Consider the following 53,856-nt stretch of genomic DNA (forward strand, 5'->3'; position numbering starts at 1 on the left):
TCCCTCCCCCGCCCGGCCTCAAGGCCCCGCCGCTCTCCTTCGCCACGCGCGTCGGCGATCTCCTCTTCATCTCAGGCATTCCCGGTTTCGGCGATAACCGCGAACTGCCTGACATCTTCGAAGCGCAGTTCGCCAACGTCGTCGCCAACTTCAAACGCGTGCTGGATGAGGCGGGCGCGACGGTTCGCGATCTCGTCAAGGTCAACGTGCTGCTGACGCGCGCCTCCGATGTCGCCGCGATGAACAGGCTCTATGCCGAGGCGTTCGGGCCGGCGCCCTATCCGGCGCGCACAACTAGCGTGGTGGTGGCGCTGCCCGATCCGAAGATGCTGATCGAGATCGAGGGCGTCGCACACCTTCGCGCTGCATGAGCGGCGCGGCCGCGCCTCGCGAACGGCTGCCCGACCAGCTTGCCGCCGATCTGCGCCTGGTGTTCGTCGGCACGGCCGCGAGCCAGCGGTCGGCGGATCTCGGCCATTACTACGCGCATCCCGGCAATCGCTTCTGGCGCACGCTGCATCAGGTCGGCATCACGCCGCGCCGCTACGAGCCGCATGAATTTCCGGCGCTGCTCGAGCTCGGCATCGGCTTCACCGACATGTGCAAGACGGGAGCAGGCATGGACCATCAGGCGCTCGCCTTCCCTGTCGATGTGCCCGCATTCCGCGCGAAGATGCTGACCTGGCGGCCGAAGACGATCGCCTTTACCAGCAAGAAAGCGGCATCGCTGTTCTACGGACGGCCGACGGCGGCGATCGCGCTCGGCCGGCAAGCGCTGTTGCCGGAATTTCCTGACATCTTCGTGCTGGCGTCGCCATCGGGTGCGGCGTCGGGAAGCTGGTCGTTGCAGCCGTGGCAGGAATTAGCGGATTGGCTGCTGTCCGACGAACGAATGGAGCACCGGCATACCGCCGCGCAAAGGCGCCGGTGAAAAGCGCGGGATCGTTGCCGCCTCTCGTGACCGAGAGACTCCTGCCGCACCAATAACGCCACAAACGATCGCGAAAAACCGCAGGCGCCTTCGCTCCTTGCCGAGGCAGCCAACAAACCTTCTTCAACAGGAGATCCGTCATGCGTCGCGCCACCGCCCTCTGTCTCGCCACCTGCTTCGCTGTTGCGGCCATTGCTGCCGCGAGACCCGCGGAAGCCGCCGGCTATTACGTGATCCGCTGGGAAAACACCGGCATCTGCCAGATCTGGAATGAGGACCTGCAGCAGAAGCCGTGGCAATGGCCCTCGACCTACAAGGTCGTCAGCAAGCCGGTCCCCACCTTCTCCGCCGCGATGGCCGAGCAGGAGCAGATGCGGGCGCAGCGCCGCTGCTCGCTGTGAGTTGTGAGTTGTGAGTTGTGGAATTGCAGGTGGGTTAGCGAAGCGCAACCCACCGATGGCTGCGCCACGAACTCACCCTCATCCCGAGGAGCCGCGTAAGCGGCGTCTCGAGGGATAGACCACCGACGAGATCGGGGCCTCATGGTTCTCAAGGCGATGCGAAGCATTGTCCGGAGACACGCTACGCGCTCCTCACCATGAGGGTCTGATATCGCGTGCGCGGCAAGACGAATTAAGCGAGCGATTCCAACGTGATTTGCCCTGTCCAGCCTTCGCGCGAAAAACATTCCGCTTTCGCCGTCGGGCAAATCAGTGATTTAACTCCGCGCGTCTCACCCGAGAGAGGGGCGGATCGCGATCGTCACGAACGTTGCGGTGAGATGCGGTGGACGCTGACGTTGCGACTGACGAGCGCAACATCAGCGGACGGCGAAGTCGTGTGGTTCTGGCGCCCCGACGCTGGCGCTAAGCTCGCGAGCAGCAAGAGCTGCCGCGGGTGACGGTGGCAAGAAAGCCCGGTCACCGAGAAGAGCACGAAGTAAGCCGTAAACCATCGCGCAGGGAAAGCCGGAGTTGCTTCGGTTGACCTGTGGTCCTACCCCCGTGCTTTTTGTTGCACGGGGCCCACGGGTGCAACCGGCACCCGGCTTTCCCTGCGCCCTCTGTATGATGAGAGGGCGAAACGAACACAAACCTCGGACGCAAAGCGCCGCGAGAATGCGAACTCACATCCTCTCCGCACACTCCCCCGTCATGGATTGCTTCGCCATGCTCGCAATGACGAAAGGGCAGCGCACGCGAATGTATCCCCTCACCCTGAGGAGCCGCGGAGCGGCGTCTCGAAGGGCGAGGCCAGCAGCGGGGCCTCAAAGGGCGCCTTACGCCGCGCTACTTCATCGTGATCGCAAGGCCGCTCAAATCGACATTGGCCATCAATCCAACCTGACGGCCGGAGAGTTCGAGCACGGCACCCTTCTGGTTGGTGAGCACGATGGCGCGGGCGCCGCCGCCGATCGCAAGGCCGGCACCGGCTGCGCCATAGACGCCGGCGACGTCGCTCGGACGGGTGATGTTGCTGACGCGGCCGCGCAGCACCGTCTTCGAGCCGCCGAACACCAGGCCGTAGTCGAGACCGCCGGCCGACAGCGGATACCTGCGCCCATGGAAATTCAGCACGCCGCCACCACCGGAGCCGCCGATGATCCAGCCCGCCTTGTAGATCGTGAGCGAGATGGTGCCGCTGTCGGCATGGGCAACCGAGGAAAGACTGGCGCCGACGAAAGCGGTCAGCGCGAGCAGCGCGGCACGAAAGGCGGACAGCATTTTCATATGAGGGTCTCCGGGACTTTCTTGAGGCATCAATGGCGAGGAAGCATCGATTCGCACATTGCCGAGTGTAGCCCGGAAGCAGCGCGCAGGGTGGGCAAAGCGCAGCGTGCCCACCTTCCGCACTCGGCTCGCGATGGTGGGCACGCTTTCGCTTTGCCTACCCTACAAATTGCTCGTGTTTTGAATTAGCCTCTGGCGTTCAACAACAAGCAAGAGGAAACCCCAATGGCCCTTCTCGAAAATCACATCGCCGTCGTCACCGGCGCAGGCTCCGGCATCGGCCGCGCGATCGCAGCCGGCTATGCGCGCGAAGGCGCACGCGTTGCTTTGCTGGATGTCAATGCGAGCGCGGCCACGGAAGCCGCGAAGGAGATCTGCGACGCCGGCGGCAAGGCCGACGGCTTCGCGCTCGACGTCACCAGGCGCGAGGATTGCCTCGCCATCGCCAAGGAGATCGCCGGCACGATCGGACAGGTCTCGATCCTCGTCAACAATGCCGGCATTGCGCGGCGCAACGGCATGCTCGGCGCGGACGAAGCGGTGATCAAGGATTGGGAAGACGTCATCGCGATCAACCTCACCGGCGTGTTCAACGTCACCCATGCGTTCCTGCCGCAGATCCGCGCCGCGAAGGGACGCATCGTCAACATCGCATCGATCCAGTCCTTCGTGCATGTGCGCACGCCGAGCTCGCCCGCCTACACCGCCTCCAAGCATGGCGTGCTCGGCTTCACCAGGGCGCTCGCCGCCGAGCTCGGCAAGGAAGGTGTGCGCGTGAACGCGATCGGACCCGGCTTCATCGAGACGCCGCTGAACGCCCAGACGCGCGCGACCAATCCGGAGCTGGTGAAGACCTTCATGGCACATACGCCGCTCGGCCGCCCCGGCAAGGCGGAGGATATCGTGGGGCCGGCGATCTTCCTCGCCTCCGAGCTGTCGGCCTACGTCACGGGATCGATCGTGATGGTGGATGGCGGCTACCGGGCGGTGTGAACATGCCGCAGGCGGAAGCCATCCGCGGATGTGGATGGTAACGATCTCGTTAATCGTTTGTTAACCATCTGCGCCCACCGTCTCGCGCGGGCCAGGGGTTTGGAGTTCTCGATGTTTCCGATTCGCGATGTTGCGAACGGGCGTTGCTCGGGAGGTGTCATGTCCTATGTGTCCACGCAGCCCCTGCCGGAGATTCCGGCGTCCTCACTGGCCCCCAATGAGATCGTGCCGCTCCTGATCGGAGCCACCGTCGGCGAGGTCGAACGCGAGCTGGTGCTGCAAACCCTGATCCGTTGCAATGGCAACCGCACCCGCGCCGCGCGCGTGCTCGGCGTCTCCGTGCGTACCTTGCGCAACAAGATCAGGTGCTATTCGGCTGACGGAATCGAGGTGCCCGCGCCGAGCGATTAAGCGGGACTGCCTATGCTTGCGATCGCGTGCCGCGCATCCTCGCCCAGGCGCCGATCGTGATGACGAGCGAAATCGCCGCGACACTTCCCGCGATCAGTTCGATGGCGCGCAGCACGAAAGCGGTCTCGACGAGCAACAGCGGTTGCGGCTCCTCGGCAAAGCCGATCGGCACGATGTCGGGCACCAACAGCCGCTCGGCACCGAAGCCGACCGCGAAGACTGCGAGCGACAGCAAGAAGATCTTCCAGCCTGCGTTCATGGCTTCGCTCCCGTTCCACCACACACTGCAACGATGCCATGGAGCGCGATTGCATCATTGATGTTGATCAATCCGGCAATCGCGCCCCGCGCAATTGAAGCGGTCGCCAAACGCCGCTAAGAACGCGCGGGACGCAATTTTCTTTCGGAGTGCAGCAGTGGCCGATGATGCTTCGAATCGGCGCGGACCAGCGGGACCGCCGGGCCCACGCGGTCGGCCCGGCGAACAGGGACGGCCGGGACCACAGGGACATCCCGGCCGGCGCGGCCCCGACGGCGCGCGCGGCAAGCCGGGCCCGCAAGGCAAGCCGGGCGCGCAGGGCAAGCCTGGTGTGCAAGGCAAGCGCGGTGAACCGGGCCCGCAGGGTGCAGCCGGTCCGCAAGGTCCCGCCGGGCCGCAGGGACCTGCCGGTCCGCGCGGCGAGCCGGGGCCGCCGGGGCAACTGCCGTCGATCGAACAGGTGATGCCCTGGCTGCACATGATCTTCGACGCCTGGGAAGACTATCGCCGCCAGCGCGAGCAGGAGGCGGCCGAGCGCGCCGCACAGGAAGCCGCTGAGCGCGCCGCAGCAGAGGCGCTCACCTTTGATGACGAATCCGACCATTCGGACGATGAGGGTGATCACAAGAACAAGAAAAAGAAGAAGCACAAGCACAAGGACAAGGAGTAGCGGGCACGGTGACGGCTACTGTCCGTTGCGCGGCAGCAGATGGATCAGGCGGAACAGCCAGCGCATTACGAAATACCAGGCGATGCCCGCCAGCGTGCCGCACATGGTCAGGATGATGATGCCGACGCCGTCGAACGAGCCGGTCGACCAGATCATCCAGGCGGTCCACGCGACGGCGAAGGCGATCGAGGCGAGCTTGAGCGGGATCGTGGTCTGCATGGCGTTCTCCGATGGCTACTGCAACGCCATTCCTGCCCACCAGCACCTCGCCGCACCGTGAGCCAGGTCACGCCCGATGCGCGGACCTCATCCGAACCGCAGCCGCGAGCGCTCCCTCGCTCGTTCCGCCTCCGTCTCGCGATCGCGCGCCGGTGCTGTGGTGTGTAGCGATGTCAGAAGCCGCCGCGCCGCATCCGAGACCTCGGCGACCGCGCGATCAAAGGCGGCTTCATTGGCCTGAGACGGCTTGTTGAAGCCGGACAATTTGCGCACGAACTGCAATGCGGAAGCGTGGATCTCCTCCTCGGTCGCGGGCGGCTCGAAATTGAACAGCGTCTTGATGTTGCGGCACATGCTTTGCTCCTGTCACCGGCGGCCGGGATTGCATCGACCCAAGGACGATCGGCCCATGGAAATTCCGACATCATCGCCTATTCTGTCATGAAAGCGCCGGTGGCTTCACCCGTCCGGCCGCAACCGCGAAGCGAGTTCCCGATGAGCCATGTGACCTACAAGATCGTCGAACATGATGGCGGATGGGCCTACACGGTGGACGGCGTGTTCTCCGAACCATTCGCGACCCATGCCGCGGCACTGGCCGCTGCCCGCCGCGCCGCCGCCGAACAGCGCGTGCCCGGTCGTACCGAGGCAATCGAGTATGAAACCCCTGACGGCCAATGGCGCACCGAGACCGCAGCCGGCAGCGACCGGCCCGAGACGGACGTCGAGGACCGCGGCTGAGATCGCGGGATGACGGCGGAATTTCGCGATGATACGTTCGTCACAAAGACGACATCCGGAGACCGCCCGTGACCGATCTTGCCGCCGCCGACCTCATTTCGATCTATCCAAAGCCGACTGCGCGCGTGATCGCGAAGGCGCGGCCGGAGATCGACGTGCATGCAAGAAAGTTCATCGGCATGTCGCCATTTTGCGTGCTGGCGACTTCCGGCTCTGACGGCAGCGTCGATGCCTCCCCGCGCGGAGGCACTCCGGGCTTCGTCAGCGTCGCCTCGCCGAACCTGTTGTTGATGCCGGACCGCTCGGGCAACAACCGCATCGACAGCTTCCGGAACATCGTCGAAGGCTCCGGCTTCCTGCAGCTGATCTTCTTCGTCCCGGGAATCGACGAGACGCTGCGCGTCGGCGGCAAGGGACGTGTCTCGGCCGATCCGGACCTCCTGGCCTCAATGGTGGAATTCGGCAAGCCGCCGCGCGCGGTGCTGCGCATCGACGTGACCGAAGCCTATTTCCACTGCGGCAAGGCCTTGATGCGTTCGAAACTGTGGTCGGCGGACACGCGCGTCGAACGCAAGGTATTCCCGAGCATCAGCGAGGTGATCCACGACCAGACCACGCTCGGCGAGCCGGAAAGCCAGGCGGTGGTGGAAGAGCGCTACAAGACGCAGCTCTGATGGGCTGGCTGTATCACCCTCCCCTGAAAGAGAAGGGTGATAGTCGGAGCGCCTCAGTCCCCGTTCTCGAGGTGGCCGACGTGCTTCTGGGTGTAGAGCTCAAGGCCGATGCGCTGGATCAGGTCGAGCTGGGTCTCGAGGAAATCGATGTGGTGTTCCTCGTCCTTCATCAGGTCCTCGAACAAGTCGCGGGTCACGTAATCCTTCACGCCGTGACAGTAGGTGGCGGCTTCCTGGTAGAGTGCGCGGGCGCTGACCTCGGCGGCGAGGTCGCATTCGATGATCTCCCGGACATTCTGGCCGATCCGCAAGGGATCGAGCACCTGCATGTTGGGGAAGCCGTCGAGGAACAGGATGCGATCAGTGAACCGGTCGGCGTGGTGCATCTCCTCGATCGATTCCTTGCGCCAGACCTTGGCCATCTCCAGCAGGCCCCAGTTGTTCAGGATGCGGTAATGCAGCCAGTACTGGTTGATTGCCGTGAGTTCGCTGCGAAGCCCCTTGTTGAGATATTCGATGACCTTGGGGTCGCCCTGCATAGTTCACTCCAAATGCTCAAAAGGCCCAAGCGGGCCCGAATCCAAGTTTAGAACGCTTCTAAATCAGATTTGGAGCGAGAGCAACCCTCCTCTCGGAGAGCATCTGCGAAGAGATCTGGGGAAATCCCGGCGGCTCAGCAGGCCGCGAGGGCGAACTCGGTATCGGCGACTTCGTCGACTGCCTCATGGCTGTGCGGGCAGCCGGCACAGCAGGCCTTGGCGCATGGGCCAAGCGCCTCGTCGATGATGGTCTTGATGGTCCGGGCACAGCGACCGCATTCCGCACTGCAGCCCAGACAGCCATAGAGCTGCTTGGCGTTTCGCGGCAGCGAGCCGGCGGCGCTCACAGCACTACGGACATCGTGGTCGCTAAGGACGTTGCAGGAACAAACGATCATCGAGAAGGCGGGTCCGGTCGGTGATGCTGACCTAAGAGATATTGAAGGCGACCAAGCGAAGCAAAAGGAAAAACCGGAATTTGAAGCAATTCCAAACTGATGACGGAGGTAGATTGGAATGGCTCTAAGTGTGATCTGGATCATCGCGCCACACCCGGCCACCGTTTCTTCAACGATCCGCCCGCGGCGTTCGTTGATCGTCACAGGGAAATGTGGAACTCTGATCGAGACCAGTGCTCCACGAGATGACTCGAAGAAAGGTGAGGCCATGAGGAAGACATTGCTCGGATTAGCCGCCATCGCATTGGCGGGCGCGATCATGGCGGCACCTCCTCCAGCGCATGCGCAGCGTGGCGTTGCCGCGGGCGTCGCGGCCGGACTGATCGGCGGCGCCATCGTTGGCGGTGCGATCGCCTCGCAGAACCGATACTACGGTCCCGGTTACTACTACGGTCCGGGCCCCGGCTATTACGTCGCCGATGACCCCCTTGCGTACGGTCCGCCTTGCGTCTGGCAGCGCCAGCGCTTCTGGGACGGCTACGGTTGGCGGGTGCGTAGCGTGCGCGTCTGCGATTAACGCGCATTCACCTTCATTAAATCTCGCACAGGATACCGGAAAACCCCGGGTTTTCCGGAACATCAACAGCCGATGGCCAGAAAAAACCGTTTTTTTCAGGCCATTAGCGCGCGGACGTTTACTTTCGATTGACTGTTGTGCGCTCTTTTTGCGACAGGCATTCGAAGCCAGCGTGCGAGTCATCGTTAAACCCGGCGTCGCCTGAAGGCGCCATCCAGGAGAGCCCAAGACATGAAGAAGACATTAGCTGCCTTCGTCGCGGTCGCAACGATTGCCGGTTCGCTGGCCGTCGCGCCGGCCGCTAACGCCAGAGACGGCGCGGTGGCAGCCGGCGTTGCCGGCGGCCTGATCGGCGGTGCGCTGCTCGGCGGCGCCATCGCAGCGAGCCGTCCCGCCCCGGTCTATGTCGCACCGGCCCCGGTCTACGTTGAAGAGCCGCCGTGCCGCATGGTTCGCGAGCGCTTCTGGGACGGCTACGGCTGGCGTTTCCGTCGCGTCGAGGTTTGCGACTAAGCTGACCCGCGGCAGATAAAGCCGAATTCAAGAACCCGGCCGATATCGAGGCCGGGTTTTTGTTTGTCGACCGCAAAGTCCTATCTCGCCGCCGTCATCGAGCGCAGCACCGCTTCGCTCGGCCAGCAATCGACCTTCAGGCCCGCCGATTTCTGGTAGGCGCCGAGCGCGGCGCGGGTCTGCATTCCGGCCTTGCCGTCGAGCTTGTCCTTGTAGAGACCGATCCGCGTCAGATGCCGCTGCATCGCCTCGAAATCGGCGGTGCGCAGTTGCGTCGTCGCCGACCAGGGCGTCGCGAACGGCAACGGGCTGGTCATGCGGTCGGCGAGATGGCCGACGAACAGCACGTAGAGATCGGAGAAATTGTATTCCTTGATGACGAAGTAGTTCTTCGTGGTCAGGAAAGCGGGGCCATAGATGCCTTCGGGCTGCAGCAGCGAGGCGGGCTGCGCCTGCTCCGTCGGGCTGAGCTTCTGCCCGCGCACCGGCACAAAGCCTGCGCGCAGCCATTCGCCAATCGGCTTCGTCACCTCCGGCACGCCCATGGTGCAATCGACATTGGCGGGCGCCTTGACCTCGTAGGCCCAGCGCACGCGCTTCTGCCAACCCTTGTTGACGAGCTGCTGCGCGGCGGAGGCAAGCGCGTCCGGGACCGAGTGCCAGATATCGACCCGGCCGTCGCCGTCGAGATCAACGCCGTGCTTGTAATATTCGGAGGGAAGAAACTGGGTGAGCCCGGTGGCGCCGGCCCAGGATGAACGCATCTCCTGGCGCGTCACCGCGCCCTCACCGAGGACCTTCAAGGCGAGGATGAACTCGGTACGGTACTGCTCCTTGCGGCGGCCGACATAGGCCTGCGTCGCGACCACACGCAGCGTGTCATAGGGCAGCCTGTAACGGCCGTAATCGGTCTCGCGTCCCCAGATCGCGAGCACCACGGTCGCCGGTACGCCGAAGCGATTTTCGATCTCGTTCAGATCCGCACGGTACTTCTGCATCAGCCGCTGCCCCTCGGCCGCAAGCCGCGCGATCGAAGCTTCCTTGACGTAGTCCGCCGGCACTTGCACGAACTCTGCTTGCGACGGCGCGCCGGTCGCGGGCCGTCCCGGTAGGATCAAGTCGGGCAGCTTGTAATCGGGCTCGAGCCCGCGCGTCTCACGATCAAACGTCGCACGCGACACGCCGGCAGCCTGCGCCTCCGGCCAGAGCGAGGCGATGAATTGGGTGAAGGCAGCATCGGCGGCGCGGGCGGGCGAGGCCAATAGTAACGTCAGGAATAGGCTGAAGGCGAGCGTGCGGAAGAAGGGCAAGTCGAGCGGCTTATTCACACAGCGGTCCAATCGGCGTGCTGTCCCGTTTTCGAGGCGGACATCAGCCGCACTCCGTTCATGATCCTATCATGAACGCGCAAGCGCCGCACGTTCAATGTACGGCGGACTGCTTGGCGCCTTCAATCGAGGCATTCGATAGCCGGTCGACGACGGCAATGCCGATGGCCGACAGAATGAAGACCGTATGGATGATGGTCTGCCACATCACGCCAGCTTCAGTGTAGTTGGTCTTTCCAGACGTCAGTGCGCCGGCCTCGATGAAGGTCCGCAACAGATGGATCGAGGAGATGCCGATGATGGCCATTGCCAGCTTGATCTTGAGCACGCTGGCGTTGACGTGGCTCAGCCACTCCGGCTCGTCGGGATGACCTTTCAGATTGAGGCGCGAGACGAAGGTCTCGTAGCCGCCTACGATCACCATCACCAGGAGGTTCGAGATCATGACGACGTCGATGAGGCCGAGCACCGCCAGCATGATCTGCTGCTCGCTGAAATCGAAGGCATGGGCGAACAGGTGCCACAGTTCCTTGATGAACAGCACCACATAGACACCCTGGGCGATGATCAATCCGACATAGAGCGGCAATTGCAACCAGCGCGATCCGAAGATCAGCATGGGAACCGGGCGCAGCGAGGCAATCTTCGGCGGCACGGATGCGTCGGAGGTGGCAGACATTATGATTTGCTCGCTGCAGGATCTGAGATTGCGGAGCGCTATATCTACGCAATCTCGCCGTGGTGGGAAGCGACAACTGGCCGCAGCGGTGTTCGCCAGAATGCCGTCACCGCGTCAGCTTCTTGTACTTCACGCGATGCGGGATGATCGAATCCTGGCCGAGGCGCCGCATCTTGTCCTTTTCGTAATCCTGGAAGTTGCCTTCGAACCATTCGACATGGCTGTCGCCTTCGAAGGAAAGGATGTGGGTGGCGATGCGGTCGAGGAACCAGCGGTCGTGGCTGATGATCACGGCGCAGCCGGCGAAATCCTCCAGCGCCTCTTCGAGCGCGCGCAGCGTGTCGACGTCGAGATCGTTGGTGGGCTCGTCGAGCAGCAGCACGTTGGCGCCGGACTTCAGCATCTTGGCGAGATGCACGCGGTTGCGTTCGCCGCCCGAGAGCGCGCCGACCTTCTTCTGCTGGTCGGCGCCCTTGAAGTTGAAGGCCGAGCAGTAGCCGCGCGAATTCACCTCGCGCTTGCCGAGCAGGATCAGCTCGTTGCCGCCGGAAATCTCCTCCCACACCGTCTTGTTGCCCTCGAGGCTGTCGCGCGACTGGTCGACATAGCCGAGATGAACGGACTCACCGATGGTGATCGTGCCCTGGTCCGGCTTCTCCTGCCCCGTGATCATGCGGAACAGCGTGGTCTTGCCGGCGCCGTTCGGACCGATCACGCCGACGATGCCGCCGGGCGGCAATTTGAAGGTGAGATTGTCGATCAGCATGCGGTCGCCGAATGACTTCGTCAGCCCTTCGAAATCGACGACGTTCTGGCCGAGCCGCTCGGCGACGGGGATGATGATCTGCGCGGTCTGGGTCTGCTTCTCGCTCGCCTTCTTGAGCAGCTCCTCGTAGCGCTGGTACCGCGCCTTGGACTTGGCCTGGCGAGCCTTCGGCGAGGCCGCGATCCATTCCTGTTCGCGCGCCAGCGTGCGCTGATGCGCGGCCTCCTCGCGGCCCTCCTGCTCGAGCCGCTTCTGCTTCTGCACCAGCCAGGAGGAGTAGTTGCCCTCATAGGGAATGCCGCGGCCGCGATCGAGCTCGAGGATCCAGCCGGTGACGTTGTCGAGGAAGTAGCGGTCGTGGGTGACGATCAGGATCGCGCCAGGATATTGCCGCAAGTGGCCTTCGAGCCACGACACCGACTCGGCGTCGAGATGGTTGGTCGGTTCGTCCAGCAGCAGCAGTTCGGGCTGGTCAAGCAGCAGCCGGCACAATGCGACGCGGCGCCGCTCGCCGCCTGAGAGCTTGGTGACGTCAGCATCGTCGGGCGGACAGCGCAGCGCGTCCATCGCCTGGTCGACCTTGCTGTCGAGATCCCACAGGCCTTGGGCCTCGATCTCGTCCTGCAGCTTGGTCATTTCATCGGCGGTCTCGTCGGAATAGTTCACCGCCAGTTCGTTGTAGCGGTCGAGGATCGCCTTCTGCTTGGCAACGCCCAGCATGACGTTCTCGCGGACGGTCAGCTTGGGATCGAGCTGCGGTTCCTGCTCGAGATAGCCGACGCGGGCGCCCTCGGCGACCCAGGCCTCGCCCGTGTACTCCTTGTCGATGCCGGCCATGATCTTGAGCAGCGTCGATTTACCGGCGCCGTTGACACCGAGCACGCCAATCTTGGCATCCGGGTAGAAGCTCAAGTGGATGTTATCGAGCACCTTGCGGGTCGGGTAGCTCTTGGTCAGACCTTGCATGAAATAGATGAACTGGCGGGCCATTGAGTCCCCTGGAATCGGCAGGATTTGTGGAAATTTTGCTGCCGCCGATGTAGCCGTCGGCCCCCCAAAGCGCAACCGCACATCGCGTGTTTTCCATCCGTTCACCCCGATGATTACGGGCTCGAAACCATGTGTGCGCAAGATGACGATAATTGAAACCATCTTTTAATAAATCGGGCGAAATCTCGTTTTCAGCGTCGAAAACGGCGCTTTGCGCGAGAAGCCGCGCATGACCACCAGGAGGGCTGCGTCATGGCAACAACTACGTCCCTACCCGCCCCTGCGGCCAGCCGCGGCCTTGCGAGAATTGCTGTCGAACTCCGCGCCTTCTGGCGCCAGTTTTTCACCAGGGCCTTTAATCCCTACCGGCCGGAACTGCACTATATGCGCGGGCCTGGACCGGCCTGGCGCGCCAAACACGCCAACCCCCTGGCCCGGTCGAGCTGAGCCTGTCGGATATTTGAAGCCGGCGTTTCCCGAACTCCGCTTGCGCGACCCAACGATTGCGCGCAACCATGGCGATCTCTCCCGACGGTCGTTTCGCCGTCCTTTTCGCCAGAGACGGATTCATCGATGACGCGGCTGCGCTGTGCAATCCTCGACGACTATTTCAACCTGTCACTTTCGATCGCAGACTGGTCCAAGGTCGCGGACCGCGTCGACATCACCGTGTTCAGGGAGCCGTTTGCGAGCGAGGCGGCTGCCGCGAGCGCGCTTGCAGATTTCGAGATCATCTGCGCGATGCGCGAGCGCACCGCATTTCCGCGCACGCTGTTCGCAGGCCTCCCGAAGCTGAAACTCCTGGTCACATCCGGCATGCGCAATGCCGCGATCGACGTGGACGCCGCCAAGGACCACAAGGTGGTGCTGTGCGGGACGCAATACAGTCGCGACCCGACTGCGGCGCTGACGCTCGGCCTGATCCTGGAACTCACCCGCGGCATCGGCCGGGAAAACGCGCGGATGCATGCCGGCGAGCCCTGGCAGACATTTGCTGGCGTCGAGATCGAGGGCCGCACGCTCGGCGTGGTCGGACTTGGCAAGCTCGGCGGCCGGGTGGCGAAGCTCGCGCAGGCGTTCGGCATGAACGTCATCGCCTGGAGCCCCAATCTGACCGCCGAGAAGTGCAAGGAAGTCGGCGTCGGCTACGCCAGCAAGGAGGAATTGTTTGCGACCGCCGACATCGTCACCGTCCATGTGGTGCTGAGCGAGCGCTCGCGAGGCCTGGTCGGCGCCGCCGATCTCGCGCGGATGAAGCCGACGGCCTACCTCGTCAACACCGCGCGCGGGCCGATCGTCGACGAGAACGCGCTATTGGAAGTCCTGACCGAGAAGAGGATCGCGGGCGCCGGTATCGACGTGTTCTCGGTCGAACCGCTGCCGGTCGACCATCCCTTCCGCAGGCTCGACAACCTCGTGCTCACTCCGCATCTCGGCTACGCCACCCAGGAGAGCCTCGGGATCCACTACGGCCAGATGGTCGAGTGCATCGATGCCTGGACCAGGGGCCGCGAACCGCCGCGGCGATTGGCCTGAAGTCAAGCCGCCGCCGGTCGCGCTGCGGACTGCCCGACGACTTCGGCACAGCCGGTGCGCCAGGATGGATGTGACGGCTGCCAGCCGAGTTCGCGCCTGGCTTTGACGTTCGAGCCAGCTCGCACCTCGGTCATCATCGCCACCATGTGCTCACCGGCAAGCAGGCGACCGAGCCAGGCCGGCACATGGAATGGCGGCTTGGCGCCCACGATCGTTGCAAGCGCCGGCAGCCATTCGCTGACTTCGGCTGGCTCGTCGTCGACGATGTTGTAGATGTTGCCGGCCTTGCCGCGCTCGATCGCGGCAACGGTCGCAGACGCCGCATCCGCGACATGGATGAACGACCACCAGCCACCACCGTCGCCGATCATGGGCACGCGCCGGCGCCGCAATTGATCGATCATCGGCCGCGACAGAATGCCGGTATCGGGGCCGTAGAACGATCCGTATCGGAGCACGATTCCTTCGGGCTGTTTCGAGCCGGTGACGGTGCGCTCCAGATACTGGATCGCTTCCAGTGTGCGGCGCAATTCCTGCGGCGGATCTGGATCGAGCGGATCGGCTTCGGTTTTGACCGGCGGGCCGCCACGGCCATAGGTCCAGCCGCAGAAACTTTGCGCCACGAAGCGCCTCGTGCCGACCTCGCGCGCGGCCGCCAGCAGAAAATCGGTGCCGGCGGTGCGGAGTCGGTTGGTGACCGCGAAGACGCGATCGAAATGCCTGAGATCCGTGACACGAGCGAGATCCGTCATCTGATGGACGATCACCTCGGGCTGCTTCGCCACGACCGCGGCGCGAACGGACTGTGCATCGAGCCCATCGACGATGACGGGCTCGGCGCCCATCTGTTTGATCGCCTCGGCTTTCGCCGGTGTTCGCGTGGTGCCGATCACCGAATGGCCGGCCAGGACCAGGGCGGGAACGAGTTGTCGACCAACGGCGCCGGTGGCGCCTGCCACAAGGATGCGCATGGCGTGGTCCTCACGTTCGTTGCGACCACCAGGGACGTAGTCGGGCCTGACATGAATTCAAGCGCGCGAATGCGACACGGGCGCAAAGCCGCCAAGACGAGGCAGCCTACTGACGCGCCAGAATCCAGCGGAACGCGCGCTGCAGCTCGGCGCGGCCGTCGTGACCATACCACCGCCCATGGGCGAGAATGATCCGTTCCGGATCCCAGTCGATCATCGCTTGGACAGCGGCCTTCACGCCGGCAAAAAAGCCGCGCCGTTCGCGCGCCTTTCGATGTTGAGCTGCGATCGCCCTAGCGAATCGTGACCGGCGCCGGCAACGGCGGCACTGCGGTGGGTTGCGTGCCCGGCAACGGCGCGGCCTGCGCCTGGGTCGGCGCCGGAGCCGCTGCAACCGGCCCGCCGGGCGGCGGTGCGGCAGAGGCGGTGGCAGTTCCGGGCGGCGGACCGCCTGGCAGAACCACCACACGGGTGCCGACCTTCACGCGATCGAAGAGGTCGGAGACGTCCTCGTTCAGCATGCCGATGCAGCCCGAGGAGACGAACTTGCCGATCGTCGAAGGCTGGTTGGTGCCGTGGATGCGGTACACGGTCGAGCCGAGATACATCGCGCGCGCGCCGAGCGGGTTGCCGGGACCGCCGGCCATGAAGCGCGGCAAATAAGGCTGGCGCTCGATCATCTCGGTCGGGGGATACCAGTCCGGCCACTCCGCCTTGCGGCTGATCTTCTGCACGCCGGTCCAGGTGAAGCCGTCGCGGCCGACGCGAACGCCGTAGCGGACCGCCCGGCCGTTGCCCAGGACGTAGTAGAGATAGGTATTCGACGTATCGACCACGATGGTGCCGGCCGGCTCCTTGGTGGCGAAGGAGACTTCCTGGCGACGCAGGTTCGGCGGCAATTGCACGGGAGCGGCTTCCGGCTGCTCCTCGGGCGGCAGAGCGGCGACTGTCATCGGCCTGCCGTCGTTGCCGACCTGCGGCACGGCGCCGGTGACGGCAGGCGTACCGCCCGCCGCGCCCACGGACTCCGGCGGACGCAGGGCGCGATCGTCGCCACGGTCGGGATAATTATAATTCTGCGCCGGACCCTGGGGACGATCGGCATAGATCACCGCCGGCGGACCTGCGGGGCGGCCGTAGCGCGGATCATCCGGCGACATCACCGGACCGGTCGGGACGTTGCGATCCGTATAGACCGGCGGCGCCCCCATCGGCCGGCCATAGCGGGGATCGTTGGGCGAAAGCACCGGTCCGGGCGACGATAGCGCCGCCGAATTTTGGCCGTTCGGCCCAGGCGCGTCGTCGTCCTCTTCGAAGACATCAAAATCCGACGGGCGACGATCGTCGCGCACGTAGCCAGGAGGCGGCGGCGGATAGGAGCCGGGAGCAGCGGAATAGACCGGACCAGGGCCTGCGGGATAGGCCTGCTGCGCATCGGCAAGCGAAATTCCTGCCGCACCGAACGCGGCGGCAGCACAAATCGTCAGAATGCGGTTGATCATCATCGCTCTTGTATAGTCCCCAAGCCCCACCGGACCGTTAACGGCAGTTGAAGGAAGATAGCGGCGCATTCAAGACAATTCCGCGAAATCCGGCCCGAATCGGTCATTTTGTGATCGGGCATGATCGCTGCGGCAAAGATGCCTCACCGTCCCGGAAAAATTATTCCGTGCGACTACGGGCGTCATTCCTTCGACATTGGTTGCGATATCCTCGAATCGGCCTGATTCGCTGCCCGCGAGCCGGCTTTTCTTGTGGTCACCGCGTTTCCTCCTGGCTCAAAAGAACACTTCGGCAAAGACGGAACCGCGCCCATGCTTCCCGGCCTTCGTTTCCTGTTCGCGGCGATCGTGCTGTCGACCTCGGTCCTGATCTTCGGGCTCGGCGCCGCCGCGCTGTTGCGGGCCGCGCATGAGGAAGTCGCGAACGTCCCGGCACGGCGCATGCCGCCCGAGCCCGTCTTCGCGCAACCCCGAGAACCGGAGCCGCCGCCGACGCTCGCCATGCTGCGCGTCGATCCGCCCGCGGCCGAGACGACCGAGAGGGCACCGGACAACGCCGAGACGTCTCCTGCTTCGACCGCGGACGCTCCCGCGCCGGCCGCGCCCGAGCAGGTTGCCGCCGTGAAACCCGACGAGCCCGTCTCGACCGAGGCGCCGCCCGCCGAGCCGCCCGTGGCGGACGCGCAGGAAGTCCAGCCACCGGCAGCGCGGACAGACAGTCCCGCTTCCGCCACGGAGGGCACTGCTTCAGCCGAGGAAACCAAGCCCGCGGCGGTCGCGGAGGTTCCGCCCGCGAACGAGACCACGCCTTCCGCATTCGAGGCGCCGGCGGCACCGGACGAGAGTTCGGCGGCGAGCAAGATCGCCACGCTGGGCGGCCCCGCCGTCACTGTCGAGGAAACGACGTCAGCGAAGCGCGCGGACGTGAAGCCGGATCAAGGCGCGGCGGCGAAGAAGCGGGCGCGGACTGAACGTGCCAAGGAACGCCGGCGCGTGGCGCAGCGCCAACGCCCGGTGCAGCAGATGCTGCCGCAGCAGCAGTTCGATGCGTTCGGCCAGCCGGTGATCATGCGCCCAACGCGCTGATGGTCTGGAATCAAGCAGGTCCCGTCGCGACCGGCGGCCCGTCAGGCAGCCCCCATTCGGCCCAGGAGCCGTCATAGAGCGCGCTGCCGCGCACGCCGAGCCGATAGAGCGCGAGCGTCAACACCAGCGCCGAGACGCCGGAGCCGCAACTGGTGACGATCGGTTTTGCTGTATCGACGCCGGCGGACGCGAATGCCTTGCGCAATTCGTCGAGCGGCTTCATCGCCCCGGTCTTGGCGTCGAACAGATCGGCATAGGGAACGTTGCGGCTGCCGGGGATGTGGCCGGAACGCCGGCCGGGCCACGGCTCGACCACCGTCCCCTCGAACCGGGGACGCGGCCGCGCATCGATCACCTGCTCCTTCTTGGTCTCGATATTGCCGAGCAATTGCTCCTTGCTGCGGATGAAGCTCGGATCGAACCTGGCCTGGAATTTTCCAGGTTTCGGCGTGACGGGACCGGATTCGGTCGGACGGCCCTCGGACTTCCACTTCTGCAAGCCGCCGTCGAGCACCTTCACGTTCGGATGGCCGAACGACAGGAACATCCACCACGCCCGGGGCGCTGCGACCCAGCCGCCGGCATCATAGGCAACCACGGTGTCCCCAGAGGAGATGCCGAGCGCGGAGACGTCCTGCGCGAACTGCTCGGCGGTCGGATACATATGCGGGCGCGGATCGCTCTTGTCGGCGATCGCATTGACGTCGAAGAACACCGCACCGGGAATGTGGGCTGTGATGAAATCGTCCCCCGGCAGCGGCAGCACGCCCGGCATCTTGTAGGAAGCGTCGATCACCTTGACCTTGGGATCGCCGAGATGGCCGGCAAGCCAATCGGTGGAGACGAGCGGGTCGTCGGTGGCGGTCATCTGGCGATATCCTTTCAGCTTGCGTCATGGCCGGGCTTGTCCGGGCCATGACGGCGGCGGCGGTGGGGCCGCCTAGTCCTTCTTCTTCGGCTCCCACTTCTCGATCGGGCCGCCGGCGTCGCGCCAGGCGGCGAAACCGCCGCCCATATGGGCGACCGGCTTCAGCCCCATGTCCTGCGCGGTCTTTGCGGCCAGCGCCGAGCGCATGCCGCCGGCGCAATGGAAGATGAATTTCTTGTCCTGCTGGAAGATGGGCTTGGCGTAGGGGCTCGCCGGATCGATCCAGAATTCCAGCATGCCGCGTGTGCATGAGAAGGCGCCGGGGATCTTGCCCTCGCGCTCGATCTCGCGGGGATCGCGGATGTCGACGATCACGACATCGTCGTTCGGAAGGATCTTGATCGCGTCGGCGGCACTGATGGTCTCGATCTCGGCATTGGCCTCGTCCATCATCTGCTTGATGCCGCGGTGGATGGTCTGGGACATGGGGCTCTCCCTTGTTGTTTCTTGTCATTCCGGGGCGTCCGAAGGACGAGCCCGGAATCCATTCGGCCACTTGCGCCGGCAGAGGAATAGATTCCGGGCTCGCGCTGCCGCGCGCCCCGGAATGACGAGGCCTACCGTACCAGTTCCTTCATCGCATTCTCCAGACCTTCGATCGTGATCGGGTACATGCGCTCGGAGAAGATGCGGCGGATGATCGTGGTCGATTCCGAATAGTCCCAGTGCTTCTGCGCCACCGGGTTGAGCCACACCGCGTGCGGATAGGTGCGGATGATCCGATCGAGCCAGACCGAGCCGGCTTCCTCGTTGACATGCTCGACCGAGCCGCCGGGGACCATGATCTCGTAGGGCGACATCGAGGCGTCGCCGACGAACACCACCTTGTAGTCGTGCGGATATTTGTGCAGCACGTCCCACGTCGGCGTGCGATCGGTGAAGCGCCGCTTGTTCTGCTTCCACACGCCCTCATAGAGGCAGTTGTGGAAATAGAAATATTCCATGTGCTTGAATTCGCTTTTTGCGGCCGAGAACAATTCCTCGACCTGCTCGATGTGCGAATCCATCGAGCCACCGATATCGAAGAACACCAGGACCTTCACGGCGTTACGCCGCTCGGGACGCATGTGCACGTCGAGATAGCCGTGGTTGGCGGTTTCCTTGATCGTGGTGTCGAGATCGAGTTCGTCGGGCGCGCCGGTGCGCGCGAATTTGCGCAGGCGTCGCAGCGCGATCTTGATGTTGCGGATGCCGAGTTCGACATTGCCGTCGAGATCCTTGAACTCGCGCTTGTCCCAGACCTTCACGGCGCGGTTGTTGCGGTTCTTCTCCTGGCCGATGCGGATGCCCTCGGGATTATAGCCGTGAGCTCCGAAGGGCGACGTGCCGGCGGTGCCGATCCACTTGTTGCCGCCCTGGTGCCGGCCTTTCTGTTCCTCGAGCCGCTTGCGCAACGTCTCCATGAGCTTGTCCCAGCCCATGGCTTCGATCTGCTTCTTCTCTTCCTCGGTGAGGTATTTTTCCGCGAGCTTCTTCAGCCACTCCTCGGGGATCTCGGCCTTGTCCATGGCATCGAGCAGGCTCTCCAGCCCCTTGAACACGGTGCCGAAGACGCGGTCGAACTTGTCGAGGTTGCGCTCGTCCTTCACCAGCGCCGAGCGCGACAGGTAGTAGAAATTCTCGACGCTCTGCTCGGCAAGGTCGGCGTCGAGCGCCTCCATCAGCGTCAGATATTCGCGCAAGGTCACGGGGACCTGGGCATCGCGCAGCGATGTGAAGAACTGCAAGAACATGTTCCATAGATCGCCCGCCGGGGTCGCCCCGTCAAGGGCACTCGGGTCTCCATGGCAGCATTGGGGGTTCGAACGGAGGTGTGAGGGTCATTCCGCAAGGCGGAAACAATACGCCTAGTTTCAAGGCGGTAGCGATGATCTTAGTTGCGTGCAGGCGCTGGAATCCACGCTAGACCTGCTTGGTTTTTCCATTAGTATCAAATTGAAACTCATCATGACGGGGTAGTATGAAATTCACCGGTACCAAGGATTATGTCGCCACCGATGACCTTAAAGTCGCTGTCAACGCCGCCATCGTGCTGGAGCGGCCGCTTCTGGTGAAGGGCGAGCCCGGCACTGGCAAGACGGTGCTGGCCGAGGAAGTCGCCAAGGCGCTCGATGCACCGCTTCTGACCTGGCACATCAAATCCACCACCAAAGCGCAGCAAGGCCTCTACGAATATGATGCGGTGTCGCGCTTGCGCGATAGCCAACTCGGCGACGCGCGCGTCTCCGACATCAAGAACTACATCAAACGCGGCAAGCTGTGGGAAGCCTTCACCAACGAGAAGCGCCCGGTGCTTCTGATCGACGAGATCGATAAGGCCGATATCGAATTCCCCAACGATCTGCTGCTCGAGCTCGATCGCATGGAGTTCTTCGTCTACGAGACCGGCGAGAACATCAAAGCCAAGCTGCGTCCGATCGTGATGATCACCTCCAACAACGAGAAGGAGTTGCCGGACGCGTTCCTGCGCCGCTGCTTCTTCCACTACATCAAGTTTCCTGATGCCGACACGATGGAAAAGATTGTCGACGTGCATTTCCCCGGCATCAAGAAGCGCCTGGTGGAAGAGGCGTTGCGCATCTTCTTCGAGGTGCGGGAGGTGCCAGGCTTGAAGAAGAAGCCTTCGACCTCGGAATTGCTCGACTGGCTGAAGCTGCTCCTGAACGAGGACATCACGCCGGAGATGCTGCGGGAGCGCGACCCGCGCAAGCTGATCCCGCCGCTGCATGGCGCACTGCTCAAGAACGAACAGGACGTGCACCTGTTCGAGCGGCTGGCCTTCCTGAGCCGCCGCGAAGTTTGACTTGACGATTTTTCCGAAGCGCCGGGAGTCTTCCGGCTCTTCGTACATGTCATCAATAAAACAACAATAGAGTGGGGAAGATGAACGTCCAGACCCAGATACGTGCCGCCGAGCCCGTCACCTCTGAGCATTTCGACGTCCTGATCGTGGGCGCCGGTATTTCCGGCGTCGGTGCAGCCTACCACCTGGCGACGCAATGCCCGGGGACCAGCTTCGTCGTGCTGGAGACGCAAAAGACGTTTGGCGGGACCTGGAGCACGCACCGCTATCCCGGCATCCGCTCCGACAGCGACCTCCACACCTTCGGCTACCGCTTCAAGCCGTGGACCAGCGCGCCGATCGCAACCGCGGCCGAGATCCTGAAATATATGGGCGAGGTGATCGAGGAGAACGATCTCGCCCGCCACATCCGCTATCGCCACACCATCACGTCGGCGAAATGGTCTAGCGAGACCAATCTCTGGACCATCGACGCCACTCGCACCGACACCGGCGAGCATTTCCGCTTCACCACAAACTTCTTCTGGATGTGCCAGGGCTACTACCGCCATGCCGAAGGCTATACGCCCGAGTGGAAGGACATGGCCAAGTTCAAGGGCCCGATCGTGCATCCGCAGAAATGGCCCGAGGACCTCGACTACAAGGGCAAGCGCGTCGTGGTGATCGGCTCCGGCGCCACCGCCGCGACGCTGATCCCAGCGATGGCCAAGGACGCCGGGCACGTGACCATGCTGCAGCGCTCGCCGACCTATTTCCGCACCGGCCGCAACGCGATCGAAATCGCGGAGCAACTGCGGCAGTTGCAGGTCGACGAAAAATGGATTCACGAGATCACCCGCCGCAAGATCCTGTTCGACCAGGCCGCCTTCACCCGCAAGACGTTCGAGAAGCCCGAGGAGGCGAAGAAGGATCTGTTGTCTGCGGTCGAAGCCTATCTCGGCAAGGATTACGACATCGCCACCCACTTCACGCCGCGCTACCGCCCGTGGCGGCAGCGCATCGCCTTCATCCCCGACGGCGACCTGTTCCAGGGCATCAAGGCCGGCAAGGCATCCGTCGTCACCGACGAGATCGAACGCTTCACCGAGAACGGCATCCTGCTGAAATCGGGCAAGGAGTTAGAGGCCGACATCATCGTCACCGCGACCGGCTTCAATCTCTGCGCCACCGGCGACATCGAATTCGAGCTCGACGGCAAGCCGCTCGACTTCGCTGATACCGTGACCTATCGCGGCATGATGTTCACGGGCGTGCCCAACCTCGTCTGGGTGTTCGGCTATTTCCGCGCAAGCTGGACCTTGCGTGTCGACCTCGTCGCCGACTTCGTCTGCCGCCTGCTCAAATACATGAAGGAGACCGGAGCGAAGAAAATGACGCCGGCGTTACGGGCGGAAGACCATAACATGCCGATCCTGCCGTGGATCGATGAAGAAAACTTCAACCCCGGCTACATGCTGCGCGGCATGCACCTGTTGCCGAAGCGCGGCGACAAGCCGGAGTGGCAGCACAACCAGGACTACTGGGCCGAGAAGGACGAGTTTCCGACGATCGATCTGACCGACAAGGCGTTCGTGTACCGGTGAATCTGGCTCCCGACTCCAGAGGCGCGCTGAAGGCATTTCACTCAGCTTGAACCAATAACGCCGTCATGCCCGGGCTTGTCCCGGGCATCCACGTCTTGCCGCGCCGAGAAACGTGGATGGCCGGGTCAAGCCCGGCCATGACGGCGAACTTTCGGATGTCGACCGCTCAGGCCATCTCCGGAAACTTGACCGCTTCGGGCGCCTGCTTGCCGCGGATCATGTCGGAGGCCTTGTCGGCGATCATCATGGTCGAGGCGTTGAGGTTGGCCGAGATCATGCGCGGCATGATCGAGGCGTCGACCACGCGCAGGCCCTGCAGTCCGTGAACACGGAGCTGGTCGTCGACCACAGCCCATTTGGCATCCGCCGGCCCCATGCGGCAGCTACAGCCGGGATGGAAGGTGGTGGTGCCGCGCTCGGTTGCCGCCGCCAGCAATTCATCGTCGGTCTGCACGTTCGGACCCGGAAAATCCTCATAGTCGTAGTAAGGCGCCAGCGGCGACGACTTCAGCAACCGGCGCGCCAGCTTCATGCCGGCGACCACGACGCGGCGGTCGAGCTCCTCGACCAGATAGTTGGTCTGGATGATGGGCGGCGCGAACGGATCCGACGAGCGGATGCGGACATAGCCGCGACTCTCCGGCCGCTGCTGCCAGGAAGCGACCGTCATGCCGGGCTCGTCCTCAAGCTGGCCCTGCACGCCTTCCTTGTAGCTTGCCGGCGTGAAGGTGAGCTGCAGGTCCGAGCTCTCCGTGGTCTCGCCGGAGTGCCAGAAGCAATAGACCATGGTCGGCGACAGCGACAGCAACCCCCGCCGCGTCGTCGCCCATTTCAGCGCCTCGACCCACAGGCTGAGGCCGCGCCGGAGCTCGTTGATGGTCTTGATGTTCTTCACCCGCGCCACCGAACGCGGCGCGTAATGATCCTGCAGCCCCTCGCCGACGCCGGGCAATGCATGACGCACCTCGATGCCGTGGGACTGCAACAGGTCCGGCGCGCCGACGCCGGACAATTGCAGGACCTGCGGCGAGTTGTAGGCGCCGCCGGAGAGGATCACTTCCTTGTTGGCGCGCACCTCGACCGGCTCGCCGCCGCGCCCTCCCCTCAAGTAACGCACGCCGACCGCGCGCTTGCCCTCGAAGATGATGTTGGTGACATGCGCATGCGTGCGCACATGGACGTTCGGCCGCTTGCGCGCCGGATGCAGGAACGCTTTTGCCGCACTCATGCGCAGGCCGTTCTGGATCGTACGCTGGCAGTAGGAGACGCCCTCCTGGATCGCGCCGTTGTAATCGGGGTTGCGCGGGATGCCGAGGCTGACGGCGCCCTCCATGAAGGCCTCGCACAGCGGGTCCTTCCAGTCCATGGTGGTAACGGTCAGGCTGCCGTCGCGGCCGCGATAGGTGTCATCACACTCGCCGACGCGGCATTCCATCCGCTTGAAATAGGGCAGCACGTCCGGATAGCCCCAGCCGCGATTGCCGAGTTGCGCCCATGTGTCGAAGTCCTGACGCTGGCCGCGGTTGTAGATGTGGCCATTGATCGAGGACGAGCCGCCGAGCGTCTTGCCCCGCGGCGCATAGATGGTGCGGCCGCCGGTCCACGGGCCCGGCTCCTGCTGATAGGCCCAGTTGACGCTCTTCATGTGGAACGTCTTGATGAAGCCCGCCGGCAAATGGATATAAGGGTGCCAGTCCTTTGGCCCTGCTTCGAGCACGCACACCGTGGTGCCGGCATCCTCGCTCAAGCGGTTGGTGAGAACGCTACCGGCGGAGCCCGCGCCGATGATCACATAATCGAACGTTTCCATCGTCTTCGTTTCTGGCGCGGCAGAGCGGCTACCGCGGCTTTTCGTTGAGTTGATAGTTGAGGTGCGCCTTCACGGTCGGCCATTCGCCGGCGATAATGCTGTAGACCACGGTGTCGCGCAACGTGCCATTCGGCGCGATCTGGTGGCTGCGCAGGACGCCGTCCAGCTTGGCGCCGAGCCGCTCGATGCCGCGGCGGCTCTGGTGGTTGAAGAAATGCGTGCGGAACTCTACCGCAATGCAATCAAGCGTCTCAAAGGCGTGTGCCAGTAACAGCAATTTGCACTGGGTGTTGACTGCGCTGCGCTGCACACGTTTGGCGTACCAGGTCGAGCCGATCTCGACGCGGCGGTTGGGCGCATCGACATTCATGTAGGTCGTCATGCCGGCGATGGTGCCGCCGGCATCGAACACCGTGAACGGCAGCATCGATCCCGCTGCCTGCAAGCCAAGCCTGCGGTCGATCTCCTTCCGCATGTCTTCGGGACGCGGGATGAATGTGTACCAGAGCTTCCAGAGCTCGCCGTCCTTTACGGCCTCGACGAGACCACCGGCGTGATCCTGCGACAGCGGCTCCAGCCGTGCATGCGCGCTGCGAAGGGTGATCGGTTCAAGCCAGGGCATTTTCTCTCCTCATCCCTGAGGAGCGCGCGCGAGCGTGCGTCTCGAAGGATGACCACGGGTAACGTCGGGGCCTCAGGTTCGAGACGGCGCTTTGCGCCTCCTCACCATGAGGGTCTAGCATGCCGGCGTCACTTGTTGAGGAAATTCAGCGGCAATCCAGACCGCGCCCAATCCATCGCGATCAGTTCGCCCTTACCCGACAGCGTAATGTAGGCCGTCTTCAGCTCGGGCCCGCCGAATGCGATGTTGGTGGTGACGCGGTCGCCAGTCGGAACCTGCTCAATCAGGGTACCGTCAGGGGAGATCACCGAGATGCAGCCCGAGACCAGGGTCGCCACACAGACATTGCCACTCGCTTCCACCGCGAGCGAATCGAACATCTGGTAGCCGCCGAGCCCCGCGACCGGCTTGCCGCGTTCGCCGCGATAGATCACCTCACGCGGCTTCACTGTGCCCGGCTCGGAAAGCTCATAGGCCCAGAGCCGCGCGGTCGGCGTCTCGGCGATGTAGACCGTGTTCTCGTCCGGCGACAGGCCGATGCCGTTGGCCGGCAGCAGGCCGTGCACGCCTTCGACGATCTCCTTCATGCCGGGCTTGATGTAGTAGAATGCGCCGACATCCATCTCGCGGGCGCGGCGCTTGCCGAGATCGGAGAACCAGAGCCCGCCGTGCTTGTCGAAGACGAGGTCGTTCGGTCCCCGCAGGGGATGCTCGCCGCATTTGTCGACGACGGTCTCGACCTTGCCCGACTGCAGGTCGACGCGCTGGATCGAGCCGCCGAGATAGTCTTCCGGCTGCGGCCCCGGCATGATCATGTTGCGCGTCGGAATCCAGCTGAAGCCGCCATTGTTGCAGACATACATCTTGCCGTCGGGACCGAGCGCCGCACCATTGGGGCCGCCGGGAATCTGCGCCACCACGTCCTTGCGCCCGTCCGGATAGACCCGCGTCAACCGCTTGCCGCGGATTTCGACCAGCACCACCGATCCGTCCGGCATCACCACCGGCCCTTCCGGAAATTCGAGATCGGTGGCGAGAACGCGGATATTGGCCATGAAATCCTCCCGGCTGCTTGTGGCTGCAAGGGGATTTTTGAACCGCCCCACGCAACGTGTTGTTGGCGTGGAGTTATGACAAAGACGTTCTCGCTTGCCAAGCAAGCGCGGAGGCAGGGCAGCCTTGCGAGATGCCGCAGGATGGATTGAGCCGTAGGATGGATAGAGCGCAGCGAAACCGATCATCTCACCCAGCGCATTGATGGGTTTCGCTGCGCTCTACCCATCCTAACAAGGCTACACGTCCCCTACTCCTTCACGGGCACCCAGATCTCGAGGCCGCCATTGCCGGTGGCCGGATCGAACGTCTCGTCATAGCGCTCGAAGTTCGGCGCATCCGCCGCCTTCATGCCTGATTGCGGCAGCCAGTGATTCCAGATCGTGTTCACGGTCCGCCGGATCGTGGAGATGTGCTCGCGATGGGTGAAGACCGCGTATCTCTGCTCGGGGATTCGCACCCGGCTGAACTCGCGCGGCAGATCGGAGAAGTCGGCGACCTCGACGCCGGCAATGTAATCGAAATTGCCGGCGTCGTCGCCGTTGCAGCAGACGCCATAGGCGACGCTGCCGATGCGGGCGGGAATATTGCCGACCGTCTGGTGAAAGCGTTGCCACTGGTTCGGGATGCCGGCGCCGTCGCAATTGCCATGATTATAGCGTTCGCCGACGCCGGCAACGAGGAACGCCTTGCCGGTCGCAATACGTGGCGGGCTCAGATGATCGAGCATGGTCGAATCCATCATGATCGGCTCCTGTAGCTTGAGCTTGCTGAGGCACGTCGTGGCGCGAACCGTTTCGGGCGTGACGCCGAAATGGTCGCGGAACGCGCGGGTGAACGCTTCGTGGGAGCCATAGTCCGCATCCAGTGCGAGGCTGAGAATATCAGGCGCGCCATCCGCGAGCGCACGAGCCGCCTCGCTGAGCCGGCGGGCGCGCACGTAACGCATCACTGAAAATCCCGTCGCCGCCGCAAACGCGCGCACCAGGTGAAAGCGCGAAACACCGGCGATGCCGGCGATCTCGTCGAGCGTCAGCGGCTGACCAAGATGGCTCTCGATGTACCAGAGCGCCTTCTGGGCTGGATTCATGGCTGTCGGCCTTCCTTCGAAGCGTCTCCATCATGCGCGATCGCACCGTGCGCCGTTTGACAGTCCTTGCTGTCTCGCACTGACCAGAGCGTGGTTCCGCCCCACGGAAATTGCAACCCACCCTGTCGCTGGCAAGGCAAAGCCAATCGTGCATACTCGCTGACGCATCGATCCGACGGCTCACCTCAAGCTGCCCATAATCAAGACTGCAAGAGCCGCGGCACAAATGTCAGGGAGGACAATGATGCACCACCGACGCTCGAACTACGCCCAATCCATGCTGCTCGCGGGACTTCTGGCTGTCGCGCTCGCGGGAACAGCCAGCGCGCAAAAGAAATACGACCCCGGTGCCACCGACACCGAAATCAAGATCGGCAACATCATGCCCTACTCCGGCCCGGCTTCCGCCTACGCCACGATCGGCAAGACGGAAGCGGCCTATTTCAACAAGCTCAACGCGGAAGGCGGCATCAACGGCCGCAAGGTCAACTTCATCAGCTATGACGACGCCTACAGCCCGCCGAAGACCGTCGAGCAGGCACGCAAGCTCGTCGAGAACGACGAGGTGCTGTTGATCTTCAACCCGCTGGGCACCCCGGGCAACACCGCAATCCAGAAATACATGAATTCAAAGAAGGTGCCGCAACTCTTCGTCTCCACCGGCGCCGCGAAGTGGAACGACCCGAAGAACTCGCCCTGGACCATGGGCTGGCAGCCCAGCTACCAGGTCGAGGCGCGGATCTACGGCAAGTACATCCTGCAGAATTATCCCGGCAAGACGATCGGCGTGCTCTACCAGAACGACGACTTCGGAAAGGACTATGTGATCGGGCTGCGCGAGGGTCTCGGCGACCAGGCCAACAAGCTGATCATCGTGGAGGCCTCCTACGAGACCAGTTCACCGACGGTGGATTCGCAGGTGGTGCAGATCAAGGGCGCCAATCCCGACATCTTCGTCAACATCGCGACGCCGAAATTCGCGGCCCAGGCGATCAAGAAGATCGCCGAGCTGAACTGGCATCCGGTGCAGTTCCTGACCAACGTCTCCGGCTCGATCGGTGGCGTCATGAAGCCGGCAGGCTATGACGCCAGCCAGGGCATACTTTCCACCGCTTACCTGAAGGATCCCAAGGACGCCGAATGGAAGAATGACCCGGCGATGAACGAGTGGCGGGCATTCATGGCCAAATGGTATCCCGAAGGCGATCTCGACGATGCCGCCACCGTGTTCGGCTACGGCGTCGCCAAGGGGCTCGAGCAGGTGCTGCGCCAATGCGGCGACAACCTCACCCGTGAGAATGTCATGAAGCAGGCAGCCAATCTCGATTTCCAGATCGGCATCTATTTGCCGGGCACCCGCATCAAGACCGGGCCCGGCGACTTCGCACCGATCGAGCAGCTTCAGATGATGCGCTTCAAGGGCGAGAGCTGGGAACGGTTCGGCCCGGTCATGAGCGGTGAGAAAAGCTCTTAGGACTGCGATTGCTTCAAATCGGCGTATCCCGCTCGCGCGGGACACGCCATTCCGCCTTGGAGAAACGCCATGAAAATCACAAACGTCCGCGCACACCACATCCGCATCCCCTATGACGCCGGCCCCGCGAGCTTCAGGCAGGGCGCGTCCGCCATCAACGCGCTGGACATGGTCGTGGTCGAGGTTCAGACCGATGCCGGCCTCACCGGATGGGGCGACGCGTTTGCCTATGTCTGCCCACGCACGACCTGCGCCGCGATCGAGGAGATGATCGCGCCGCAGGCGCATGGCCTCGACGTGCCCGACGCCTCCGGTATTCCCGCCGTCATGGAACAGATCCAGCGCAACCTGCATCTGTTTGGCCGTTACGGCATCACGATGTTCGCGATCTCGGCCCTGGACATCGCGCTGTGGGACCTTGCCGGAAAGATCAAGGGCGTGCCGCTGCATCGGCTGCTCGGCGAGGCCAGGCGCGCAAAGATCCCGGCCTATGCGAGCCTGATGCGGATCGGCACGCCGGAGCATATCGCCGGCGAAAGCGAGGCCGCGCTTCGTCGCGGCTATCGCGCGATCAAGCTGCATGAGACCACGACGCCCGCGGTGTTTGCCGCCCGCAACGCGATCGGCAGCGACATCCCGCTGATGGTCGACATGAACTGTCCGCTGGATGGCCCGACCGCGATTGCTTTCGCGCGAGGCTGCCAGGCGGCAACCCCGATGTTCCTCGAGGAGCCGGTCTGGCCGCCGGAGGATTTTGCCACGCTCGCCGACGTGCGCGCCAAGGGCGGCCTCGACATCGCGGCTGGCGAGAACGCCTGCACCGTGCATCAATTCCGGCAGATGATGACGGCGGGCGCCGTCAGCCACGCCCAGCCCTCGGTGATCAAGGTCGGCGGCATCACCGAATTCCTGAGAGTTGCGGCGCTCGCCGACGAACTCGGTGTCAAGATCGTCCCGCACTCGCCCTATTTCGGACCGGGCTTCCTGGCGACGCTGCACCTGATGTCGATACGGAACGACGGCTTCATCGAGGTCTTCTACATGAAGCGGCCGGCCTGCCTCTGGCGCGGGCGCACCGATGTCGATGCAAGCGGGAATGTCGAGGTGCCGCAAGGGCCCGGACTCGGTTATGAGCCCGACCGAGATGTGATGGAGCAATACCGCGTGTCCGAGCGGGGTTGACAACTCAGGCGTTATTGCGAGCCAACGGGTCGGCGCGAAGCGCCGCCTGATGACAGGCCCCCCGAAGCAATCCATGCCTCCGCAAGCGGGAAGATGGATCGCTTCGTTGCTGTCGCTGCTCGCAATGACGGACTATTTGCCGCCTTCCTTCGCCGCCGGCGCAGCGTCCTTTGCCGGCGACACGTCCGCTTTCTTCTTCAAGTCCTCTTCGATCTTCTTCTGCGCGGTCAGCAGATCATCCACCCGCTTCTGCAAGGTTGCGGATGCACTTTTGAGGCTTTCTATCTGGCGATTGGCGGCATCAAGCTTCTGCTGGTGATCGGTCACAAGCTTCGTGATCGTCTTGTGCAGAAAGTCGACATTGCTCTGCAGGCAACTCGTTCGCCGCTCCCACGTCTTCTCGACGGTGCATATTTCGATGCCCGGAACATCCTGCGCGTTAACTTCGGTGGATCCCAGTGCGCTGGATACAAGCGTCACTGCGGCAAACATCAGCTTAATGTTCATTAAATCCTCCACGCGCTCACGGCAATGTGCTCAAAGCGCGGCGACATCGCCAGAGATACCACACTGTAACCGCATTCCGGCGTTGTGCTTCGCACATTGCGGGGTGCGGGGGGCTTTTGGGAACTCAAACGTTTCCACGCATCGGAAGTGGAGAATAATCAGATGGCAACGCGCGAAAAGCGACTGGCACAATTCGATGGCAGCGGCGAGCCTCCGCCGAACGAGATCGTCGAAGTGCTTTGCGAAGATCAAAGCGGCACATATCAGTTGCCGTTCGCCTGTCGCTTTACCGACGGTCATTGGCTCAATGACGAATCTGGCGGCATGGTCGAGGCGACCGTGATTGCCTGGCGCTTTCGTCGCGTCAAGCAAACAGGTGCAGCTTAGGGGAGAACCACAAAGGAGTTGCTACCGTCTGCGCGCAAACCTGAAGTCCGCGCGGAGATCATGCTGAAATGGAAGGCGCGAGAGAGATGAAGCTTCATCCCTCTCGCACCCGCTCTGTCTCAAAATGCAACGGCAGAGTTCGTCGTCTTAAGGTTCGGAACGCCGGTGGAACGAAGCGCGTCCGAATCAGTGATCGAGAGCCGTACGCTGTTGTTCACGGCTAGATGTCGGTGCCAATCCGAGCCAGCGCACCACATGCAGGAGAACAACCAGCGGCCGCAGCCAACGGCCGACCACAAAAGTTAATTCCTCCGGGGACGACATGGTCACTTCCAGGCAGTTACTTCCAGGGCGTCACGGACGGGACCTGGTCGGTCGCCGGCGGCATGTCGACGGTCTTGAAGTCCGCCGGGCTCACGATCTCCAGATATTCCATGTCCGGTGAGTAGTCGAAGAGGTAATGCACGATGCCGGGTCGCTGATGCACGACGTCGCCGGCCTGCACCAGCGTCGGCTTATCCTCGTACATGAAGCGCGCCCATCCCTTCATCATGATCACGATCTGAAAATCGCAATCATGGCGATGCCAGCCGGTGCCATCCTCGGGCGGACAATCGGGATTGGCCTTGACCAGATGGCAGATCACCTGGCCGCCGGTGGCATCGGCGATGCCGAGATCGCGGTACAGGAAGAAGTCGCGCAGGCCTCCGCCTTTGAATTCGGTATCGCCTGGTTTGACATGAGAGAACTTGCTGACAACGGCATGCTGGTTCATCTGAAGCCTCCAACGTTCTCGATCGCGAGACCCGCGGCTACGCAAGGCGTCCAAATTTTCGGCAGCGTCGCATCGTCGCGTTCACAGCTTGATTTGTGCCATGCGAAATCCGCGCCAGTCGCGCTGCGGTGCGGCGATTTCTGCGCATCGCTGGCGCCAGACGGACGAAGCGCTTGGAACCAAGCCCGATTTTGAGCGGGGCGATTTTTCGCGGCGCAACCAGCATTCCGCCGCCGCCACTTGCGCGCGGCTCTCGTGGCACAGGGCTTAGGCAGAACCTGCATCGCAGGTGAGCCCACTGAACGGGCAGCCCGCCGCGAGCACTGCCTAATATTCGACCTCGAGCTCCTCGACGTCGGCCGGCTCGGCCTTGGCCGCCTCGATCCACTCCCGCATCTCCGGCATCGACATGATGGTGTCGGCATAGGCCGCAAGCGTCGGCTCGAGCTTGACGTCGTAGGTGATGAAGCGGGTGACGACCGGCGCATACATCGCGTCCGCCATGGTGCGACGCTCGCCGAACAGGAATGGCCCGCCGGACTCCGCGAGACACTCACGCCAGATGGTGCAGACCCGGTCGATATCGGCTTGCGCACGCGACCAGATCTTGAAGCCGGGGAAATGGCCTTTCAGATTGACCGGCAGCGAGGCGCGCAGCGTCGTGAAGCCGGAGTGAACTTCACCGCAGATCGAGCGGCAATGCGCCCGCTTGATGCGGTCTTCCGGCAACAGGCCGGCATTCGGCATGATCTCGTTCAGATACTCGGCGATCGCCAGCGTGTCCCAGACAGTAGCGCCCTCGTGGCGCAGGCAGGGCACCAGGATCGACGACGACAGCAGCAGGAGTTCCGCGCGGGCCGAGGCGTCGTCAGGAGCCGTAGTGACCTCTTCGAATTCCAGCCCAGCGAATTTCGCCAGCAGCCAGCCGCGCAGCGACCACGACGAGTAGTTCTTGCTGCTGATGGTCAGTGTGGTTGTCGCCATAGGGCCTTTCCCTCACGCCTCGACGTCGACCGCAGGGACTTAAGCCTCCAGCCCATCCGTGCGGATATCACCCCTGCTCATTGCCTGGGCGCCGATTATCAAGCAGCAAGCCACGTGCCAATTTTAAGGGCGCTTCAAGTCCGCTTTGGCTTCGATATTGCATAGCAACACCGGGCAAGGGCGGTCGCGTATGATGTCAATGTCAATGATGTACCAAGCCTACCAGAATCACATGGACCTGACGGCACCATGGCGCACGGGGGCAACGGCGGCACTTAGATATCTTAATCTGGTACCGCAGGGCGTGTCGGACCGGCTGTTCGGCCGGCTGGCGGCCGCACTCGAACTGATCTCGCGCTCGACCCTGACCTATACCCGCCCTGACTATGGCATCGGCAGCGTGAGGGTGGGTAATCGGGAATTGGAGGTACGGGAGGAAGTCGCCTACGCCACGCCGTTCGGATCGCTCCTGCACTTCAAGAAGGTCGATGGCCCCGAGCACCCGCGCCTGTTGCTGGTGGCGCCGATGTCCGGTCACTTCGCGACGCTGTTGCGCGGCACGGTTACGACGCTGCTGCAGGATCACGACGTCTACATCACCGACTGGCACAATCCGCGCGACATTCCGCTCGACCAGGGCCGTTTCGGGCTCGAGGACTACACCGATCATCTCATCACCTTCCTCGACCAGCTCGGCCCGCGTGCGCACATGGTGGCGATCTGCCAGCCTTCGGTTTCGGCACTGGCCGCGGCGGCGATCATGTCGGAGGACAATCACCCCGCGCGGCCGGCGTCGCTGACCTTGATGGCCGGGCCGATCGACACGCGCATCCAGCCGACGAAGGTCAACGATTTCGCCAAGAGCAAGCCGATAAAATGGTTCGAGGACAATCTCATCAACTATGTCCCGATCCAGTGCCGGGGCGCGTTCCGGAAGGTGTATCCGGGCTTCGTGCAGCTCACCGCCTTCGTCTCCATGAACCTGGAGCGGCACATCAAGCAGCACATGGACCTCGCCAATCATCTCGCCAAGGGCGAAAAGGAGAAGGCGAACGTCATCAAGACTTTCTACGATGAATATTTCGCGGTGATGGATCTGCCGGCGGAATTCTACATCGAAACCGTGCACGACGTGTTCCAGGAACACCTGCTGCCCCAGGGCAGACTGATGCACCGAGGCCGGCCCGTGAATCCCGCTGCGATCAGGCGCATGGGTCTGATGACAGTCGAAGGCGAGCGCGACGACATCTGCTCGATCGGCCAGACGCTGGCGGCGCAAGACCTCTGCGCCGGCGTGCGCGGCTATCGCAAGGTGCATCACATGCAGGCCGGCGTCGGCCATTACGGCGTGTTCAGCGGCAAGCGCTGGAACAACGAGATCTACCCACTGTTGCGCGATTTCGTGCACGTGAATTCGTGAGCTCCGCATCATCGCGAGCGCAGCGAAGCAATCCATGCCGCCACTTGCGGAAGCATGGATTGCGTCGTCGCTATGCTCCTCGCAACGACGGCCGGCCGGAGACCCTAGCTACGCAACCCCGCACGCAATAGTCTACCGAGCACGACGACCACCCAGAAAATTGCCCCGGGAGAAACACCCATGCGGCGCTCCGTCGCTTTCCGCAGCTTTACGCTTGCCTTCGTCACTGTACTCTTCCTCACCGCCTCTGCATCCGCCGCCGAAATCCACGTGATGATCTCGGGCGGGCTGACCGCCGCCTACAAAGCCCTGGTGCCGGAATTCGAGCGCAAGACCGGCCACAAGGTGTCGACCGCCTATGGGCCGTCGATGGGAACCACCGTCAACGCAATTCCGGTGCGGCTCGAGCGCGGCGAGCCGGCCGATGTGCTCATCATGGTCGGCTACGCCCTCAACGATCTCGCTACGCAAGGCAAGGTCATCGCCGACAGCCGCGTCGACCTCGTCAAATCACCGATCGGGATCGCAGTGAAATCAGGCGCGCCGAAGCCGGACATCAGCTCGGCGGACGCCGTGAAGCGCGCGCTGCTCGCGGCAAAGTCGATTGCCTATTCCGATAGCGCCAGCGGCGTCTATGTATCGACCGAGATGTTCGAAAAACTCGGAATTGCCGAAGCGATGAAGGAGCGAGCGCGGAAGATTCCCGCCACACCGGTCGGCGAAATCGTTGCCAAGGGCGAGGCCGAGATCGGCTTCCAGCAGATCAGCGAATTGAAGCCCATCGCCGGCATCGATATCGCCGGGCCGCTGCCGGATGAGCTGCAGAAGATCACGGTGTTTTCCGCCGGCATCGCCAGCACCTCCAAGGAACCGGACGCCGGACGGGCGCTGATCCAGTTCCTCACGTCGCCCGAGGCCCGCGCCGAGCTCATCAAGAGCGGGCTGGAGCCGATCCGCTCCAGCACCACGCATTAGAGCGTTTTCGAGCGAAGCGGATACCTGTTCGCGTGAAGAAAACGCGTCAAGGCAAGAATCTAAAGCTTCGGTTCCGATTCAGCCGAAAATGCTCTAGTGCAAACGATGCGCGCCGTAGGCCAGCACGATAACCAGCGCGAGCGCCAGCAGGAGCGTCGTGCATTTCCAGAACAACAGCGGGTTGCGCTCGATCAGCGGCGTCGACGACGTCGTGAGATATTTTGCGTTGGGATTGCGGAGGTCGAACAAGAATTCCGACAGGCTGTCATATCGCTTATAGGGATTGGGATGCACGGCCCGCTCCAGCGTTCGATCGACCCAGGGCGGGATCTCCGGACGGATGTGCGTGGCCGGGCCGTAGCTGAGCTTGTTGAAGTCCGATCGCGTCCTCGCGCGGGCAACCTGGGCGCCATAAGGCAGTCTTCCGGTCAGCATGTGATAGGTGACGACCCCAAGCGAGTAGAGATCCGAGCACGGTGTACCGGGCTCGTCCAGAAAATATTCCGGTGCGGTGTATTGCTGGGTGCCGAGAATGTCGTTGCGGTCGTCCGAAGGCGCCGCCTCGACGATGCCGGAGATCCTGGTCGAGCCGAAATCGATGATCTTCACCGTCCCGGTCTTGTCGATCATGATGTTATCCGGCCTGATGTCCTGGTGCAGCATCTCCTTGCGATGGAACGCGCGGATGCCTTTGGCGATCTGCTCGACAATGCCGCGCACGGTCTCGAGCTGCGGCTTTGGATTGTCGATCATCCATTGCCGAAGCGTCTGCCCATCGATGAACTCGGTCGCGACGTAGAGATAGTTGCGTTTGCGCGGCGGCAGCCAGGGTTTCAGCACATGCGGGCTGTCGATGCGCTTGGCGACCCATTCCTCCATCATGAACCGCTTCAGGTAGGCGGGATCGCCGCGCAGGTCGATGGACGGAAGCTTGAGCGTCACCGTGGTGCCGGTGTCGTCATCGACGGCGAGATAGATGTGGCTGCGGCTGCTGCCGTGCAGCTCGCGCACGATCGTGTAGCCGTCGAACGTCATCCTGGCTTCCAGGAGCGGCGGCAACGGCAACTCGCTCGATTGGCCGAACGCCTCACTGGCGCTACTTTCCGGCAGTTCGTCGATACGCACGATCTGGATGGTGAGATTGTCCTGACTGCCGCGCTCATAGGCCTCCTCGACGATGGCCCTGGCCGCCTTGTCGAGATCATCGACGCCGTCAGCGATCGTCTTGGCCAATTGGCGCGGCGCGATGTGCTCATAGACGCCATCGGTCGCCAACAGAAACGTGTCCCCTTGCTCGACCTTGAACGACTGATAGTCGATCTCGATCTGCGGATTTACCCCGAGCGCACGACCGAGATAACTCTGCATCGAAGAAAGAACGACGCGGTGATCGGCGGTCAGTTGCTCAAGACTGTTTCCGGCGAGGCGATAGATCCGGCAGTCGCCGACATGGAAGATATGCGCGGTGGTCGACTTGATCACCATGGCGCTCAGCGTGCAGACATATCCCTTGTCTTTTTCGTACGGGTTCTGGCTGCGCCTGGTCTGCGCATGTAGCCACGAATTGGTGGCTTCCAGCACGCGCTGTGCCGACGTCTTCACCGACCAGGATTCCGAGGTGCAGTAGTAGTCTGTCAAGAATCCTTTGACGGCCGACTCGCTCGCGATGCGGCTGACGCTGCTGGAGCTGATCCCGTCGGCAAGCACGATCGCGATGCCCTTCAGGCCGAGCAGCGGCTCGTCCGGGATCAGCACGCCGTGAAAATCCTGATTGGTCCCCTTGCGGCCCTTATCAGAATATTGTCCGACCGATATTTTCAGGTGGCGCGACATCGAGAGGTGCGGAGGCAATGGGCTCTCCGCAAAGGAGAGCCCCATATCCGCGTTCCGATCAAGCCGCGAGGCGCTGGCGCTCGCGCTTCGGCGCGGTCTTCACATGGGTGGCGTAGAGCGTCAGCCCGGTGAAGGCGAGACCGCCGACGAGGTTGCCAAGGACGGTCGGAATCTCGTTCCAGATGAGATAGTCCATGATCGTGAACTTGCCGCCGAGCAGAAGGGCGGATGGGAACAGGAACATGTTCACGATCGAATGCTCGAAGGTCATGAAGAAGAACAGCATGATCGGCATCCACATTGCGATCACCTTGCCGCTGACGCTGGTCGAGATCATTGCCCCGACCACGCCGGCCGAAACCATCCAGTTGCAGAGCATGCCGCGGACGAACAGCGTCAGCATCCCCGCCGCCCCATGCGACGCGTAGCCGACGGTGCGGCTTTCGCCGATGGTGCCGATGATCTGACCGACCTTGTCAGGCGGCGACGAGAAGCCGAAGGTGAACACGATCGACATCATCACGGCAACGGTGAAGGCGCCGGCAAAATTGCCGATGAACACCAGGCCCCAATTGCGCAGCACGCCGCCGAACGTGACGCCCGGCCGCCCGTCGATCCAGGCAAGCGGCGACAGCACGAACACGCCGGTCAGAAGATCGAAGCCGAACAGATAGAGCATGCAGAAGCCGACCGGAAACAGCGCTGCGCCGACGATCGGCACGCCGGTCGATACATTGACGCTCACTGCAAAGGCCGCGGCGAGCGCTAGGATCGCACCGGCCATATAGGCGCGGATCACAGTGTCGCGTGTCGACATGAAGATCTTCGACTCGCCCGCGTCCACCATTTTGGTGACGAATTCCGAAGGCACGAGATAGGCCATTCCAGTTCCCCTTATTCGCGAAACCAAGGGCGCCGCGGCGCGGCCGCAGCGCGATATGAAGGATGAGTGGACCGTCCTGGACGTGCGCCGGGTTACGGCGCGATAGGAACGAAACCATTCCTGCTGCGACGCTGCGGTTGGCGGAGCCTGGTTTGGAACAGGGATATGGGGTGGGCGTCTTTAATGACGGCTCGCGGCGCCTCGGTGAGGTCGCTTTGATCCCTGCGCCTTAAGCCAACGCTGGCTTAGGCAATCCGAAGGACGGCAGTCGTCATTGACTCCTGCGCCTTGAAGCAATCGATGTGCCAACGGTCGTTTTTGTCGATCCCACCGGGATTACAGGGATTTGGCGGAGGCGGTCGCGACCGGCCTTGTCAAGTGTCATGCCGCCGATTTGGGCAATCTGCCCAACGAAGACGCGGTTCGTGCCCTCCCGGCCATGCCGGCCAAGCACCTATTTGGTCTGCGTCCGGATCGGCGTCTCCTTCAGCCCGTTGTTGTCGTAGGCCTTGCGTAGGGTACCGTTGCTGGTTGCTTCCATCATGAATTTGGTCGCGAAGGCGGCCGATAATGGATGGTTCAAGGGGACCGCGACCGCGGTCACCGTCTGCTTAAAGGTCTCGTCCAGCACCCGTGTGCCCGGAATCTTCTTCGCCATCGCATTGAGCTGGTCGCGCGACAACGCGAAGGCGTCGACCTCGCCATTTTTCAGGAGGTTGAAGATCTCGTCATAGGTCTGATGGCCCGTCACCTTCGCCTGCTTCAGGTGCGCGATCGCGCCGCGCATGGTCGTGGTGTTGTTGACGGCGGCCACCTTGATGCCCGGCTGATCGAGGCTTGCGAAATTCGTCACCGTCGAGCCCGGCTTGACGATGTAGGTGGCGTCCGCGACCTCATAGATCGGGCCGAATGTCATCCTGGTTTCGCGCTCGGGATCCTTGGGCAGGAAGGTGACGTCCCAGGTGCCCTTTGAGGCCGCATCGGTGATCTGCCCGGAATTCTGGTGCACGACATATTCCACGGGCACGCCGAGTTCTGTGGCCATTGCCCTGCCGAGATCGACCGGCACGCCGGCATAGCCGGATTCAGTCCTGGTGCACCAGAATGCGCCGCCCGCGGGGCTGATCGCAATCGCGACGCGGAGCTTGCCGGTCGGCGCGATCTCGTCCTTCAGCGCATCGGCGCTGGCCGGCGCGGCCATGATGGCGATCGCGAGAACCAGGCCTGTGATGAGGGGCAGTTGAGCCGACATCAGCTTTGCAACAAACTCATTTGACGCGGATCGTGATCTTCTCCGACACCACCGGCGGCTTGAAGGGATAGTGCTTGGCGTCGCCGAGCACTAGCTGCAGCGTATGTTTGCCGGGCGGCAGCTCGATGCGCGCTTCGGTCTGGCCTGCGCCGAAATGCAGGTGGGACTTGTCCGACGGGATCGGCTCGTTCGGATTGAGCGGCTCGTTCACGTCGATCAGCAGGTGGTGATGACCCGCATTCGGATAGTCATCGCCGGCATGGGTCACGCCCATGTTGCGCAGGCCGAAGCGGCACCAGAATGCTCCCTTGATCGTCGCGCCATTCTGCGGCCAGACGAAATACAGCGCCGCATCCTTGGGCGCGGACTTATCCTGGGCCTGCGCAACGTTCGCAAGCGAGGACAGCACCGCTGAAATCAGAAGTGTGCGCGCAACTCTCATTTGCCCCCCCCCCGGTCCGAACATTTTCAAAGTACTTTAAGGCGACAGCGCGACGCGGAAGCCATGCGTCGGGTACCGAACGTTGGTGTCGTAGCTGTCCCGATTAGCCGGCCGCACATACCGGTTATCATTCTTCCACGAACCGGAGCGGAGCACATGGGATGTGCAGTCTCCTCCGACCCAGGCTGAACCATCGGCCGGAGCGCCCTGGTAGTTCTTGTGCCAGCAATCCTCTACCCACTGATCGACCCCGCCGCCCATGTCGTGGAGGCCGAACGGATTGGCCTTGAAGTTGCCGACCTTGGTCGGCTGTTCGGCCGCGGTGCTGTCGCCGCAATCCTTGCAGCTCGCCATGCCCGGCTGCATCTGGTCGCCCCACCAATATTTGGTCTGCGTCCCGCCGCGAGCAGCAAACTCCCACTCGGCCTCGCTCGGAAGCCGGTAGGCTTTCTTCGTCGTGTCCGCGAGCCAGGTGACATACTGCTTGGCATCGGCCCAGCTCACATTGGTGACCGGCGCATCGTCCTTTCCGGTCGCGGTGAAGCCGCACACTTTGGCGGCGGCGCAGGCATTCCATTCGCGGACCGTGACCGGATATTTGCCGATCGAGAACGGCTTGATCGTCACCCTTCGGATCGGTCGCTCCGAGGCATCATCATTGCTGCCCATCGAGAAGCTGCCGCCCTGGAGCGCGACCATCTCGGGCTCGCGCACCGATAGAGTGGGCGACGGGCTGACCGCCGTCACGGCCGGGCTCGCGGAGGGCTGCGGTTGCGGCGGCTGCGGTTGCGCCGTGGGGCTGGCCGTAGGGGCTGCCGTCTGTTTGGTGGCCGGGGCCGGTTCGGCCGCCTTCGGCGATGCCGCAGGCGACGGCGATGAGGCCGGCGCCGGCGTCCGCTCCGCCACCTTCTCGATCCGCGGCATCAGCAAGGACCAGAGAATGCCGCCGGCGATGATCAGCAGCGTGATGCTGAGCAGGAAGATCAGGATGTTCTCGCGCCGCCGGCGCGTCCGGTGGAAGGCCGAGGCATCCGGCAGCACGCGATAGACCCGCACCGGGTCGGTGATGTTCTTGACCTTGCGGTCGCCGAGCGATTCGTAGCCGCACACCAGCTTGTGCTTGATCTGCTCGTAGATGCCGCCGGAGATGAAGACCTGTCCCGGCTCTGCGATCCCTTCCAACCGCGCGGCGACGTTGACGCCGTCGCCATAGATATCGTCCGGCTCGATGATGACGTCGCCGAGATTGACGCCGATCCGGTACTCGATCCAGTAGTCCTTCGGCACCGCCGCGTTGCGGCCGACCAGGTTCTGCTGGATCACGATGCTGCACCTGACGGCTTCGACCGGACTGTCGAACATCGCGATGAAGCCATCGCCGGTCGTCTTCACCAGCCTGCCGTGATGCTCCACGATGGTCGGCTCGATCAGGTCACGCTCGATCCGCTTGACGCGGCTGTGCGTGCCCTCCTCATCGAGCTGCATCAGGCGGCTATAGCCCGCGATGTCGCCTGCTACGATCGCAGCAAGCCGCCGCGGCGTCGGATCACCCGGCGGCCGCTCATGCCTACCCGACTTGAAGTCACGAATCTCACCCATGGATCGGTTGGGCTCCAAAAACCGCAAAATAAAGCGTCGAGGCGAATTTGCCTCAGCCCCCGAAACCTAAAGGTCTACCCATAGAGAGCCTATCACACTCCTTACCCGGAACAAGTTTGCCAGAAATTGTGCGACGCATGAAGTGATGCAGTTCACATAACGATCAACCTTGCGTGTCCGCAACAAGAACATTCCAAGTCTCAATTCACCTGCGGTGCCGGTGTTCTGATCTCATTGGGCAGGATAATAGCCGCCACAATCGCCAATAGACAAAGCCCGGCGAACGCCTGCAGCATGGTGACAAACCCGCCCTGCTCATAGAGCCAGGCGACCAGCCCGACCGAGGCGCCGGCTGCCGTGAAGCCGACGAAATAGCGCACCGCATAGGCGCGCGAGCGCCATTCCTCGCTGGTGTATTTGCCGACCATGGCATCGTTGACGGTGACCTGGCCGAACGCGCCCATCACGATGCCGATCGACACCAGGATCAGCGGCAGATCCGACAGCGTCGCTGCCAGATAGAGAAACGGCGCCAGCATGAAGGACAGCGGCAGCGCCACCGTCTTCAGCGAATGGCGGTCGAGCAGCTTGCCGATCGTATACTGCGTCATCGCGCCGAACACATAGACGCCGGCGGCAATCACGCCAAGCAGCGCCGGGCTTTTCGTCATGTCGGCGAGGCGCTCGGCGAACAGTTTCGGCAGCGCCACCGTCACCGCATTGAACGTGGTCGAGATCGCGATCACCACGATCAGGAGCGCCAGGATCACCCGCCACATGTCCTTCTTCGCGACGCGCGCTTGCGCCGCGGCCTGCTTCGTGCCCTTGCGATCCTCATGCACCACGGTCAGCGCGAAGACGATACCGAGCAGCACGGTGACGACGCCGGGAATGATGAAGGCAAAGCGCCAGCCGAGATACTGGCCGATCACGCCGGTGACCAGCGCCGAGGAAGCGACGCCGAGATTGCCCCAGACCCCGTTCAGCCCCATCTCGCGGCCGAGCTTGTCGGCATAGGACACGATCATCGCGGTGCCGACCGGATGATAGATCGAGGCGAACACACCGATCGCGAGCAGCGCTGCCCCAAGCTGCAGCGGGCTGGAGACGAAGCCGACCGAGATCATGGACAGCCCGATGCCGATGAAGAAGATCACCATCATGTGGCGACGGCTCCAGCGGTCGCCGAGCCAGCCGGTGAGCAGCGAGCCGGCGCCGAAGGCGATGAAGCCCGGGGTCGCGTAAGGCAGCAATTCCGAATAGGCCATGCCGAGCGCCGGTCCCATCACGATGACGGCGGCGGCGAAGATCAGCATCGAATAATGGTCAATGAAATGGGCGGCGTTGACGAAGGCGATTACCCGGGCGGGGCTGTTCATGCGTTGATCCTGTTTCGATCCCTTTAGAAGTCCTCTTGGAGGGAATCCTCTTGTTTTCCGAACTGGGTTATAGGGAGTTGTCCTGACGGGATGTCGCCAATGACTGTCGCCGAAACGCCAATTGCCACGATCTTGCGGGGCCAGCGCGCCACCGGCGACGGCGTGCATCTGGTCGCGCGCCACTACCGGCGCGGCGTCCGGCTCGACACCCACATGCACCGCGAATCGCAACTGGTCTATGCCGCCGAGGGCACCATGCAGGTGACGACACCGAAGGGCCGCTGGCTGGTGCCGCCGGACCGCGCGGTGTGGGTGCCGGCCTTGCTGGAGCATTCGATCGACGTGCTCGCCGACATCCAGATGCGCACGCTGTATTTCGAACTGCCCTGGCTCAAGCGCAACGCGCGCGGCAATAGCCTCAATGCCGAATTCGTGGTGCGGGTGTCGCCACTGTTGCACCAGACCATCCTGGCGCTGTTCGACAGGCAGGACGATCGCGAGCGCACCGGGCTTCTGCTGCAACTGCTCATGCTGGAACTGGACCAGGCCGAAGATTCCGCGACCTTCATTCCGCTGCCGCAGGAACCGCGCTGTCGGCGCGCCGCCACCATCGTCCTCGCCGATCCTACCGCCCAGCATGAAATCGAAACGCTGGCGCGCGAGGTCGGCACGTCGGCACGAACCTTGTCGCGGCTGTTCTCGTCGGAAACGCAGCTCAGTTTCAAGAGCTGGTGCCAGCGCGCCCGCATCGCCGCCGCCATCGAACGATTGTCGACCGAATCGATTGTGTCGATCAAGCAGATCGCCTCCGATCTCGGTTATGCCAGCGTTCCGGCGTTCTCCCACGCCTTCCGCCAAGTGACCGGCAAGACGCCGACGGAATTCGCGGGCAAGGAATGAACGCGAAACTTCATCGTCAAGACATGACAAAATGGTGTTCTTGACTATAGTCGGCATGAACCTAAATCGCGCGTAAGGTTCGGTTTCACCGGATTCGATCCTTCCCATGGCCAACGCCTTTTTCTCCGACCTGCTTGCAACGATTTCCGAACGCGGCCGCACGCTGCTCCGGCGAGGCAATTCGTTGGAAACCAAGCAGGACGCCTCCGAGCTGCTTGAATTGTGCGAGGCGCTGTTGTCGGGCCGCGGCGAAGCCTCCGGCACCGCCATGGCGCGCGAGGTGCTCGACCGCTATCACCATCTCGATGCGGCGGGTCGGCTGTCGTTCTTCCAGACGCTGGCCCGGGATTTCGGGCCTGATCGCGCCAGGCTGATGCAGGCGATCGAGGCCTGGCGCAAGGGTTCCGACGACGGCGAAGCCAGCGAGCTGCATTTCGCCTCCGAGCCGCGCCGGCAGGAACTGATCCGCCGTCTCAACCGCGCGCCGGGCGGCACCAGCGAACTGGTGGCGATGCGCGCCGATCTGCTCAACCTGATGAAAGGCAACAAGGACCTGGCGGCGCTCGACCTCGACCTCACCCATCTGCTCTCTTCTTGGTTCAACAGGGGATTTCTCGTGCTGCGCAGGATAGACTGGTCGACGCCAGCCAATATTCTGGAAAAGATCATTCGCTACGAGGCGGTGCATGAGATCCGCGACTGGAACGACCTGCGCCGCCGCATCGATCCTATCGACCGCCGCTGCTACGCCTTCTTCCATCCCGCGCTGAACGACGAGCCGCTGATCTTCGTCGAGGTGGCGCTGACCGAGACGATCCCGGGCGCGATCGCACCTCTGCTCGAGCAGCGCGAGCCGGTAGCGATCGAGCGCGCCCGCACTGCCGTGTTCTATTCAATCTCGAACACCCAGCGCGGGCTCGGCGGCATTTCCTTCGGCAGCTTCCTGATTAAGCAGGTGGTTGAGGAATTGCGCCGCGAATTGCCGAAGCTCGACACCTTCGTGACGCTGTCGCCGGTGCCGGGCTTCATGCAGTGGCTGAAGCAGGCGACCGACGTGCCGCTTTCCGAGGACGATCGGCAGCTGCTTGAAATCCTCGAAAAGCCCGACTGGTTCGAGAATGCCGAACTGGCCGCGCAACTCCGCCCCGTGCTGGAGCCGCTCGCCGCCTATTATTTCCTGAAGGCGCGCACGCCCAAGGGCCGCTTGATCGACTCGGTCGCCCGCTTCCACCTCGGCAACGGCGCGCGGCTGGAGCGCATCGACTGGCTCGGCGACCTCTCGCCGAAGGGCCTGCGCGAATCCGCCGGCATCATGGTCAACTATCTCTATCGCCTCGACGATATCGAGAAGAACCACGAAGCCTACGCCAACAACGGCGAGGTGATCGCCTCCAGCGCGGTGAAGAAGCTGCTCAAGGGCGAAGGCCGGCGACTGCTGGAGCGGTTGTCGTAACAGGCGTTTTGTAGGATGGGCGCAGCGAAACCCATCGCGACGGAGCAAGCTGCGCACAGGATGGGTTTCGCTGCGCTCGACCCATCCTACGATTGTCGTGACGCGTGCGCGTCATTGCGAGCCACCGGGTCGGCGCGAAGCGCCGCCCGATGACAGGCTCCACGAAGCAATCCATCTTTCCGCTTGTGGAGGCAATGGATTGCCGCGGCGCTTCGCGCCTCGCAATGACGGGGGGAGAGGTTCTGATTCAAATGTCAAACAGCGTCTCCGCTGTCATCGTCCGCCACCGGGTCGGCGCAAAGCGCCGACCCGGTGGCGGGGCATGACGGTGGAGAGGATGTGAGTTCGCGCTCTCGCGGCGCATGGCGTCCGAGCTTTGCGTCTCGTTTCACCCTCTCATCGGATAGAGGGCGCAGGGAAAGCCGGGTGCCGGTTGCACCCGTGGGCCCCGTGCAACAAAAAGCACGGGGGTAGGACCACAGGTCAACCGGAGCAACACCGGCTTTCCCTGCGCGATGGTTTACGGCTTACTTCGTGATCTTCCCGGTGACCGGGCTTTCTTGCCACCGTCGCCTCTCGCGCAACCTTGTTTGCGCAAAAAACTTAGCGCCAGCGTCGGGGCGCCAGAACCACACGACTTCGCCGTCCGCCTCATGCGCACTCGTCCGTTACGCAATCCGCGTCCACCGCATCCCACCACAACACTCGTGACGATCGCGAAGCGCCCCTCAATCGGGTGAGATGCGCAAACTCATAGACTGATTTGCATTTCGGAAAAACAGAAATATTTTCCGTGCGGGGACTAGACACGTTTTTGCTGATTTGCCTCGTGGCTTGTTTTGTCGCACCCAAAGCATCCACATCGTCATTGCGAGCGCAGCGAAGCAATCCATAGCAACCACAAGCTGAGATATGGATTGCTTCGTCGCTTCGCTCCTCGCAATGACGGCGAATGGTGGGCTGCCTAAGCGGCGAGCGCTTTCATTTCCTTGTAGAGATCGCTCTTGCCTTCGAAGCCGATGCCCGGAAGATCGGGCATGGTGATGTGGCCGTGCTCGACGCGCACGCCGTCGGGGAAGCCGCCATAGGGCTGGAACAGATCGGGATAGCTCTCATTGCCGCCGAGGCCGAGGCCGGCGGCGATGTTCAGCGACATCTGGTGGCCGCCATGCGGGATGCAGCGGCTTGGCGACCAGCCGTGGGTCTTCAGCACCTGCAGCGTGCGCTGATATTCGCAGAGGCCATAGGACAACGCACAGTCGAACTGCAGCCAGTCGCGGTCCGGCCGCATGCCGCCGTAGCGGATCAGGTTGCGCGCATCCTGGTGGCTGAACAAATTCTCGCCGGTCGCCATCGGCGCCGGATAGAATTCCGCGAGAGCCGCCTGCAGCGCGAAGTCGAGCGGATCGCCGGCTTCCTCGTACCAGAACAGCGGATAATCCCGCAGCATCTTTGCATACGCGATCGCGGTCTCCAGATCGAAACGGCCATTGGCGTCGACCGCGAGCTGCGCGTCCTTGCCGATCTCCTTCAGCACGGCCTCGATCCGTTCGCGGTCTTCGGCGATCGGCGCGCCGCCGATCTTCATCTTCACGACATTGTAGCCGCGATCGAGATAGCCGCGCATCTCCGCGCGCAGCGCCGAGAGATCCTTGCCGGGATAATAATAGCCGCCGGCGGCATAGACGAAGACGCGCGGATTGGCCGCGAGGCCATGGCGCTCGGCGAGCAATCGGAACAGCGGCTTGTTCGCGATTTTCGCGACCGCGTCCCACACCGCCATGTCGATGGTGCCGACCGCGACCGAGCGCTCGCCGTGGCCGCCGGGTTTCTCGTTCGACATCATGGTCGACCAGACCTTGTCCGGATCGAGATTGTCGCCGCTCGCATCGAGCAATGCCTTCGGATCGGCCTCGAGCAGGCGCGGCGCAAAGCGCTCGCGGATCAGACCGCCCTGCCCGTAGCGACCGTTGGAATTGAAGCCGTAACCGACCACGCGCTTGCCGTCGCGCACGACGTCGGTGACGACGGCAACCAGGCTCGTCGTCATCTTGGTGAAATCGATATAGGCGTTGCGGATCGGCGAGGAGATCGGTTTCGTCACCTCGCGGACGTCGATGATGCGGACGGACATGGGTATTTGGCCTTCGGGTTTCTCGTCATGCCCGCGCTTGTCCCGGGCATCCACGCCCTTCCTTTATCGCGAACAAAGAACGTGGATGGCCGGGACAAGCCCGGCCATGACGGAGTGAACTACTTACGCTTCAGAAATCACGACTTGGTCTTGTCGCGGAAATACGGCTCGACCGGGCCGTGGACCTTGATGGTGAGCGGATTGCCGTAGCGGTCCTTGGCGTTGCCGGCGGTGACGCGCACCCAGCCTTCGCTCACGCAATATTCCTCGACATTGGTCTTTTCGACGCCCTTGAAGCGGATGCCGACATCGCGGGCCAGGATATCCGCGTTGTAGTACGGACTGTTCGGATCGACCGACAGGCGGTCCGGCAGTTCGTCATGGGTGGGTTCGTCGTTCTCGCTCATAGCAAGGCCTCGATTGCTGTCTTCAGTCCTTCGGGCCGTGCGGTCGGCGCATGGCGCGCCACCACTTTGCCCGACCGGTCGACCAGAAATTTGGTGAAATTCCATTTGATCGACGGGCCGAGCAGGCCCGATTTCTCGCGCGTCAGGTAATTGTACAACGGATGCGCGTTCGTACCATTCACCTCGATCTTGGCGAACATCGGAAACGTCACCGCGTAATTGGTTTCGCAGAACTCCGCGATCTGTTTCTCGTCGCCCGGCTCCTGCCGGCCGAACTGGTTGCAGGGAAAGCCGAGCACGGAAAAGCCGCGCGGCGAGAGCCCTCGGTAAAGTTCCTGCAGACCCTTGTATTGCGGCGTGAACCCGCATGCGCTGGCGGTGTTGACGATGAGCAGCACCTGCCCCTCGAATTGCTTCAAGGGAACGTCTTCACCGGCCAGCGAGCGGGCCGTGAAATCATAGACGCTCGGCATCTTCTTTTTCGATCAGCCTGCGGGATCGACGACCGCAGACGGCGTGCCGCCGACTTCGATCGCTTCGCCCGCAGCCAGGCAGAGATCCTCGCGGTAGCGGCCCGAGACCAGTTGCACGCCGACCGGAATCCGGCCGACCAATCCAGTGCTCACGACAAGCCCGGGCAGTCCCATGAAGGGAATGGCGATCTGCGGCAACTGGGCATGCCAGACCCGCGCAAATGACGCCTCGTCCTTGCAGTCGAGCTGATCGGGGAACGGCAATTCGCCGGAGACCGGCATCAGCAGCACCGGATACTGTTCGAAGAACGCCAGCCATTCGCGCGTCAAGGTTGCCCGTCGCGTCAGCGCCTTCGAAAGATCGAACGGATGCACCTTGGCGCGATTGCCGCGCAGGCAGGTGAGCGCACCAGGATCGCCCTCGCGCTCGGCGGCCGCCAATTGCGCCTCGTAGCCATCGCCGAGCCAGAGTTTGGTCTGGAGGTCGGCGGCTTCGCGCAGCGGCGGAATTGCGGTGATCTCCTCGACGGTCCAGCCGGCCCGCTCCAGCCGCTTGCCGGCATCCGCGACCGCCGCCTTGACCTCGGCGACCGGATTGAGACCATCAGGATCGAGGCACATCGCCACGCGCTTCGGCATCGCCGGCCCCTCGAGGGGCACCGGCATCCACCAGGGATCGCGAACATCCCGGGCGGACATCGCCGCGAGCGAAATACGGAGGTCATTGATGGTGCGCGCCAGCGGCCCCGAAACGGCGCTGATCTGCGGGCCGATCGGCCGCTCCGGAAGGGCGGCGTTGAAGGCCGGGATGCGGCCCATGGTCGGCCGCAGGCCATGCACGCCGCAGGCATAGGCGGGATAGCGGATCGAGCCGGCGATATCGGTGCCGTGGGCGATGTGCCCGATGCCGGCCGCGACCGCGGACCCCGCGCCGCCGGACGAGCCGCCCGGCGTGATACCGGGATCGCGCGGGTTCCTGGTATCGCCATGAATCAGATTGGTGGTGAACCAGCGATAGGAGAAGGCCGGGCAATTGGTGCGGCCGAGCAGGACCGCGCCCGCCTTGCGCAGGTTCGCGACCACCGGATTGTCAGCCTTGGCGATCACGTCGCGCTGCAGCTTCAAGCCGTTGGTGGTGGCAAAGCCTTCCTGGTCGACATTGACCTTGATCGTCACAGGAACGCCGCCGAGCGCGCCGACATCCTCGCCGCGGGCAATCGCCGCATCGATCGCGTCCGCCTGCGCCAGCACGTCCGCCGGCCTGTGGTCGACCACGGCATTCAGCTTCGGATTGACCGCGTCCAGCCGCTCCAGGGCGGCCGTCGCCGCCTCTTTCGCCGAAACCTTTTTCGATTTGATCAGGCCGGCCAGATCCGCGGCCGACAGACGCCAAAGTTCTTCCATTGCCAACTCCGTTGCGACCTCCGCTCCCTCTCCCGCTTGCGGGAGAGGACTGGGGTGAGGGTGTCTCCACGACGGGACTATCCGTGGGGAGAGAGCCCCCACCCGGCGCTACGCGCCGACCTCCCCGCAAGCGGGAGAGGTGAAGAGCCGCGCCGATCAACCCTACTGCATCACGCTATAGCGTCGCACGCACGGCATGACCAGCACCGGAGCGCCCACGATTTTAGCGATAGTGGGCGATGTAATAGGCAAGGTCGGCGATCTGCTCTTTGGTCACCGGCTGCATCACGTCGGCCATGGTGCCGTCATAGCCGTGACGGCTGTTGTCCTTGTACTCGCTGAGCGTCTTGTTGAGATAATCCTCGCGCTGGTTGGCGATCCGCGGGACGTTGTCGCCGCCGGAGAAATCCGGCTTGTGGCAGTTGTTGCAGAGATATTGATGCGCGAGCGCCTGGCCGCGCCCCATGCGGGCGGGATCGCCGGCATCCGCCGGCGGCGCCGGCTTCGGCAAGGTGGCGATGAAATCCGAGAAGGTGCGCAGGTCGTCGTCGGACAGATCCTTCGCCATCTCGTTCATGGTATCGAACACGCGCAGCTTCTCGCGGAACATGAAGAGCTGGATCAGCACATACGGCGCCTGCTGGGCGCCGAGCGAAGGCGTGTTCTCGGTCTCCGACGTGCCGCGCTCGCCATGGCAGGCAAGACAGGGCGCGGCGCGCTCCTGGATGGTCTCGGCGCCGGCGGCGAAGGTGATGGATGCAAAGGCGAGCGCCGGCAGTAGCTTCTTGTACATCGGTTGTCCCTGGAGTCATTCCGGGGCGATGCGAAGCATCGAACCCGGAATCTCGAGATTCCGGGTCTGGTGCTGACGCACCATCCCGGAATGACGGAGTGAAAATCCTCGCTCCGCGATCGCAGCAATCCTACCGCCCCGCGACCTTCTGCTTGCCGTAGCTGATGCGGTAGACGGCGCCGTTCCAGTCGTCGGAGACGAGCAGCGAGCCGTCCTTGAGCTGCATCACGTCGACAGGACGGCCGACATATTTGTTGTCCGCGAGGAAGCCGGTGAGGAATGGCTCGACCGATTTCACCTTGCCGTCCTTGTCGAGCTTGACCACGACGACGTCGCCGCCCTCCTTCTTCGACTTGTTCCAGGAGCCGTGGCGCGCGACGAAGATCGCGTTCTTGTAGGCCTTCGGGAACATGCCGCCGGTGTAGAAGCGCATGCCGAGCGCGGCCGTATGCGGCCCCATCAGGCCGACCGGCGGAGTGTAGTCGCTGCAGGATTTACCCCAGCCGAGCTCCTGGTCGATGATGTTGCCCTGGTAGCAGAACGGCGCGCCGAAATCCTCGCCGGCTTTGGTCACGCGGTTGAGCTCATCCTCCGGCACCGTCTCGGACAGCCAGTCGCGACCGTTGTCGGTGAAATAGAGATGCTTGGTCTCCGGATTCCAGTCGAAGCCGACGGTGTTGCGCACGCCGACCGCATAGACTTCCGGGCCCGAACCATCCAGATTGATGCGGCGGATCTGGCCATGCGCATCGTCGTGCAGCACGTTGTTGCCGGGCTGGCCGACCGGGACATAGAGCTTGTTGTCCGGGCCGATGGCGATGAACTTCCAGCCGTGCGCTTCGTCCTTCGGCAGGTTGTCGTAGATCACCGTGGGCTTCGGCGGACTATCGATGACGTCGTCGATCTTCTCGATCTTGGAGACCTTCGAGAGCTCGGCGATGTAGAGCGTGCCGTCCTTGAAGGCGACGCCGTTCGGGCGATAGAGCCCGGAGGCGATCACCTTCACCTGGCGTTTACCGTCCCTGTTGACGATGGCGTAGACCTTGTCGACCAGGCGGCTGCCGACGAACACCGTGCCCTTGTCGCTCTGCGCCAGCGAACGCGCATTCGCCATGCCGGCGGCGTAGACCTCGACGTTGAAGCCGGCCGGCACCTTGAGCCTGGCGAGCGGCAGTTTGTCGGGCGCGGCCGCAATCGGCGGCGGCGCGACCGGCGCCAGCTTGGCGGCCGCCTCGTTATCCGGCCGCCCGATCAGCGGCGAGCCGGGCGGCAACGGCTGCGCCGCGGCGGGCGCCGCGCCGGCCGCTGGCGGAGTGGCGGGCTGCTGGGCATGGGCGGCAAGCGTGAATGCGCTGAAGAAGGCGCCGGCCAGGGCAAGGCCGCGTGGCGTCATCAAATTGTTCATCTTTGTTGTTCTCCCCAGATGCGAAAGCCTGTTGGTCCTCGCATGTGCAGCGCCCTGCACATGCCGGCGTGGCTTCCTGAATGGCAACTTCCGACATTCGTCCGCGGATGCGCAATCCGGAACATAGTCGGAATCAAGGCGGGGACGCGATGTAGCGCAGAACGACCGCGCACACCTTCAATGTTTCGTGACCGAGCCTGTGTCCGGCAGACCGATGATCGCCTCCGAGAACGGAAATTCGAGCACGATATCGCCGTCATCGTCGGTCACCTCGATGACCGCATTCAACAGCGTGGCGTCGGCGCCTTCGGTGCGCAGCAGTTCCCGAATCATCGCCCGTGCCATCTCCCAGGCGCGGTCGGGGTCCCGCAAGATTTCGCCCTCGGGATCGGAAATCAGCTCATCGCCGATACGGGTATTGAAGAAATAGCGCGGCATCGGCGGCAGACACTCCGGTTAAGGCCCCCACGTTGGAGCCTCAGCCAAAACAGAATCGTTATTGATGGCAACGCGAACAATAACGAAACGTCTGATTTGACTTGCGGCTCTCGCACAACTGCGTGAATTCCTGGTTGCGACGCAGCATGACTGATGCAGCGCAGCACGTCAAAATTTAACTGGCGAACTTTTTCGCGCGCATTAGTTTACTGGCCAGGGCGGAATACGTCCGGTTTCAATTTAAGGAGAGCGCCTAATGGCCTGGAAAGCACCGAAGATCGTCGAAGTATCCGTCGGCATGGAAATCAACATGTATATGTGCGCGACCCGCAAGTAAGCGGACGCGACGGCCTATCTTTCACGTAGCTGGACTTGCGGGCGTCCGACATTCCCGAGAAGGGAATGTCTGTTGACGCCCGGGTCCGTTTTGTTGTGTTCCTGCCTATCAGGTTTTCGCCGGGAGACGGATCATGCTTCGCGTCGTCGTCCTGGGCGCCGCAGCCGGTGGTGGTGTTCCGCAGTGGAACTGCGGCTGCCCGGTTTGCAGCAAGGCGAGAGACGAAGCTCCGGAACTGCGGAGCACGCAGGCCTCGATTGCGGTCAGCGCTGACGGCGAGCACTGGTTCCTGATCAACGCCTCGCCCGATCTGCGCCAGCAATTGGTCGCGACGCCGCAATTGCATCCCAGACGCGGCGAGCTTCGCCACAGCCCGATCGCCGGCGTCATCCTCACCAATGGCGAGATCGATGCGATCGCGGGACTGCTGTCGATGCGCGAGGGCTCGCCATTCGCGATCTACGCGCACCAGCGGGTGCTGGCGATCCTGAAGTCCAACAGCGTCTTCGACGTGCTGAGCGAGAACAACGTGAAGCGCCGATCGATCGAGGTGGACCGCGCCTTTGAGCCCACCCTCCCCGACGGCTCGCCCTCCGGGCTCGAGGTGCTGCCGTTCGAGGTTCCCGGCAAGGGCGCCTGGTATCTCGAGGGCAAGGCGCATCCGGCCGGCAAGGACGGCGCAGGCGACACGCTGGGCCTGCGCATTGCGGAAAAGGCCAGCGGCAAATATCTCTATTTTCTCGCTGCGTGCGCGCGCGTGACCGATGATCTGAAATCGCGGCTTGCGGGAGCGCCGCTGGTGTTCTTCGATGGCACGGTATGGCGCGATGACGAGTTGATCGCGGCGGGTCTCGGCAACAAGACCGGTCGGGGGATGGGACATATTTCGATGTCAGGCGGCCACGGCGCGATCGAGAGCTTGGCGGGCCTTGATATCGGCCGAAAACTGTTCCTGCATATCAACAACTCCAACCCGGCTTTGTTGAAGGACTCTCCCGAGCGGAAGGCCGCCGAGCGGGCCGGCTGGCAAATCCCCGCCGATGGAACGGAGATCGAGCTTTGAACGCACCTTCACCCAGCGGGATGACCGCCTATTCGATCGGCAAGGGCGTGTCGCTGAGCAGCGCCGAGGAGCTCGAAGCGATGCTGCGCCATATCGGCGCGACGCGCTATCACAGCCTGCATCCGTTCCATAAGCTGCTGCATGGCGGCAAATTGAACAAGGGCCAGGTGCAGGCCTGGGCGCTGAACCGTTACTATTATCAGAGCACGATCCCGATCAAGGACGCGGTCGTGATCTCGCGCTTCCGCGACCGCAAGACCCGCATCGAGTGGCGCCACCGCATCGAGGACCATGACGGCGACGTGGACAGCGAAGGAGGGATCGAGCGCTGGCTGAAGCTGACCGAAGGTCTCGGCCTCGACAGCGCCTATGTGGAATCGACAGAGGGCATATTGCCGGCAACGCGCTTTGCGGTGGAGGCCTATGTGCATTTCTGCCGCAACCGGACGCCGCTGGAGGCGATCGCCTCCTCGCTGACGGAGTTGTTCGCGCCGAACCTGCACGAGGAGCGCATCTCCGGGATGCTGCAGCACTATGACTTCGTCAACCCCGACA

60 protein-coding genes (1 of these 60 only partly in view) are annotated in these 53,856 nt (G+C 63.1%); 25 read left to right on the forward strand and 35 right to left on the reverse strand.

All coding sequences use genetic code 11. The annotated features are described in order from the left end of the window. The 3 genes from I6F35_RS25205 to I6F35_RS25215 all read left to right on the forward strand — a co-directional run. Window positions 1-371: RidA family protein (locus I6F35_RS25205; protein WP_225120356.1), on the forward strand; the 371-nt coding region annotated here is incomplete at its 5' end. Continuing rightward, entirely contained in the window at window positions 368-931 is a 564-nt protein-coding gene (locus I6F35_RS25210) for a mismatch-specific DNA-glycosylase (protein WP_225120357.1), read from the forward strand. The genes I6F35_RS25205 and I6F35_RS25210, both read left to right, overlap by 4 nt. Before the next feature lie 140 nt (window positions 932-1,071). Next, entirely contained in the window at window positions 1,072-1,332 is a 261-nt protein-coding gene (locus tag I6F35_RS25215; RefSeq protein ID WP_225120358.1) for a hypothetical protein, read from the forward strand. Window positions 1,333-2,220: 888 nt separating this feature from the next. On the opposite strand, the gene I6F35_RS25220 is transcribed toward I6F35_RS25215, so the two are convergent. Continuing rightward, complete coding sequence (locus I6F35_RS25220) at window positions 2,221-2,661, reverse strand: hypothetical protein (protein WP_225120359.1); 441 nt, start codon at window positions 2,659-2,661, stop codon at window positions 2,221-2,223. A 225-nt stretch (window positions 2,662-2,886) separates the two neighbouring features. Here I6F35_RS25220 and I6F35_RS25225 point away from each other — a divergent pair, with 225 nt between their 5' ends. After that, on the forward strand, window positions 2,887-3,654 hold the full coding sequence (locus I6F35_RS25225; protein WP_225120360.1) for an SDR family oxidoreductase: 768 nt from the start codon (window positions 2,887-2,889) through the stop codon (window positions 3,652-3,654). A gap of 159 nt (window positions 3,655-3,813) precedes the next feature. After that, on the forward strand, window positions 3,814-4,065 hold the full coding sequence (locus I6F35_RS25230; RefSeq protein ID WP_225120361.1) for a helix-turn-helix domain-containing protein: 252 nt from the start codon (window positions 3,814-3,816) through the stop codon (window positions 4,063-4,065). A gap of 10 nt (window positions 4,066-4,075) precedes the next feature. On the opposite strand, the gene I6F35_RS25235 is transcribed toward I6F35_RS25230, so the two are convergent. Next, window positions 4,076-4,324: a hypothetical protein gene (locus I6F35_RS25235; RefSeq protein ID WP_225120362.1), complete on the reverse strand. Its 249-nt coding sequence runs from the start codon at window positions 4,322-4,324 to the stop codon at window positions 4,076-4,078. 157 nt (window positions 4,325-4,481) lie between these two features. On the opposite strand from I6F35_RS25235, the gene I6F35_RS25240 reads away from it, so the two are divergent. After that, window positions 4,482-4,994, forward strand: coding sequence for a collagen-like protein (locus I6F35_RS25240; protein WP_225120363.1), 513 nt, complete (start codon window positions 4,482-4,484; stop codon window positions 4,992-4,994). Between the two features lie 15 nt (window positions 4,995-5,009). Here the strand turns inward: I6F35_RS25240 and I6F35_RS25245 are convergent, their stop codons facing one another. After that, window positions 5,010-5,213, reverse strand: coding sequence for a hypothetical protein (locus tag I6F35_RS25245; RefSeq protein WP_225120364.1), 204 nt, complete (start codon window positions 5,211-5,213; stop codon window positions 5,010-5,012). 87 nt (window positions 5,214-5,300) lie between these two features. Beyond that, window positions 5,301-5,567, reverse strand: a complete 267-nt coding sequence (locus tag I6F35_RS25250; RefSeq protein ID WP_225120365.1) for a DUF2277 domain-containing protein — start codon at window positions 5,565-5,567, stop codon at window positions 5,301-5,303. A gap of 141 nt (window positions 5,568-5,708) precedes the next feature. Between I6F35_RS25250 and I6F35_RS25255 the strand changes: the two genes are divergently transcribed. Further along, window positions 5,709-5,954: a DUF2188 domain-containing protein gene (locus tag I6F35_RS25255; RefSeq protein WP_225120366.1), complete on the forward strand. Its 246-nt coding sequence runs from the start codon at window positions 5,709-5,711 to the stop codon at window positions 5,952-5,954. A gap of 68 nt (window positions 5,955-6,022) precedes the next feature. After that, on the forward strand, window positions 6,023-6,628 hold the full coding sequence (locus I6F35_RS25260) for an MSMEG_1061 family FMN-dependent PPOX-type flavoprotein (protein ID WP_225120367.1): 606 nt from the start codon (window positions 6,023-6,025) through the stop codon (window positions 6,626-6,628). Between the two features lie 53 nt (window positions 6,629-6,681). Here the strand turns inward: I6F35_RS25260 and bfr are convergent, their stop codons facing one another. Beyond that, entirely contained in the window at window positions 6,682-7,167 is a 486-nt protein-coding gene (bfr, locus tag I6F35_RS25265; RefSeq protein ID WP_225120368.1) for a bacterioferritin, read from the reverse strand. Window positions 7,168-7,301: 134 nt separating this feature from the next. Beyond that, a complete protein-coding gene (locus tag I6F35_RS25270) occupies window positions 7,302-7,565 on the reverse strand; it encodes a (2Fe-2S)-binding protein (protein ID WP_225120458.1) in 264 nt (87 codons plus the stop codon). A 268-nt stretch (window positions 7,566-7,833) separates the two neighbouring features. Between I6F35_RS25270 and I6F35_RS25275 the strand changes: the two genes are divergently transcribed. Beyond that, window positions 7,834-8,142 carry a hypothetical protein gene (locus tag I6F35_RS25275; RefSeq protein WP_225120369.1) on the forward strand — a complete coding sequence of 103 codons (309 nt, stop codon included), beginning with the start codon at window positions 7,834-7,836 and terminating at the stop codon, window positions 8,140-8,142. 231 nt (window positions 8,143-8,373) lie between these two features. After that, a complete protein-coding gene (locus I6F35_RS25280; RefSeq protein ID WP_225120370.1) occupies window positions 8,374-8,655 on the forward strand; it encodes a hypothetical protein in 282 nt (93 codons plus the stop codon). A gap of 80 nt (window positions 8,656-8,735) precedes the next feature. Here the strand turns inward: I6F35_RS25280 and I6F35_RS25285 are convergent, their stop codons facing one another. The 3 genes from I6F35_RS25285 to ettA form a co-directional block, all read right to left on the reverse strand. After that, window positions 8,736-9,965: a lytic murein transglycosylase gene (locus I6F35_RS25285; RefSeq protein WP_225120459.1), complete on the reverse strand. Its 1,230-nt coding sequence runs from the start codon at window positions 9,963-9,965 to the stop codon at window positions 8,736-8,738. 112 nt (window positions 9,966-10,077) lie between these two features. After that, window positions 10,078-10,662, reverse strand: coding sequence for a TIGR00645 family protein (locus tag I6F35_RS25290; RefSeq protein ID WP_225120371.1), 585 nt, complete (start codon window positions 10,660-10,662; stop codon window positions 10,078-10,080). Window positions 10,663-10,768: 106 nt separating this feature from the next. Beyond that, window positions 10,769-12,418, reverse strand: coding sequence for an energy-dependent translational throttle protein EttA (gene ettA, locus I6F35_RS25295; protein WP_225120372.1), 1,650 nt, complete (start codon window positions 12,416-12,418; stop codon window positions 10,769-10,771). A 252-nt stretch (window positions 12,419-12,670) separates the two neighbouring features. Between ettA and I6F35_RS25300 the strand changes: the two genes are divergently transcribed. Further along, window positions 12,671-12,865: a hypothetical protein gene (locus I6F35_RS25300; RefSeq protein WP_225120373.1), complete on the forward strand. Its 195-nt coding sequence runs from the start codon at window positions 12,671-12,673 to the stop codon at window positions 12,863-12,865. A 126-nt stretch (window positions 12,866-12,991) separates the two neighbouring features. Beyond that, window positions 12,992-13,954 (forward strand): D-2-hydroxyacid dehydrogenase family protein, encoded by a 963-nt coding sequence (locus I6F35_RS25305; RefSeq protein ID WP_225120374.1) that lies wholly within the window; start codon window positions 12,992-12,994, stop codon window positions 13,952-13,954. Window positions 13,955-13,956: 2 nt separating this feature from the next. Here I6F35_RS25305 and I6F35_RS25310 read toward each other — a convergent pair whose 3' ends face one another. The 3 genes from I6F35_RS25310 to I6F35_RS25315 form a co-directional block, all read right to left on the reverse strand. Further along, window positions 13,957-14,925 (reverse strand): NAD-dependent epimerase/dehydratase family protein, encoded by a 969-nt coding sequence (locus I6F35_RS25310; RefSeq protein WP_225120375.1) that lies wholly within the window; start codon window positions 14,923-14,925, stop codon window positions 13,957-13,959. Between the two features lie 106 nt (window positions 14,926-15,031). Beyond that, window positions 15,032-15,163, reverse strand: a complete 132-nt coding sequence (locus I6F35_RS40260) for a hypothetical protein (protein ID WP_275945493.1) — start codon at window positions 15,161-15,163, stop codon at window positions 15,032-15,034. Window positions 15,164-15,218: 55 nt separating this feature from the next. Further along, window positions 15,219-16,430 (reverse strand): L,D-transpeptidase, encoded by a 1,212-nt coding sequence (locus I6F35_RS25315; RefSeq protein ID WP_225120460.1) that lies wholly within the window; start codon window positions 16,428-16,430, stop codon window positions 15,219-15,221. Between the two features lie 309 nt (window positions 16,431-16,739). Between I6F35_RS25315 and I6F35_RS25320 the strand changes: the two genes are divergently transcribed. Beyond that, window positions 16,740-17,513: a hypothetical protein gene (locus I6F35_RS25320; protein ID WP_225120376.1), complete on the forward strand. Its 774-nt coding sequence runs from the start codon at window positions 16,740-16,742 to the stop codon at window positions 17,511-17,513. A gap of 10 nt (window positions 17,514-17,523) precedes the next feature. Here the strand turns inward: I6F35_RS25320 and sseA are convergent, their stop codons facing one another. The 3 genes from sseA to I6F35_RS25335 form a co-directional block, all read right to left on the reverse strand. Then, on the reverse strand, window positions 17,524-18,381 hold the full coding sequence (gene sseA / locus I6F35_RS25325; protein ID WP_225120377.1) for a 3-mercaptopyruvate sulfurtransferase: 858 nt from the start codon (window positions 18,379-18,381) through the stop codon (window positions 17,524-17,526). 72 nt (window positions 18,382-18,453) lie between these two features. Then, window positions 18,454-18,867, reverse strand: a complete 414-nt coding sequence (locus I6F35_RS25330) for a rhodanese-like domain-containing protein (protein WP_225120378.1) — start codon at window positions 18,865-18,867, stop codon at window positions 18,454-18,456. Window positions 18,868-18,998: 131 nt separating this feature from the next. Next, a complete protein-coding gene (locus I6F35_RS25335) occupies window positions 18,999-20,174 on the reverse strand; it encodes a VWA domain-containing protein (protein WP_225120379.1) in 1,176 nt (391 codons plus the stop codon). Between the two features lie 227 nt (window positions 20,175-20,401). Between I6F35_RS25335 and I6F35_RS25340 the strand changes: the two genes are divergently transcribed. Continuing rightward, window positions 20,402-21,244 carry a MoxR family ATPase gene (locus I6F35_RS25340; RefSeq protein WP_225120380.1) on the forward strand — a complete coding sequence of 281 codons (843 nt, stop codon included), beginning with the start codon at window positions 20,402-20,404 and terminating at the stop codon, window positions 21,242-21,244. 80 nt (window positions 21,245-21,324) lie between these two features. Beyond that, a complete protein-coding gene (locus I6F35_RS25345) occupies window positions 21,325-22,827 on the forward strand; it encodes an NAD(P)/FAD-dependent oxidoreductase (protein WP_225120381.1) in 1,503 nt (500 codons plus the stop codon). 166 nt (window positions 22,828-22,993) lie between these two features. Here I6F35_RS25345 and I6F35_RS25350 read toward each other — a convergent pair whose 3' ends face one another. The 4 genes from I6F35_RS25350 to I6F35_RS25365 all read right to left on the reverse strand — a co-directional run bounded on the left by I6F35_RS25350 (window position 22,994) and on the right by I6F35_RS25365 (window position 27,402). Continuing rightward, window positions 22,994-24,637 (reverse strand): GMC family oxidoreductase N-terminal domain-containing protein, encoded by a 1,644-nt coding sequence (locus I6F35_RS25350; protein ID WP_225120382.1) that lies wholly within the window; start codon window positions 24,635-24,637, stop codon window positions 22,994-22,996. A 28-nt stretch (window positions 24,638-24,665) separates the two neighbouring features. Further along, window positions 24,666-25,259 carry a GNAT family protein gene (locus I6F35_RS25355; protein ID WP_225120383.1) on the reverse strand — a complete coding sequence of 198 codons (594 nt, stop codon included), beginning with the start codon at window positions 25,257-25,259 and terminating at the stop codon, window positions 24,666-24,668. Between the two features lie 128 nt (window positions 25,260-25,387). Beyond that, on the reverse strand, window positions 25,388-26,314 hold the full coding sequence (locus tag I6F35_RS25360) for an SMP-30/gluconolactonase/LRE family protein (RefSeq protein ID WP_225120384.1): 927 nt from the start codon (window positions 26,312-26,314) through the stop codon (window positions 25,388-25,390). A 248-nt stretch (window positions 26,315-26,562) separates the two neighbouring features. Then, window positions 26,563-27,402, reverse strand: a complete 840-nt coding sequence (locus tag I6F35_RS25365) for an AraC family transcriptional regulator (protein ID WP_225120385.1) — start codon at window positions 27,400-27,402, stop codon at window positions 26,563-26,565. Between the two features lie 277 nt (window positions 27,403-27,679). Here I6F35_RS25365 and I6F35_RS25370 point away from each other — a divergent pair, with 277 nt between their 5' ends. Both I6F35_RS25370 and I6F35_RS25375 read left to right on the forward strand, forming a co-directional pair. Further along, a complete protein-coding gene (locus I6F35_RS25370; protein ID WP_225120461.1) occupies window positions 27,680-28,876 on the forward strand; it encodes an ABC transporter substrate-binding protein in 1,197 nt (398 codons plus the stop codon). Window positions 28,877-28,945: 69 nt separating this feature from the next. Further along, entirely contained in the window at window positions 28,946-30,058 is a 1,113-nt protein-coding gene (locus I6F35_RS25375) for a mandelate racemase/muconate lactonizing enzyme family protein (protein ID WP_225120386.1), read from the forward strand. A 132-nt stretch (window positions 30,059-30,190) separates the two neighbouring features. On the opposite strand, the gene I6F35_RS25380 is transcribed toward I6F35_RS25375, so the two are convergent. Next, window positions 30,191-30,550, reverse strand: a complete 360-nt coding sequence (locus I6F35_RS25380) for a hypothetical protein (protein ID WP_225120462.1) — start codon at window positions 30,548-30,550, stop codon at window positions 30,191-30,193. Window positions 30,551-30,727: 177 nt separating this feature from the next. On the opposite strand from I6F35_RS25380, the gene I6F35_RS25385 reads away from it, so the two are divergent. After that, complete coding sequence (locus I6F35_RS25385) at window positions 30,728-30,952, forward strand: hypothetical protein (RefSeq protein WP_225120387.1); 225 nt, start codon at window positions 30,728-30,730, stop codon at window positions 30,950-30,952. A 340-nt stretch (window positions 30,953-31,292) separates the two neighbouring features. On the opposite strand, the gene I6F35_RS25390 is transcribed toward I6F35_RS25385, so the two are convergent. Together I6F35_RS25390 and I6F35_RS25395 are read right to left on the reverse strand one after the other, a co-directional pair. Beyond that, window positions 31,293-31,727, reverse strand: a complete 435-nt coding sequence (locus tag I6F35_RS25390) for a cupin domain-containing protein (RefSeq protein ID WP_225120388.1) — start codon at window positions 31,725-31,727, stop codon at window positions 31,293-31,295. A gap of 327 nt (window positions 31,728-32,054) precedes the next feature. Further along, entirely contained in the window at window positions 32,055-32,711 is a 657-nt protein-coding gene (locus I6F35_RS25395; RefSeq protein ID WP_225120389.1) for a glutathione S-transferase, read from the reverse strand. A 199-nt stretch (window positions 32,712-32,910) separates the two neighbouring features. Here I6F35_RS25395 and phaZ point away from each other — a divergent pair, with 199 nt between their 5' ends. Both phaZ and I6F35_RS25405 read left to right on the forward strand, forming a co-directional pair. Next, window positions 32,911-34,131: a polyhydroxyalkanoate depolymerase gene (gene phaZ / locus I6F35_RS25400; protein WP_225120463.1), complete on the forward strand. Its 1,221-nt coding sequence runs from the start codon at window positions 32,911-32,913 to the stop codon at window positions 34,129-34,131. A gap of 180 nt (window positions 34,132-34,311) precedes the next feature. Continuing rightward, window positions 34,312-35,106, forward strand: coding sequence for a substrate-binding domain-containing protein (locus tag I6F35_RS25405; RefSeq protein WP_225120390.1), 795 nt, complete (start codon window positions 34,312-34,314; stop codon window positions 35,104-35,106). 93 nt (window positions 35,107-35,199) lie between these two features. Here the strand turns inward: I6F35_RS25405 and I6F35_RS25410 are convergent, their stop codons facing one another. The 6 genes from I6F35_RS25410 to I6F35_RS25435 form a co-directional block, all read right to left on the reverse strand. Then, the gene (locus tag I6F35_RS25410; protein ID WP_225120464.1) at window positions 35,200-36,939 is read right to left on the reverse strand and encodes a bifunctional protein-serine/threonine kinase/phosphatase; all 1,740 of its coding nucleotides are present in this window, start codon (window positions 36,937-36,939) and stop codon (window positions 35,200-35,202) included. Between the two features lie 58 nt (window positions 36,940-36,997). Next, complete coding sequence (locus I6F35_RS25415; RefSeq protein ID WP_225120391.1) at window positions 36,998-37,822, reverse strand: formate/nitrite transporter family protein; 825 nt, start codon at window positions 37,820-37,822, stop codon at window positions 36,998-37,000. A gap of 454 nt (window positions 37,823-38,276) precedes the next feature. Further along, the gene (locus I6F35_RS25420; RefSeq protein ID WP_225120465.1) at window positions 38,277-39,023 is read right to left on the reverse strand and encodes a transporter substrate-binding domain-containing protein; all 747 of its coding nucleotides are present in this window, start codon (window positions 39,021-39,023) and stop codon (window positions 38,277-38,279) included. A 67-nt stretch (window positions 39,024-39,090) separates the two neighbouring features. Next, window positions 39,091-39,516: a DUF4399 domain-containing protein gene (locus I6F35_RS25425; RefSeq protein WP_225120392.1), complete on the reverse strand. Its 426-nt coding sequence runs from the start codon at window positions 39,514-39,516 to the stop codon at window positions 39,091-39,093. Window positions 39,517-39,552: 36 nt separating this feature from the next. Continuing rightward, window positions 39,553-41,115 carry an SUMF1/EgtB/PvdO family nonheme iron enzyme gene (locus tag I6F35_RS25430; RefSeq protein WP_225120393.1) on the reverse strand — a complete coding sequence of 521 codons (1,563 nt, stop codon included), beginning with the start codon at window positions 41,113-41,115 and terminating at the stop codon, window positions 39,553-39,555. A 200-nt stretch (window positions 41,116-41,315) separates the two neighbouring features. Continuing rightward, a complete protein-coding gene (locus I6F35_RS25435; RefSeq protein WP_225120394.1) occupies window positions 41,316-42,494 on the reverse strand; it encodes an MFS transporter in 1,179 nt (392 codons plus the stop codon). A 99-nt stretch (window positions 42,495-42,593) separates the two neighbouring features. Here I6F35_RS25435 and I6F35_RS25440 point away from each other — a divergent pair, with 99 nt between their 5' ends. Together I6F35_RS25440 and I6F35_RS25445 are read left to right on the forward strand one after the other, a co-directional pair. Next, window positions 42,594-43,394 carry a helix-turn-helix transcriptional regulator gene (locus I6F35_RS25440; RefSeq protein ID WP_225120395.1) on the forward strand — a complete coding sequence of 267 codons (801 nt, stop codon included), beginning with the start codon at window positions 42,594-42,596 and terminating at the stop codon, window positions 43,392-43,394. Window positions 43,395-43,500: 106 nt separating this feature from the next. Beyond that, window positions 43,501-44,847 (forward strand): malonyl-CoA decarboxylase, encoded by a 1,347-nt coding sequence (locus tag I6F35_RS25445; RefSeq protein ID WP_225120396.1) that lies wholly within the window; start codon window positions 43,501-43,503, stop codon window positions 44,845-44,847. Window positions 44,848-45,811: 964 nt separating this feature from the next. On the opposite strand, the gene I6F35_RS25450 is transcribed toward I6F35_RS25445, so the two are convergent. From I6F35_RS25450 to I6F35_RS25480, 7 genes are all read right to left on the reverse strand, one after another. Beyond that, on the reverse strand, window positions 45,812-46,981 hold the full coding sequence (locus I6F35_RS25450) for a mandelate racemase/muconate lactonizing enzyme family protein (protein ID WP_225120397.1): 1,170 nt from the start codon (window positions 46,979-46,981) through the stop codon (window positions 45,812-45,814). 137 nt (window positions 46,982-47,118) lie between these two features. Further along, a complete protein-coding gene (locus I6F35_RS25455) occupies window positions 47,119-47,388 on the reverse strand; it encodes a DUF3297 family protein (protein ID WP_225120398.1) in 270 nt (89 codons plus the stop codon). Beyond that, window positions 47,385-47,861: a glutathione peroxidase gene (locus I6F35_RS25460; RefSeq protein ID WP_225120399.1), complete on the reverse strand. Its 477-nt coding sequence runs from the start codon at window positions 47,859-47,861 to the stop codon at window positions 47,385-47,387. Before I6F35_RS25460 ends, I6F35_RS25455 begins: the two co-directional genes overlap by 4 nt. A gap of 12 nt (window positions 47,862-47,873) precedes the next feature. Beyond that, entirely contained in the window at window positions 47,874-49,265 is a 1,392-nt protein-coding gene (locus I6F35_RS25465) for an amidase family protein (protein ID WP_225120400.1), read from the reverse strand. A gap of 223 nt (window positions 49,266-49,488) precedes the next feature. Continuing rightward, on the reverse strand, window positions 49,489-50,058 hold the full coding sequence (locus I6F35_RS25470; RefSeq protein WP_225120401.1) for a c-type cytochrome: 570 nt from the start codon (window positions 50,056-50,058) through the stop codon (window positions 49,489-49,491). 130 nt (window positions 50,059-50,188) lie between these two features. Then, on the reverse strand, window positions 50,189-51,463 hold the full coding sequence (locus tag I6F35_RS25475; RefSeq protein ID WP_225120402.1) for a PQQ-dependent sugar dehydrogenase: 1,275 nt from the start codon (window positions 51,461-51,463) through the stop codon (window positions 50,189-50,191). Window positions 51,464-51,640: 177 nt separating this feature from the next. Then, complete coding sequence (locus I6F35_RS25480; protein WP_225120403.1) at window positions 51,641-51,901, reverse strand: hypothetical protein; 261 nt, start codon at window positions 51,899-51,901, stop codon at window positions 51,641-51,643. 256 nt (window positions 51,902-52,157) lie between these two features. On the opposite strand from I6F35_RS25480, the gene pqqA reads away from it, so the two are divergent. From pqqA to pqqC, 3 genes are all read left to right on the forward strand, one after another. Then, a complete protein-coding gene (gene pqqA / locus I6F35_RS25485) occupies window positions 52,158-52,238 on the forward strand; it encodes a pyrroloquinoline quinone precursor peptide PqqA (RefSeq protein ID WP_035635412.1) in 81 nt (26 codons plus the stop codon). 133 nt (window positions 52,239-52,371) lie between these two features. After that, window positions 52,372-53,301: a pyrroloquinoline quinone biosynthesis protein PqqB gene (gene pqqB, locus I6F35_RS25490; protein ID WP_225120404.1), complete on the forward strand. Its 930-nt coding sequence runs from the start codon at window positions 52,372-52,374 to the stop codon at window positions 53,299-53,301. Next, window positions 53,298-53,856: the 5' portion of a pyrroloquinoline-quinone synthase PqqC gene (gene pqqC, locus I6F35_RS25495; protein WP_225120405.1), read on the forward strand. The gene runs 221 nt beyond the window's last position; the window shows 559 of its 780 coding nt (coding positions 1-559); it begins with the start codon at window positions 53,298-53,300; the stop codon falls past the right edge of the window. The genes pqqB and pqqC overlap by 4 nt, the downstream gene beginning before the upstream one ends.

This window comes from Bradyrhizobium sp. BRP22, assembly GCF_020194175.1.
In the GTDB taxonomy this organism is placed as follows: Bacteria; Pseudomonadota; Alphaproteobacteria; order Rhizobiales; family Xanthobacteraceae; genus Bradyrhizobium.

Excerpts from the sequence above, each read along its gene's own strand:
- I6F35_RS25210 (WP_225120357.1), top strand. The coding sequence starts at position 368 with ATGAGCGGCGCGGCCGCGCCTCGCGAACGGCTGCCCGACCAGCTTGCC.
- I6F35_RS25215 (WP_225120358.1), top strand. The coding sequence starts at position 1,072 with ATGCGTCGCGCCACCGCCCTCTGTCTCGCCACCTGCTTCGCTGTTGCG.
- I6F35_RS25220 (WP_225120359.1), bottom strand. The coding sequence starts at position 2,661 with ATGAAAATGCTGTCCGCCTTTCGTGCCGCGCTGCTCGCGCTGACCGCT.
- I6F35_RS25225 (WP_225120360.1), top strand. The coding sequence starts at position 2,887 with ATGGCCCTTCTCGAAAATCACATCGCCGTCGTCACCGGCGCAGGCTCC.
- I6F35_RS25230 (WP_225120361.1), top strand. The coding sequence starts at position 3,814 with ATGTCCTATGTGTCCACGCAGCCCCTGCCGGAGATTCCGGCGTCCTCA.
- I6F35_RS25235 (WP_225120362.1), bottom strand. The coding sequence starts at position 4,324 with ATGAACGCAGGCTGGAAGATCTTCTTGCTGTCGCTCGCAGTCTTCGCG.
- I6F35_RS25245 (WP_225120364.1), bottom strand. The coding sequence starts at position 5,213 with ATGCAGACCACGATCCCGCTCAAGCTCGCCTCGATCGCCTTCGCCGTC.
- I6F35_RS25250 (WP_225120365.1), bottom strand. The coding sequence starts at position 5,567 with ATGTGCCGCAACATCAAGACGCTGTTCAATTTCGAGCCGCCCGCGACC.
- I6F35_RS25255 (WP_225120366.1), top strand. The coding sequence starts at position 5,709 with ATGAGCCATGTGACCTACAAGATCGTCGAACATGATGGCGGATGGGCC.
- bfr (WP_225120368.1), bottom strand. The coding sequence starts at position 7,167 with ATGCAGGGCGACCCCAAGGTCATCGAATATCTCAACAAGGGGCTTCGC.
- I6F35_RS25270 (WP_225120458.1), bottom strand. The coding sequence starts at position 7,565 with ATGATCGTTTGTTCCTGCAACGTCCTTAGCGACCACGATGTCCGTAGT.
- I6F35_RS25275 (WP_225120369.1), top strand. The coding sequence starts at position 7,834 with ATGAGGAAGACATTGCTCGGATTAGCCGCCATCGCATTGGCGGGCGCG.
- I6F35_RS25280 (WP_225120370.1), top strand. The coding sequence starts at position 8,374 with ATGAAGAAGACATTAGCTGCCTTCGTCGCGGTCGCAACGATTGCCGGT.
- I6F35_RS25290 (WP_225120371.1), bottom strand. The coding sequence starts at position 10,662 with ATGTCTGCCACCTCCGACGCATCCGTGCCGCCGAAGATTGCCTCGCTG.
- ettA (WP_225120372.1), bottom strand. The coding sequence starts at position 12,418 with ATGGCCCGCCAGTTCATCTATTTCATGCAAGGTCTGACCAAGAGCTAC.
- I6F35_RS25300 (WP_225120373.1), top strand. The coding sequence starts at position 12,671 with ATGGCAACAACTACGTCCCTACCCGCCCCTGCGGCCAGCCGCGGCCTT.
- I6F35_RS25305 (WP_225120374.1), top strand. The coding sequence starts at position 12,992 with ATGACGCGGCTGCGCTGTGCAATCCTCGACGACTATTTCAACCTGTCA.
- I6F35_RS25310 (WP_225120375.1), bottom strand. The coding sequence starts at position 14,925 with ATGCGCATCCTTGTGGCAGGCGCCACCGGCGCCGTTGGTCGACAACTC.
- I6F35_RS25315 (WP_225120460.1), bottom strand. The coding sequence starts at position 16,430 with ATGATGATCAACCGCATTCTGACGATTTGTGCTGCCGCCGCGTTCGGT.
- I6F35_RS25320 (WP_225120376.1), top strand. The coding sequence starts at position 16,740 with ATGCTTCCCGGCCTTCGTTTCCTGTTCGCGGCGATCGTGCTGTCGACC.
- sseA (WP_225120377.1), bottom strand. The coding sequence starts at position 18,381 with ATGACCGCCACCGACGACCCGCTCGTCTCCACCGATTGGCTTGCCGGC.
- I6F35_RS25330 (WP_225120378.1), bottom strand. The coding sequence starts at position 18,867 with ATGTCCCAGACCATCCACCGCGGCATCAAGCAGATGATGGACGAGGCC.
- I6F35_RS25335 (WP_225120379.1), bottom strand. The coding sequence starts at position 20,174 with ATGTTCTTGCAGTTCTTCACATCGCTGCGCGATGCCCAGGTCCCCGTG.
- I6F35_RS25340 (WP_225120380.1), top strand. The coding sequence starts at position 20,402 with ATGAAATTCACCGGTACCAAGGATTATGTCGCCACCGATGACCTTAAA.
- I6F35_RS25345 (WP_225120381.1), top strand. The coding sequence starts at position 21,325 with ATGAACGTCCAGACCCAGATACGTGCCGCCGAGCCCGTCACCTCTGAG.
- I6F35_RS25350 (WP_225120382.1), bottom strand. The coding sequence starts at position 24,637 with ATGGAAACGTTCGATTATGTGATCATCGGCGCGGGCTCCGCCGGTAGC.
- I6F35_RS25355 (WP_225120383.1), bottom strand. The coding sequence starts at position 25,259 with ATGCCCTGGCTTGAACCGATCACCCTTCGCAGCGCGCATGCACGGCTG.
- I6F35_RS25360 (WP_225120384.1), bottom strand. The coding sequence starts at position 26,314 with ATGGCCAATATCCGCGTTCTCGCCACCGATCTCGAATTTCCGGAAGGG.
- I6F35_RS25365 (WP_225120385.1), bottom strand. The coding sequence starts at position 27,402 with ATGAATCCAGCCCAGAAGGCGCTCTGGTACATCGAGAGCCATCTTGGT.
- I6F35_RS25370 (WP_225120461.1), top strand. The coding sequence starts at position 27,680 with ATGCTGCTCGCGGGACTTCTGGCTGTCGCGCTCGCGGGAACAGCCAGC.
- I6F35_RS25375 (WP_225120386.1), top strand. The coding sequence starts at position 28,946 with ATGAAAATCACAAACGTCCGCGCACACCACATCCGCATCCCCTATGAC.
- I6F35_RS25380 (WP_225120462.1), bottom strand. The coding sequence starts at position 30,550 with ATGTTTGCCGCAGTGACGCTTGTATCCAGCGCACTGGGATCCACCGAA.
- I6F35_RS25385 (WP_225120387.1), top strand. The coding sequence starts at position 30,728 with ATGGCAACGCGCGAAAAGCGACTGGCACAATTCGATGGCAGCGGCGAG.
- I6F35_RS25390 (WP_225120388.1), bottom strand. The coding sequence starts at position 31,727 with ATGAACCAGCATGCCGTTGTCAGCAAGTTCTCTCATGTCAAACCAGGC.
- I6F35_RS25395 (WP_225120389.1), bottom strand. The coding sequence starts at position 32,711 with ATGGCGACAACCACACTGACCATCAGCAGCAAGAACTACTCGTCGTGG.
- phaZ (WP_225120463.1), top strand. The coding sequence starts at position 32,911 with ATGTCAATGATGTACCAAGCCTACCAGAATCACATGGACCTGACGGCA.
- I6F35_RS25405 (WP_225120390.1), top strand. The coding sequence starts at position 34,312 with ATGCGGCGCTCCGTCGCTTTCCGCAGCTTTACGCTTGCCTTCGTCACT.
- I6F35_RS25410 (WP_225120464.1), bottom strand. The coding sequence starts at position 36,939 with ATGTCGCGCCACCTGAAAATATCGGTCGGACAATATTCTGATAAGGGC.
- I6F35_RS25415 (WP_225120391.1), bottom strand. The coding sequence starts at position 37,822 with ATGGCCTATCTCGTGCCTTCGGAATTCGTCACCAAAATGGTGGACGCG.
- I6F35_RS25420 (WP_225120465.1), bottom strand. The coding sequence starts at position 39,023 with ATGGCCGCGCCGGCCAGCGCCGATGCGCTGAAGGACGAGATCGCGCCG.
- I6F35_RS25425 (WP_225120392.1), bottom strand. The coding sequence starts at position 39,516 with ATGAGAGTTGCGCGCACACTTCTGATTTCAGCGGTGCTGTCCTCGCTT.
- I6F35_RS25430 (WP_225120393.1), bottom strand. The coding sequence starts at position 41,115 with ATGGGTGAGATTCGTGACTTCAAGTCGGGTAGGCATGAGCGGCCGCCG.
- I6F35_RS25435 (WP_225120394.1), bottom strand. The coding sequence starts at position 42,494 with ATGAACAGCCCCGCCCGGGTAATCGCCTTCGTCAACGCCGCCCATTTC.
- I6F35_RS25440 (WP_225120395.1), top strand. The coding sequence starts at position 42,594 with ATGACTGTCGCCGAAACGCCAATTGCCACGATCTTGCGGGGCCAGCGC.
- I6F35_RS25445 (WP_225120396.1), top strand. The coding sequence starts at position 43,501 with ATGGCCAACGCCTTTTTCTCCGACCTGCTTGCAACGATTTCCGAACGC.
- I6F35_RS25450 (WP_225120397.1), bottom strand. The coding sequence starts at position 46,981 with ATGTCCGTCCGCATCATCGACGTCCGCGAGGTGACGAAACCGATCTCC.
- I6F35_RS25455 (WP_225120398.1), bottom strand. The coding sequence starts at position 47,388 with ATGAGCGAGAACGACGAACCCACCCATGACGAACTGCCGGACCGCCTG.
- I6F35_RS25460 (WP_225120399.1), bottom strand. The coding sequence starts at position 47,861 with ATGCCGAGCGTCTATGATTTCACGGCCCGCTCGCTGGCCGGTGAAGAC.
- I6F35_RS25465 (WP_225120400.1), bottom strand. The coding sequence starts at position 49,265 with ATGGAAGAACTTTGGCGTCTGTCGGCCGCGGATCTGGCCGGCCTGATC.
- I6F35_RS25470 (WP_225120401.1), bottom strand. The coding sequence starts at position 50,058 with ATGTACAAGAAGCTACTGCCGGCGCTCGCCTTTGCATCCATCACCTTC.
- I6F35_RS25475 (WP_225120402.1), bottom strand. The coding sequence starts at position 51,463 with ATGAACAATTTGATGACGCCACGCGGCCTTGCCCTGGCCGGCGCCTTC.
- I6F35_RS25480 (WP_225120403.1), bottom strand. The coding sequence starts at position 51,901 with ATGCCGCGCTATTTCTTCAATACCCGTATCGGCGATGAGCTGATTTCC.
- pqqA (WP_035635412.1), top strand. The coding sequence starts at position 52,158 with ATGGCCTGGAAAGCACCGAAGATCGTCGAAGTATCCGTCGGCATGGAA.
- pqqB (WP_225120404.1), top strand. The coding sequence starts at position 52,372 with ATGCTTCGCGTCGTCGTCCTGGGCGCCGCAGCCGGTGGTGGTGTTCCG.